Genomic DNA, 56,215 nt, shown 5'->3' with positions numbered 1-56,215 from the left:
CAAGGACATCCCATGAAGCCCAAGCTTCACATTATCATCGCCAGCACGCGTCCGGGCCGGATCGGTCCGAGCATCGCCGAATGGTTCCGCGATTTCGCCGAAGAGCACGGCAGTTTCGATCCGGTTCTGGTCGATCTGGCCGATTTCAACCTGCCGATCTTCAACGAGCCTGAGCATCCCCGCCTGCGCAACTACCACCATGCGCATACCAAGGCCTGGAGCGACAGCGTGGCCGAAGCGGACGCCTTTGTCTTCGTAACGCCCGAGTACAATTTCGGCCCTCCTCCCTCTCTGTTGAACGCCCTCAACTATCTCGTGGCGGAATGGCAATACACCCCGGCCGGCTTCGTGAGCTATGGCGGCATCTCGGGTGGTCTGCGCGCCGTCCAGATGACGAAGCAGATCCTGACCACCTTCAAGGTGATGCCGATCACGGAAGGCGTCCCGATGCCGATGGTGTTCCAGAACCTTGAGAACGGAAAGCTGAAGCCCGCCGAGATCTACAGGACCTCGGCTGCGGCCATGCTCGATGAGCTCCATGTCTGGACCAAGGCCCTGGAGGGCGTCCGCTCCAAGCACAAGGCTTCTCTGGAGCGCAAGGCCGAAGCCGCCTGATCGTCCTTGCCGATCCAGGAGGCACCGCTGTCGTCCACGGCGGTGCCTCCGTGCGTCCGTCAGCCGTCAAGGCGATCAGAGACGTCCGGTGAGCGCATCTTCGAAGAGCCTGCGGGCGCTCTCCCGGGTGATCGGCACCGGATTGCCGCCGGCGGTCGGATCGTTCGGCGCCATCTCGGACATCTCGTCGAACCGGGCCGCATCGACCTTCAGCCCCTCCAGGGTGTGCGGCACCCCGAGATCCCTGCGCAGCTGCAGAACCCAATCGAAGAAGGCCTGGAACGACGGCTTGAGGCCGATATAGGCGGCGAGGCGCTCGATCCGGGCCTCGATGGCCGTGCGGTTGTAGACCAGCACATAGGGCATGAAGACCGCGTTGGTCAGGCCGTGATGGGTGTCGTAGAGCGCGCCGGTCGGATGCGACAGGGCGTGTATCGCGCCGAGCCCCTTCTGGAACGCGGTCGCCCCCATGGCGGCGGCGGACATCATCTGCGCGCGGGCCTCGATGTCCCGGCCGTCCTTGTAGGCGCGCGGCAGGTACTCCTTCACGAGGCGGATGCCCTCGACGGCAATGCCGTCGGCCATCGGGTGATAGCCCGGCGCGCAATAGGCCTCGAGGCAGTGAGCCAGCGCATCGAGGCCGGTGCCGGCCGTGATGTGCGGCGGCATTCCCACCGTCAGCTCCGGATCGCAGATCACGATCTTCGGCATCATGAGCGGATGGAAGATCACCTTCTTGGTATGCGTCGCTTCCTGGGTGATCACGCCGGCCCGGCCGACCTCCGAGCCGGTGCCGGCGGTCGTCGGCACGGCGATGATCGGCAGGATGCCCTTGGGATCGGCGCGGGTCCACCAATCGCCGATGTCTTCGAAGTCCCACATGGGCCGCGTCTGGCCCGCCATGAAGGCGATGACCTTGCCGGCATCGAGCGCCGAGCCTCCGCCGAAGGCGACGACCCCGTCGTGCTTGCCCGATCGCAGGACCTCGAGCCCCTTGTAGACATTGGTCTCGACCGGATTCGGCTTGATGTCCGAAAAGATCGCCGCCCTCAGGCCGGCGCCCGTGAGCTGGTCGAGCGTCGCCTTCGTCATGGGCTGGGTGGCGAGGAACGGGTCCGTGACGATGAGCGGGGCCGAGATTCCCGACGCCTTGCAGGCTTCGGCCAGTTCCGCGACGCGGCCGGCGCCGAAGCGCACGGCGGTGGGGTAGTTCCAGTTGGAGCGGGGAGATGCGGTCATGACGGTTTCAATCAGATCTGACGGAGGTGATAGGATTTCGGGCGGGTGAGCGATTCATAGGCCAGCTTCGACAGGCTCGCACCACGGCCCGTGTCCTTGACGCCGGTCCACGCGAGAGCGGGATCGAGATAGTCGCAGCGGTTCATGAAGACGGTGCCGGTCTCGAGCCGCTCGCCGATCGTCTCGGCGGCATCGACATCGGATGTCCAGATCGCCGCGGAGAGGCCGTAGGGCGAGTCGTTCATGAGCTGGATCGCCTCCTCGTCGCCTTTCACCTTCATGATGCCGACCGTCGGGCCGAAGCTTTCGTCGCGCATCACGCTCATGGAGTGGTCGACGTTCGTCAGGACCTGCGGGGCCAGATAGGCCGTGTCGCCCACATCCGCCCCGAAGCGCCGGGTGTCGATATGCGCCCTCGCGCCCTTTGCGACGGCCTCAGCATTCTGGTGGCGCACGAGGTCTGCGAAGCGCTTGTGCGCCATCGGGCCCAGCGTCGTCGCCTCGTCGAGCGGGTTGCCGAGCACGTACCGGTTCACCAGATCGACCGCGCCTTCCACGAAGCGCTCGTAATGCCTCTCGTGCACATAGATGCGCTCGATGCCGCAGCAGCACTGGCCCGAGTTGAAGAAGGCGCCGTCGACCAGATTCTCGATGGCGTGATCGATATTGGCATCCTCGCGCACATAGGCCGGATCCTTGCCGCCGAGCTCGAGGCCGAGCGACGTGAAGCTGCCCGCCGCCGCCCGCTCGATGGCGCGGCCACCCGAGACCGACCCGGTGAAGTTGCAGTGATCGACGAGACCTGCGCCCAGGATGCGGCTCGTCTGGTCGTGGCTCAGATACAGGTTCTGGAACAGACCTTTCGGCATTCCCGCCCGGTCCATGGCCGTCTGGAACCGTTCGCCCGCAAGAACCGTCTGGGAGGCGTGCTTGAGCAGCACCGCATTGCCGGCCATCAGCGCCGGCACGATGGTGTTGATGGCGGTAAGATACGGATAGTTCCAGGGCGCGACGACCAGGACGAGCCCCACCGGCTCCCGTTTGATCATGCGGCGGAAACCCGGCTTCTCGTCATCGGCCGGAATGGGCTGGAGGCTCTTCTCCGCGATGCCGATCATGTGGCGCGCACGCTCCTCGACGCCACGGAACTCGCCCCCATACCGCACCGGGCGTCCCATCTGCTGGGCAAGCTCGGGCACTGCCTCCTGGTTCATGGCGAGCAGCGCGTCGAGAAAGGCGGAGACCTTTTGCGCGCGCTCGGCCATGGAGGTGTTGCGCCACCCCTTCTGCGCCTCGCGCGCCGAGGCAAGGGCGGCCTCGATCGCAGCCTCGGTCAGGATGGGGCGGCGGACGAGCTCGCGCCCGTCAATCGGGGAAATGCAGACGATATCGGTATCGGCCATGATCATATGCCTGAATGACCATGATCCCTGGGAATCATGGCCGTCTCCTGTGGGTTGAACCGGGATAGTCTTCTAGAGCTGTTTCCACGAGCGTGGAATCATCTCTCTTCTTTGGCTTGCCGCATCTTTGACGGCGAACCGGATCCACTTCGCCGAAGAATGCCCTAGATGATCTCGAAGTAGCGGGCGAGTTGCCAGTCGGTGATGGCCTTGCGGGCCTCGCGCTCCTCCCATTCACGGGTGGCCGCATAATGGTCGACGAACGTGTCGCCGAAAAGCTCCCGCGCCGCCTTGGACCCCTTTAGACGCTCGGCGGCCTCGCCGAGGGACCGCGGCAGGGCCCGCTCCTTCGGATGCTCGACCGCATAGGCGTTGCCCTCGATGGGTTCTCCAGGATCGATCCGGTTTTCGATGCCCCAAAGGCCGGACCCGATGGCCGCCGCCAGGGCGATATACGGGTTGATGTCGGCGGCGGCGACTCGGTATTCCACCCGCTGCGATTTCTCCGATCCGGGGATGACCCGCAGCGCCGTGGTGCGGTTCTCGACCCCCCAGGCGGAGTCGGTCGGCGCCCAGAAGCCCGGGATGAGCCGCGTGTAGCTGTTCACCGTGCAGGCCACCATGGCCAGGATCTCCGGCATCAGCGCCTGCTGGCCGCCGACGAACCAACGCATGGTCTCGGACATGTTATGCTGTCCGGACGGATCGTAGAACGCGCCCTTGCCGGACCGCAGATCGCGCAGGGACGTATGCAGGTGGCCGGATTGCCCGGGCCAGTCGCGCGACCACTTCGCCATGAAGGTCGCCATCCAGCCACGGCGCTGCGCCAGGATCTTGGTGTAGGTCTTGAACAGCGCCGCCTTGTCGGCTGCCTTCAAGGCATCGTCGACGCGGATCGCGGCCTCCAGAACGCCCGGCCCCGTCTCGGTATGGAGGCCCTCGATCTCGAAATCCATCCTGTTCGCAAGGTCGAGGAGCTCGTGGTAGAAATCCGCATGGACGCCTGAGCGAAGCACGGAATATCCGAAGAAGCCCGGCGTGATGTTCTTGAGGTTCCTGTAATCCTTCTCCCTTACGGAGTGCGGCGTTTCCTCGAACAGGAAGAACTCGAACTCGGCCGCGGCCGACACGGCAAAGCCCATCGCTTCCGCCCGCTTCAGGACCCGCCGCAGCACCCCGCGCGGGCAAGCCTGTTCCGCATAGCCGTCGAACTCGGCGAGGAAGAACGGCAGATCATTCTCGAAGGGGATCAGCCGCATCGTCTCCGGCAACACCCGGACGGGCGCGTCCGGATAGGCCGTGTGCCAGCCGGTCAGCCTGGTGTTGTCGTAGAGCTGATCGTTGGAATCCCAGCCCAGCACCACGTCGCAGAAGCCGAAACCCTTCTCGAGCGCGGATTCGAACTTGTCGCGGGCCATGTACTTGCCGCGCATGATGCCGTCGACGTCGGTCACCCCGACCTTCACGAAGCGAAGATCGCGGCTGCGCACATATTCCACCGCATCCGCGGCATTCTTGATCGTGGGAGCGTCCATACGAAGAACCTTGACCTGAAAGGGATGGGAGCGCGCACGACGCGCGCTCCCTTGTGGCGTCAGTGCGTCCTGTATTCGCTCTCACCCTTGGTGAGTGCGAACTCCTCCTCGGGCGAGAGGATGAGCTTGTGGCGCCCGATCAGGAGGAAATAGGCCATCATCACCACATAGTAGATGGCCACGCCGGTCACGCCGGCCCGGAACACCGGGTCGGTCAGCTGGAAGACGAGCGTCACCGCGGCGATGGCCATGCAGATCACCGCGCCCGCGATGCCGAACGGGCTCGTATAGGGCCGGTGCAGGTGCGGGAACTTCCTCTTGAGCACGATGTAGGACATGCCCTGCATGAAATAGGCCAGCATCGCTCCCGCCACCGCCATGTTGAGCAGCGTCCCGCCGATGACCGTGGCGCCGGCTTCGGCGCCGACCGAGAACCAGATGACCAGCATGACGAGAAGGCCGATCACCGCTCCCGCCACCAGGGCCACATGCGGGGTCTTGCGCTCTCCGTGCGTGACGGAAAGGAAGCTCGGAAAGTAGCCTGCCCGCGACAGCGAGTAGATCTGCCGCCCGAAGGCGAAGATGATGGTGTGGAAGGAGGCGATGAGCCCGATCACCGCGATGGCCGCCAGGATCTTCGCGATATCCGTGCCGAACAGGGTCCGGAACCCGTCGAGCAGCGGCTCGCCGGACTTGCCGAGCCCCACCGCGCCCGGCGCGATGCCCGTGTTCAGGAACAGCACGAGGAACGCGGAGGCGATCAGGGTCAGGATCCCCGCGATGATGCCCTTGGGCATGTCCCGCTGCGGGTCATGCGATTCCTCCGCCGCGAGGGGGAGTTGCTCGATGGCGAGGAACAGCCACACGGCGAAAGGCAGCGAGGCCAGGATGCCGACAGCGCCGTTCGGCAGGAACGGGCCGTTGCCGCCGGGAAGCTCCGCACCATCGGGGCCGATGTTCAGCGCCCAGCGGGCGAAGTCGAACTGGCCGGAGAGCAGCACCGACACGTAGAAGAACGCGAGCACCGCGAGCGCCGCCAGGGTGACGGTCACGGTGACCTTGAACGACAGTTCCACCCCGATGATGTTGAGGCCGACGAACAGGGCGTAGCACAGCACCCAGTAGACCGGCTGGAAGGCCGGCGCGGTCTCGAAGATCGCCGACAGGTACGAGCCGATGAAGAACACGATCACGGCCGGCGTCAGGACGAACTCGATGTTCTCCGCGATGCCCGTGACATAGCCCGCCCAGGGGCCCATCGAAGTCCGCGCGAAGGAATAGGCGCCGCCGGTATGCGGAAGCGCCGGCGACATCTCGGCCAGCGAGAAGGTCAGGCCAAGATACATGACCGCGATGACGATGGTGGCGAAGAACATCGACCCGAAGCCGTTGGCGAGGCCGAGATTCCAGCCTGAATAATGGCCCGAGATCACCGCCCCGACGCCGAGCGCCCAAAGCGACCAGACGCGGGCGTGGCGCTTGAGGCGCCGTGCCTCGAAATAGCTCTCATCCACCGTCGTGTAGGTAATGCCCGCGGCACCCTGCACGCCGGCCGGTGGGGCGTGAACCCCGGTGCTTCCTTGTCCGACTGACATCGAGTTGATCCTCCAAGAAGTTCTGCCTTTCGGGTCACGGCACATTCCGCGCCATGCCCGTCATCAGAGCGTCCGTGCCCCCTCCCTCAAAAGCGGCGCCAGACGGCGAGCCCACGACGCCTGTCCGTCTTGTGTGCGGATCAGGTCGTTGCGGATTTCGATCATCAGCGGATGGAGGCCTCGCCTCACGGCGTGTCGCTCCAGGGTGTGGAACACCCGGTCCGCTGGAGAATAGGGTTCGTTCATGCCGACGATGAGCGACCGGTCCTGCCTCAATCCGGCTTCGACGCTGCGCGCATAACGCTCGTCGCGATCGAAGATCAGGCCGATCTGCCAGGGGCGCGGCACGTCCCGATAGACCGGCGTGAACGAGTGGATGGACACGATGGCGGCCAGTTGTCCTGCGGCCGTGCGGGCCTTCACGGCGGCGTCGACCACGCCGTGGAAGGCGTCGTACACCTCCCGCACCCGGACCGCCCGCTCCGCCTCGTCGAGATCGAGATTGCCAGGGATCGTGGTGCGTTCGCTGAGCGTCCAGATCGAATCCGGCGCGGAGGGATCGCGGTTGAGATCGAGCACGAGGCGCGAGACGCCTGCGTGGATCAGCGGCGCGTCGAGGAGCCGCGAAAGCTCCATCGCCACCCCGAGCGCGCCCGGATCCCAGGCGATGTGGCTTTCGAGATCGGAGGGCTGGAGGCCCAGCGTCCCGTAGCGGGCCGGAAGGTGATTGGAGGCATGTTCGCAGATGAGCAGAATGGGCGACCGCCCGTTCGGGTTTTCGATGAAGGCAACCGGTTGTTCTGCCGTAACGGCAGGAGACAGACCGTCCGTCTTCCGACTCGCCTGCGTCATGCGGTTCTCCGTCGGCCCGCCGGAAGCAGGCCAGTCCCCGTTTGAACGCTTGGTACGTTTCTTATATTTTTCTCACGTGATGAAATTTCTGATACAGCTTTTCAGAGCCGTCAAGGAGGGGGTGTGAATCAATCCGACATGCGTGACGAGCACCGTCCTCCCCTGACTGCCCCGCCGAGCCTCGCCGAGCGCATCCGTCTCGACATGGATTCCTTCACGCCCAGCGAGAAGCGCGCCGCGCATCTCCTGTTGAGCCATTATCCGTTCGCGGGCCTCGACACGGTGGCCGAATTCGCCTCCAGGGCCGGGATTTCGGCTCCGTCGGTCCTGCGCTTCGTCACCCGCCTCGGATTCGGCGGCTTTCCGGAGTTCCAGAAGCACCTGCGCGAGGAGTTGGAAGCCCAGCTCCTCTCCCCGCTGGCCAAGGCCGGTCCCTCCGACAAGAGCCAGAATGCGCCGGCGCTCGCCGCCTTTGCGGAGGCGGTGATCGGGAACCTGCAGGCCACGGTGGAGAACATCGCCCCGGCCGAGTTCGAGGCCGTGGTGGCGCTGCTGTCGGATCCGCGCCGTCACATTCATTTTACGGGCGGGCGCTTCACCGGCGCCCTGGCCCGCTATGCGGAAAGCCACTTCCGCATCGTGCGCAGCCACGTGGATTTCATCGAGGGGCAGCCGGTGCTCTGGCGCGACCGGATGATCGAGATCGGGCGCAAGGACGTGGTCGTCGCCTTCGACATCCGGCGCTACCAGGAGGACGTCACGGCCCTGTGCGAGACGGCCGCCAGGCAGGGCGCGACCGTGGTTCTTCTCACCGATCCCTGGCTCTCGCCCATCGCCCGTGTCGCCCGGCACGTGCTGCCGGCCCATATCGTGGCGCCCTCCAACTGGGACTCGTCCGCAGGCCTCCTGCTCCTGACCGAAGCTCTCGTGGCCGCCGTCACGAAACGGCTGTGGGACAGCGCCAAGCCGCGCATGGAGGCGGTGGAGCGGCTGCGGGGCGAACAGCGGTAACGTCTATTCCGCCGCTTCCGGCCGGGCTCTCTGCAGCCAGCCGATGAAGAACGGAAGGACCAGGCCGATTCCCAGGAAGCGGACCAGGTGGTGGATGCCCACATAGAGCGGGTCCAGGCCGAGGATCAGGGCCAGCACGGTCATGGCCTCGAGACCGCCCGGCGCGAAGGCGACGAGTCCGTTGGCGAAGCTGACCCCGGCGAGCCAGGCGGCGGCTCCGGCGAAGAGGGCCGCCACCACCATGCCGACCGTGAAGGAGCCGAGCGCGGACACGAGCGCCCGTCTCAGGGTCGAGCGCTGGAGGTTGCGGAACCGTTCGGCGATGAACAGCCCGATCAGCACGAGGCCACCCGTGGCGATCACCGGAGGGATGACGCCGGTCACCCACTCCGCTCCGTGGCTGACCGAGCTGACGACGGTGGCGCCAAGCAGGATCGGAGCGGCCACCTTCAGCCGGGCGAACGCCGTTCCCAGCGCGAGGCCGCCGAGGAGGATGAAGGCCATGCCGCCGGGGCTCTCGATGGGAAGCCCCTCGCCGACCAGCATGCCGGCATTGCCTCCGCCTCCCGTCACCACCACGAGGCTCGGCAGCAGGGCGATCAGCACGAAGAGGCGGAAGTTCTGCACGATGGCGATGGACGCCACCTCGGCCTTACGGTCGGCCGCCACGGCGAGGACCGTCGAGAGGGCGCCTGGGACGGAGGCCAGAACCGCATCGGCCTTGCGCCAGCCCGACATGCGCACGAGCCATGCGCTCGAGGCGGCCGAGATCGCCACGACGCCGATGACCAGCAGGATGAGGCTGCCCGGATAGCGCCCCATGGCGGCGATGGCGGCCGGCGTCACGGCGGCCCCCATGGCGGCCCCCGAGGTCAGCATGGCGGCATCGGACAACGCCTTCGGCAGCGGCACGGCCCAGCCGGTCAACCCCCACAGGGTGGCGGCGATCGCCGAGCCGGACAGCCACGCGGCCGGGACGCCGAGCCAGTAGAAGACGAGCCCGCCGAGAGCGGCGACGAGAATCTGCGCGAGATGGGCAAGGACAAGACGCATCACGGTTTGGCTCAATGGACGGCCCGGCCCCTTACGTCAAATGCCGATGGTGCGCAGTGGCCATGCGGTCACGGTCTGGCCATGGAACGACGCAAGCGTTGCGGAGATCCCGAAAGCCTGATGAGATTGCACCGCCAATCACGACACGGAGGAAACGGTGCTTCACGGACTCGACCCGGCGCTCAATGCCGACCTGCTGTATGTGCTCCGGTCTATGGGCCACGGAGACGATCTCGTGATCTGTGACGCCAATTTCCCCGCCGATTCCATTGCGCGCCAGACGGCCTATGGCCGCGTGATCCGGATGGACAATATCGGCTCGCCCCGGGCCATCCGGGCCGTCCTGTCGCTGATGCCGCTCGACAGCTTCGTCGACACTCCCGCGGAACGCATGGAAGTCGTCGGCAACCCCGACGACCTTCCGGCGATCCAGCAGGAAGCCCAGGCCGAAATCGACGCGGTGGCCCGCCGCGATGCCGGGCGTGACACCTGGCCGATGGGATCGGTCGAGCGCTTCGCGTTCTACGAGCGCGCCAAGCGGGCCTATGCGATCGTGGCGACCGGCGAGCGCCGCTTCTACGGCTGCTTCATCCTGAAGAAAGGGGTGATCCCGCCGCCCTAGCGCATCGTGCGGACCCTTCGGGTCCGCCCCCAAATGATGCGCTGCTCTAGGCGAGATTGCCGCTTCAGGCGACGAGCCTCGGCAGGGCTTCGCTGATCCGGCGGACCGCCTCTTCCACGTCCTCGGGCTTGCGCAGGTAGCACAGACGCAGGTAGCCCTCCCCGGCCTCCCCGAAGGCGGAGCCCGGGGCGAGGCCCACATTGGCCTCGTCGATGAGACGGAACGCGATATCCTTCGAGCTCGTGGCGCCCTTGATCTTCAGGAAGGCATAGAAGGCGCCGCTCGGCGGGGCCAGCTCCACGAGGCCGGTCTCGGCCAGCCGCCCGACGATGTCCCGCCCGCGGCGGGCCTTGGCGATCTGATCGTCCAGGAAGCTCTCACCCTGCTCGATGGCCGCGACGCCGGCGCGCTGGATGAAGACCGGCGTTCCCGAAGTCTGGTACTGGACCAGGTTCTCGATCACCTGCCCCATGGCGGGCGTGGCTTCGAGCCAGCCGAGACGCCATCCGGTCATGGCCCAGTTCTTGGAGAAGGTCTGGATGAAGAGGATCTTGTCGTCCACCGCCATGACATCGCGGAAGGAAGGCGCCCGTCCGTCGATCGCCAGCGCCGGATCGTGAATGAAGCGCCCGTAGATCTCGTCCGCCACGATCCAGAGGCCATGCCTCCTGGCGAGATCGAGCGCGGCGCGAAGATCCGCATGGCTTGCGACCCAACCGGTCGGGTTCGACGGCGAGTTGATGACGATGGCGCGGGTCCGTGAGGTGATGGCCTTTTCGAGACGCTCGAAATCGAGGTGCCAGCCTCGTGCATCGATGGTCATCGGCACGGCCACGGGACGGGCGCCGGCCACGGTGATCGCACCGGTGAAATTCGGCCAGGCCGGGGTCGGGACCAGCACCTCGTCGCCATGGCCCGCCAGCATGCGGAAGGCGAGTTGCATCGCCGGCATGCCGCCCGACGTCACGAAGAACCGCTCCGGATCGAAGGGTTTGGCGTAGACACGCTCGTGGTAGGCGGCGATGGCCTGGCGCAGTTCCGGAATGCCGCGCTGGTAGGTGTAGAAGGTCTCGCCTTCGGCAAGCGACCGGGCAGCCGCATCGCAGATGAAGGACGGGGTCGGCAGGTCACCCTCGCCCACCCAGAGCGGGATGATGCCGGGCTTCAGGCGACCGTAGCTGAACACGTCCACGATTCCGCTTGTCGGCGCCTGCTCCGCCTCGGGGCGCAGGTTGAGAACGGACGGAATCGACACGGACGCATTCATGGGACATTTCCTCGAAGACGGGCGATCAGGCATGGCCCGTTCGCCCGCTCAAGGCAAGCCTGGAATAGGTCTCATCACGAAAGACGAAGGGTCCGATCGAAACCTGTGATCGATCTCAGGTCGTCCGTCCGGTCTTCAGGAGGTCGCGGATCTCGGTCAGCAGCTTCACGTCGGCGGGGATTTCCGGGGGCTTATCGGCCGTGCCGGTCTTCGCATCCTCCGTGCGGCGGAGCCGGTTCATGCCCTTGACCAGGAGGAAGAGGATCCAGGCGATGATGGCGAAGTTGATGGCGACCGTGATGAAGTTGCCCCAGCCGAGCACTGCGCCCTGCTTCTTGGCCTCGTCGAGCGACCCCGCCGTGACGTTGCCCGACAGGGCCGTGAAGTAGTTCGAGAAATCGAGGCCGCCGGTGATCGCCCCGATGATCGGCATGAAGATGTCGCCGACGAGGGAGTCCACGATCCTGCCGAACGCGGCACCGATGATGATGCCGATGGCGAGATCGACCACGTTGCCGCGCAGGGCGAACTGCTTGAATTCATTCCACATGACCGGACCTCTCTGCTTGCCCCCTGGCTAAAGCTGCCCGATCTGGGAATTTCGTCAAGCTTCCCGGGCGGCCAGGAGATCCTGCAGGTCGAGGCGCTGGGTGACCATGGCGAGCTCGCCCTCGGCGGTTCTCGGCCATTGCTCCGGCGGCCGGTCGACATAGAGCTCGATGCCGTTGCCGTCGGGATCGCTCAGGTAGAGCGCTTCGCTCACCCCGTGATCGCTCGCACCCTGGAGGGCAATGCCGGCCTCGGCGAGCCGGTAGAGCGCGTCGGCGAGAGCGGCCCGCGTCGGGTAGAGGATCGCCACATGGTAGAGACCGGTGGTGCCGGGAGGCGGCGGGGACCCGCCCTTGCTCTCCCAGGTATTGAGACCGATGTGGTGATGATAGCCCCCGGCCGACACGAAAGCCGCCTGGGTGCCGTAGCGCTGGATCAGTTCGAAGCCGAGCACGCCGCAATAGAAGGCGAGCGCCCGGTCGAGATCGGCCACCTTCAGGTGGACATGGCCGATCCGGACGCCCGGATCGATGGGGCGGGCCACCGGCCTCCCGGCGGCATCGTGGGGAATGGGCTTGATCATGGCGCGAACCTCAGGCCGAACGGGTGGACAATACGGGCGCAGTCTTCGCCGAACCGGCCCTGACGGCAAGCGCGCCGTCTCCCAGGAGGGCCTGGGCCACGAGAGCGACGATCCAGAACGCCAGGTACTCCCAGCCGCCCTTCGGGTTGTTGAAGAAGAACCCGGCCGGGCCGTGCACGAACGCAATCGCGCCGAGAAGGACCGGGATCAGAGCCAGAGCGACCCAGCGGGTAAAGAACCCGAGGATGAGAGCGATGCCGCCGGCCGTCTCGGCCGCGATGGTCAGGTAGGCCAGGGCCGGAGGAAGTCCGAGGCTGCCGAAGAACTGGGCTGCGCCGGCGGGCGTGAACACGAAAACCTTGAGGCCGGCATGGGCCAGGAACAGGACGCCGAGCGTGATCCGCAGGATCAGGGCGGCGTAGGGAGCGGTACGGGTATCGATCATCGGAGATCTCCTGAAACGGGTTATTTCCTATGATCTCAAACCAGCGATATGATAATCCGCGAACTGGAATTTCACCTCACACCCGTAGAGTGAGATCAAGCCATGCTCGACCGTGTCACCGGCATGCAGGTCTTCGTTCGCGTCGCGACGCTCGGCAGCTTCTCGGCGGCGGCGCGGGCGCTCCACCTGTCCCAGACCATGGTGACGAAGCATGTGGCCGCCCTGGAGGACCGCCTCGGCGTGAAGCTCCTGCACCGGTCCACGCGCAAGCTGGCACTGACCGAAGCGGGACGGAGCTATCTCGCCGCCTGCGAGCGCATTCTGGCCGAGATCGAGGAGGCGGACGCCTCGGCCAGCCTCGATCGCGTCGAGCCCAGGGGGATGCTGCGGCTCAACGTCCCCCTCACCTTCGGTTTCCGCCAAGTCGTCCCGGCTCTTGCCGAGTTCAGCCGGCTCTACCCTGCCGTCTCGTTCGACCTGGGACTGGCCGACCGCTATGTCGATCTCGTGGAGGAAGGATGGGACTTGGCGGTCCGGATCGGCCGGCTGAAGGATTCGAGCCTCGTCGTCCGTCGGCTCGCCGCCTGCCGGACCGTCGTCTGCGCCTCCCCGGCCTACCTGGCGGCGCATGGAACCCCGCGGACCCTGGAGGATCTCGCCCGGCACAATTGCCTCGGCTACACCCTGCCGAGCGCCATCGGGGCGAGCCGGTGGACCTTCGGCATCGACGGTGCCGTCGTCATGCCCATTCAGGGCAACCTGCGGGCCAATAACGGCGATGCGCTTCTGGCCGCCGCCGTCGCCGGACAGGGGCTGATCTATCAACCCACCTTCATCGTGGGCGACAGCCTGCGGGCAGGCGATCTCGTCCCGGTCCTGCGCGACTACCCGACCTACGAACCCGCCATCCATGCCGTCCTGCCCTCCGGCCGGCAGGCTCCGGCCAAGGTCCGCGCCTTCGTGGCGTTCCTGGCCGAGCGTTTCGGGCCCGAGCCGGAATGGGACCGGGACCTGTGACGGTCCCGCCATGGCTTTCACGCGCCTGAACGGCTAAACCTGTCGAATGTGTGCTTTTGAGGGTTGAGCCTATGGTTGCCACCTGGGCCGTCGTGCTGTCGGCGCTGGTCTATCTCTGCTTCCTGTTCACGGTGGCCCATTGGGGCGATTATGGCGGGCGGCGATTCATTCAGGGCCCGGCCCGCTCGACCATCGCGTCCCTCGCCCTTGCCGTCTATTGCACGTCCTGGACCTTCTTCGGATCGGTCGGGCTCGCCAGCCATTCCGGCTTCGACTTCCTGGCCATCTATATCGGGCCGATCCTCGTCATCGGACTGGGCTATCCCCTCGTGGCCCGGATCGTCAGGGTGGCGAAGACGCAGAACATCTCCTCCATCGCCGACTTCGTCGCGGCCCGCTACGGCAAGAGCGAACCGGTGGCCGCCCTCGTCAGCCTGATCGCGCTCGTCGGCTCCGTGCCCTATATCGCATTGCAGCTGAAGGCGGTCTCGTCATCCCTCGACGTTTTTCTGGAAGCGGCCAACGAGACGTTCCCGTCGCAGCTTCCCTTCATCGGCGATCTCGCCTTCGTGGTGGCGCTCGTGCTCGCGGGCTTCGCCGTCGCGTTCGGCACCCGGCACACGGACGCGACGGAGCACCAGAACGGGCTCCTTCTGGCGATCTCCCTGGAATCCCTGGTCAAGCTCATCGCCTTCCTGGTCGTCGGCGGATACATCACCTTCGTGATGTTCGACGGCTACGACGCCATCGTGCAGCGCCTCCATGCGCAGGGGACCACGGCGGATCTGATGAGCCGGACCTCCGGCTTCGGCAGCTACATCACCCTCATCCTGCTCTCCACCTGCGCGGCGCTCCTCCTGCCGCGCCAGTTCCACGTGACGGTGGTCGAGAACCACGACATCGCGGATCTGAAGCGGACCGCGTGGCTGTTCCCGCTCTATCTGGTCCTCATCAACCTCTTCGTGATCCCGATCGCGCTCGCCGGGCTCGCGGCGTTTCCGGAGGGTGCGGTCGATCGGGACATGACCCTGCTGGCATTGCCCCTCGCCGACGGGGCGGGCGCCGTCGCGGTCATCGCCTTCCTGGGCGGCTTCTCGGCCGCCACAGCCATGGTGATCGTCGATTCCGTCGCGGTCGCGGTGATGATCTCGAACCACCTCGTGATGCCCATCGTCCTGCGGCGGCGCGCCTTTGCGGGCATCGATCCCGGCAACTTCGTCATCGGCGTGCGGCGCATTTCGATCGTTATCGTCATTCTCCTGGGCTATGCCTATTACCGCGCCTCCGGTGACGCGGCGCTTGCCGCCATCGGGCTTCTCTCCTTCGCGGCCATCGCGCAGGTCGCGCCTGCCTTTCTCGGCGGGCTCATCTGGTCGCGCGGCACGGCGTTCGGGGCCAGCATCGGGCTCGTGGTCGGCTTCCTCACCTGGGCCTACACGCTTCTCCTGCCGAGCCTCGTCTGGGACGGGGTGTTCTGGTCCGACGTGGTCGTCACCGGTCCCTTCGGGATTACGGCCCTCAAGCCCACCGCCCTGTTCGGCGTCGACCTGCCTCAGCTGACCCATGGCGTGGTCTGGAGCCTGACGCTCAACATCCTGTGCTATGTCGGCTTCTCCCTGTGGCGGCCGGTGACCGCCATGGAGCAGATCCAGGCGGATCTGTTCATGGGCGAGGCTGCCGCCTCGGCGGCGCCGAGCTTCCGCCTGTTCCGCGCCAGCGTCACGATCGGCGAACTGCGCGCCACCGTGGCCCGCTATCTCGGCGAGGAGCGGACGAACCGCTCCTTCGAAGGATTCACCCATAGCCGCGGACAGAACCTCGACCCGCGGGCCGAAGCCGATGTTCATCTCCTGCGCTATGCGGAACATCTCCTGGCATCGGCCATCGGCACGGCGTCCTCGCGCCTCGCGCTGTCGCTGCTCCTGCGCCGCCGGACCGTTTCCACGGAGGCCGCCCTCAAGCTGCTCGACGATGCCTCCGCGGCCATCCAGCACAGCCGCGACCTGCTCCAGCATGCGCTCAACTACGCCAAGCAGGGCATCACCGTCCTCGACAGCGAACTGCGCCTGCTCGCGTGGAACCAGGCCTTCATCGATCTCTACGACATGCCGCCCAACTTCGTGCATGTGGGAATCAGCATGGAGCGCATCGTGCACTACAATGCCTCGCGCGGCTCCTACGGACCGGGCCGAATCGACGAACTCGTCGAGGCCCGCCTGCACTCCTTCCGGCACGATGTGGAGCCCGTTCGGCTCAAGCTTTTTCCCTCCGGCAAGGTGATCGAGATCCGGTCGAACCTGCTTCCCGACGGCGGCCACGTGACCACCTACACGGACGTGACCGAAACGGTTCTCGCCGAAGAGGCGAGCCGCCGGGCGAACGAGACCCTGGAACAGCGCGTGCGCGAGCGAACCGAGGAACTGACGCGCCTCAACGAGGCCCTGCGCGGCGCCAAGGCCGAGGCCGACGAGGCGAACATCTCGAAGACGCGCTTTCTCGCCGCCGCCTCGCACGACATCCTGCAGCCCCTCAATGCGGCGCGCCTCTACGCCGTCTCCCTCGTGGAGCGCGATCGCGAGGCGGGCGACGCGACGCTGGCCGAAAACATCGACGCCTCCCTCGACGCGGTCGAGGAGATCCTGACCGCCATCCTCGACATCTCGCGCCTCGACACCGGCGCCATGAAGCCGCAATGGTCGAGCTTCCGCATCGACGAGCTGTTCCGCCAATTGCAGCGCGAGTTCGAGCCCGTGGCCCGCAACAAGGGCCTGAAGCTCACCTTCGTGCCCTCGTCCCTGACGGTGCGCTCCGACCGGCGCCTGATGCGGCGCCTGCTGCAGAACCTGATCTCCAACGCCATCAAGTACACGCCGTCGGGCCGCGTGATCGTCGGCGGACGCCGGCGCGGCGGCCATCTCGTGCTGGAGGTCTGGGATACGGGCTTGGGCATTCCGCCCTCGAAGCAGCGCATCGTCTTCCGCGAGTTCCAGCGCCTCGATCAGGGCATGAAGGCCGCGCGGGGCCTGGGCCTCGGCCTGTCCATCGTCGAGCGGATCGGGCGCGTGCTGAAGCATCCGGTCACGCTGAATTCGGAAGTCGGCCGCGGCTCCGTGTTCCGGGTCGAGGTGCCGGTCGTGGCGGCTCTGCCGGCGACGGCCGCAGCGCCCGAGCCGCCGAAGCCGGCCGCCACCGTGCTGTCGGGTCTGCGGGTGCTGGTGATCGACAACGAGCCGGCGATCCTCGAAGGCATGCGCCTTCTCCTTTCGGGCTGGGGCTGCGATACCTGGACGGCATCCGATCTCGACACCGCCCATCAGGCCCTCAGAACGCACAAGGCTCTGCCCGAGGTGATCATCGCCGATTACCACCTCGACGACACGGACGGGCTCGAGCTGATCAAGGCCCTGCGATGGAAGACTCAGGTCGACACGCCGGCCGTGCTCGTGACCGCCGACCGCACGCCGGCCGTTCGCGACGCCGCAGCGGCCATGAACATCCACGTGCTCAACAAGCCCCTGAAGCCGGCGGCCCTGCGGGCGCTGCTGACCCAGTGGCGGGCGACGAAAGTGGCGGCCGAGTAGGAACCGGCGCGCCGTCATCAGCGGCCCTGTGCCGTTGATCCCGATACCGAGAAGCGCTGGGCTTCAGACAATCGGATCGCCGGGACAGGCCCGGCCATGACGGGGGAGAGGTCGCGAGAAGAGTGTCACCCCGCCTGCAACGCGCGATCCACCGCCGCAAGCGCGTGGAGTGTCGTCGTGTCGAACAGGGGCACGGCGCTGTCCTCGTCGGAGACCAGCAGCATGATCTCGGTGCATCCGAGGATGATCCCCTGTGCGCTGCGTTCGATCAGGCGCCCGATGATCTCGCGGTAGGCCTGACGCGATTCCGGCCTGATGGTCCCGAGCACGAGCTCCTTGTAGATGATCTCGTGCACGATCCGCCGGTCATCCTCGTTCGGGACCATCACATCCAATCCATGATGCTGCTGCAGGCGGCCCTTGTAGAAATCCTGCTCCATGGTGAAGGCCGTGCCGAGCAGGCCGATGCGTTCCAACCCGGCCGCCTTGATCTTTGCGGCCGTCGGATCGGCGATGTGAAGAAGCGGAAGGCTCACGGCCGACGAGACCGCATCGGCGAGGCGGTGCATCGTGTTGGTGCAGATGACGATGAAGTCGGCTCCGCCGCGCTCCAGGCGCAGGGCGGCTTCCGTCATCGCCCCGGCGAGCCGGTCCCATTCGCCGTCATGCTGGAGCCGCTTGATGTCCTCGAAATCGAAGGAATACATCAGGCACTGCGCCGAGTGCACCCCGCCGAGCCGCCGGTTCGTCTCCTGGTTGATGATACGGTAATACTCGGCCGAGCTTTCCCAGCTCATGCCGCCGATGAGCCCGATCGTCCTTGGTCGCATGGCAGGTCCTTACGGGTTCGCCCGGTAGGGCTCGCGCCCGCTCGTCAGCGCATCGTCCAGAAGGTCGAGCCGGTCCTGGCCCCAGAACACCTCCCCGTCGAGCACGTAGGCCGGCGAGCCGAAGACGTCCCCCGCCACCGCATTTTCCAGGTTGAGGGCATAGATCGCCTCGGTGGTGCTGCCGGTCACCACGTCCATGAGGGAAGACGAGTCGAGCCCGGCCTGCTCGGCGAGTTCGGAGAGAACGAGCGGATCGGACAGGTCCCGCTCCTCCTCCCACACCGCCGCGAAAGCCCGCCGCAGGAAGCTGTCGGGACTATTGCCGGAGGCCGTGATCGCGATGACGAAACGGTCGGCGAGGTTCACGTCGAAGGGCCAGTGCTTCGGGTTGATGTTGAACGACAGGCCGCGCTTCTCACGCCAGCGCTGCAATTCGAGGATCCGGTAGCGCTGGCGCGCCGGGTGGCGCTGGGCCAGGGGCAGGCCGCCGGTCTCCGAGAAGACGCGGCCGAGGAAGACGGGCTTGTAATTGACCTCGACCCCATGCTTCTGCGCGATCTCCATGAAAGGCGCATGGCCGATATAGGCCCAGGGGCTCACGAGGGAGAAGTAATAGTCGATGGTGCGGGGCATGGGTCCGATTCGGGGTTCTCGCAGGCCGGAACGGCGTCGGCCACACCTTGGACCATCAGGCGGCGCTCTTCAACGTCTCTTCGGCCATGAGGAAAGCCTCCACCTCCGGGGCGGCCGCGGGCGCCTCCGCATCGACGCCGATCTCGCCGAGCAGGCGCTCCATGGGCACGAAGCGCCGCTCCCTGCGGTCATAAAGCCCCGCCCGCACGAGCGCGATGGCGTTGAGGACGGGGCTGCCGTCCCGGGCCTTCGAGATCAGCCGGTGCTCCATCACCACATGGCTGGCCGACCAGGTGAGGATGCGGGTCTCCAGCATGAAGGAGCGAAAGGGCCTGAGTTCCCGCCGGAAGCGGATCTGTCCCGCTCCCACGACGGGCACCCAGCCGTGCCTGAGGATGGGGCGCCACAGGCCGGAGCGGATCATGATGTCGGTGCGCCCGAGATCCATGAGGGTCCAGTATCGCCCGTTGTTCATGTGCAGAGACGTATCCAGATCATGCGGCCATACCCGGAACCCCAGGCGCGACACGTCCCGCACCGGGTCGAGCCTCTTTCGGAAGAGCGACGCGACGATGAGGTGAAGGACCCGCAGCCAGAGATTCATGCCAGGCCCATGCCCGTCTGGCGCTGAAACAGGATCAGGTCGAGGGAGGGAGCCTCGAGGCCGAAGCCGGTGAGCAGGCCGTGGACCTGACCACGATGATGGGTCTGGTGATTGAAGAAGTGGGCCAACGCCGGCGCCAGGGGCTGCTCGACCTCGGCGGGGTTCGTGATCGTCCGATAGCGGATGCGCCCCGCGAGGTCGGCGTCGGACAGGCCGTCGATGTAGCCGACGATCCGCGCGTCCTCCCGGTCGCGCGCCTCGCGAAGTTCGGAGAAACCCTCGAACAGGATCGCGTCGAGCCGGTTCGGCGCATCCCCCTGCCCGGTGAACCGCCTCATCCAGATGCGGTCGGTGGCGAGGAGATGATTGAGCGTGCCGTGCACCGACTTGAAGAACGCCCCGCGGTCCGCGCGGTAATCCGCATCGGACAGGCGCGCAGCAACATCGTAGATGCGCGCGTTGCACCACGCATTGTAGCCCGCCATCATGGCAAAGTGCGGCTTCATGGGGAGCCCCTTCCGTGTCTTCACACCCTCCGAGTCATGGGACGCAGGAGGGTATCGGTCAAGGTTTTGCCGAGCCCCCTCCCCGCCATGGCCGGGCTTGGCCCGGCCATCCCGATGCGGTAAGGCGCGGCGCTTCCCGGATCGGGATCACCGGCACAGGGCCGGCGATGACGAGACGCGGAGGACGATCAAGCCGCCTTCCTCGTTCCCGCGGCGCGGCCGTAGAACGTGTCGCCCGAGGCGGCCATGTCGAGGAGAATCCTCGGCGGCGCGAAGCGGTCGCCGTGCCTGGACTGCAGGCTCTGGCACAGGGCCACGAAGGCCTTCGCGCCCATGAAGTCGATGTAGGACAGCGCACCGCCCGTATAGGGGGCGAAGCCGAAGCCGAGGATCGACCCCACATCCGCCTCGCGCGGATCGGTGACCACCCCTTCCTCGAAGGTGCGGGCCGCTTCCAGGGCCTGGGTCACGAGCAGGCGCTGCTTCAACTCCTGCATGTCGACGAACTCGGGCTCGACGTGCCTGGTCTGCAGATCTTTCAGGCCCGGCCACAGGCGCTTCTGCCCGCCCTCGGGATAATCGTAGAAGCCTTTCCGGTTCTTGCGGCCGAGACGTCCCCCCTTCTCGACGAGCGTGGTGAGCAACTCCTCCTGCTCCGGCACGATGGCGGCTTCACCCAGCTGCACCTTGGTGGCGCGCAGGATCTTGAGGCCGAGATCGACCCCGACCTCGTCGTTGAGGGAGAGCGGCCCGACCGGCATGCCGGCCTGCCTGCCCGCCTGCTCGATCATCGCGGCCGGCAGCCCCTCGGTGAACATGAGGTGTCCCTCGAGGATGTAGGCGAGCACGCAGCGATTGGCGAAGAAGCCGCGCGAGTCGTTGACGACGATCGGCGTCTTCTTGATCAGGCGCACGTAATCGAGCGCCGTCGCGAGCGCCCTGTCGCCCGTCTCCTTGCCCATGATGATCTCGACCAGCATCATCTTCTCGACCGGCGAGAAGAAGTGGATGCCGATGAACTGGTCGGGCGTCTTCGCCTGCTGGGCCAAGCCGGTGATCGGCAGGGTCGAGGTGTTGGACGCGAAGACGCAGTCCGGCCGGATCGCGGCCTCGACCTTCTGGATCACCTCGGCCTTGACCTTGGGATCCTCGAACACGGCCTCGATGACGAGATCGCAATCCTTGAGATCGGCGTAATCGGCCGACGGCGTGATGCGGGCGAGCAGCGCATCGCGGTCCGCCGTCTTGGCGCGGCCCTTCATGATCTGGTCGGTCATGAGCTTGTGCGAATGGGCCTTGCCCTTCTCGGCCGATTCCCTATCGCGGTCGATGAGCACCACGTCGAGACCGGCATTGGCCGTGACGTAGGCGACGCTCGCGCCCATGAAGCCCGCGCCGACGACGCCGACCTTCTTCAGGCTCGTCGGCGGCACGTCCTTCGGACGGCGCGCGCCCTTGTTGAGATCCTGCATGGAGATGAAGAGCGTACGGATCATCGCCGCCGCCTCCTTCGACCGCAGGATCTTGGCGAACCAGCGCGACTCCACCTTCAGGGCGAGATCCATCGGGAGCTGCAGCCCCTGATAGACGGATTCCAGGATCGCGCGGATCGCCGGGTAATTGTCCTGGGTCTCGCGCCGGTAGATGGCGTTGGCCGGAGGCCAGATCTGCATGCCGGCCGCGGAATAGACCTTGTTCGACGGCAGCTTGTAGCCCTTCTGGTCCCAGGGCGCGACGGCCGAACCGCCTTGCCTGATCCAGTCCCTGGCCGTCTCGACGATGGCCTCGCGCGGCGCGACCGCATGGACGAGGCCCATGTTGCGGGCCATGAGCGGACGGATCTGCTCGCCCTTGAACAGCATCTGCAGGGCATCGCCCGTCTGCATCAGGCGCGCCACGCGTTGGGTGCCGCCGGCGCCCGGGAAGAGCCCGACCTTCACCTCGGGCAGGCCGACGCGGGTGGAGTCCACGTCCGAGAGCACGCGGAAATGGCACGCAAGCGCGAGCTCGAAGGCGCCGCCGAGGCAGACGCCGTGGATGGCCGCGGCAAACGGCTTGCCGCAGGTCTCGAGGCGGCGATAGAGCAGCGAGAGCCGGCGCGATTCCTCAAAGAAGAACTGCATCGCGGCCTCTTCGCCCTTCTCCTTGGCGAGCCGCGCGTATTCTGCGCCGAGGCCCTGAAGCATGGTGAGATCGGCCCCGCCGGAGAAAGCCTCCTTGCCGGAGGTGATCACACAACCCTTGATCGCCTCGTCGCCGGCGACCGTCTCGATGATCTGCTCCAGTTCGCCCATCACCTCGGGGGTGATCACGTTCATGGAGCGACCGGGCATGTCCCAGGTGGCGACCGCAATCCCGTCGGAATCCGTCTCGAAGCGGAAATTGGTGAAGTTCGTCATGATGGTTCTCCCGTTCCCGCCGTCTCAAACCCGCTCGATGATCGCAGCCGTGCCCATGCCGGCCGCGACGCACAGGGTGATCAGGGCCGTCTGCTTGTCCGTGCGCTCCAGCTCGTCGAGCACGGTGCCCAGGATCATCGCCCCGGTGGCGCCGAGCGGGTGGCCCATGGCGATGGCGCCGCCGTTCACGTTCACCTTCGCCGGGTCGAGATCCATCGCCTGCATGTAGCGCAGCACCACGGACGAGAAGGCCTCGTTGATCTCGAAGAGGTCGATGTCGTCCTTCGTCATGCCGGCCTTGCGCAGGGCGAGTTCCGACACGTCGATGGGGCCGGTGAGCATGAGTGCGAGATCGGACCCGATGGACGCGAAGCCCTTGAGGCGCGCGCGGGGCTTCAGGCCCGCCTTCGCGCCGCCTTCCCGGCTGCCGACGAGCACCGCGGCGGCACCGTCCACGATCCCCGAGGAATTGCCCGCGTGATGCACGTGATCGATGAACTCCACGTCCGGGTGCGCCGCGGTCGCGACCGCGTCGAAGCCGCCCATCTCGCCCATCTGCACGAAAGCGGCCTTCAGCTGGCCCAGCGACTGCATGTCGGTCTGCGGCCGCATGTGCTCGTCCTTCGCCAGGATCGTGACGCCGTTGACGTCCTTCACGGGCACGACGGACCTGGCGAAGCGGCCCTCGTCCCAGGCCCTGGCGGCGCGCTTCTGGGACTCGACCGCGTAGGCGTCCACGTCGTCGCGCGAGAAGCCGTACTTCGTGGCGATGAGATCCGCCGAGATGCCCTGGGGCAGGAAATAAGTGGGAATGGCGATGCCCGGATCGACCGGCCATGCGCCGCCCGACGCCCCCATGCCGATGCGGCTCATGGATTCGACGCCGCCCCCGATGGCGATATCCTTCATGCCCGACATCACCTGCGCGGCCGCGAGGTTCACGGCATCCAGCCCCGAGGCGCAGAAGCGGTTGATCTGCACGCCGGGAACCTCCTTGCCGAAGCCCGCCTTCAGGGCCGCGGCGCGTGCGATGTCGCCGCCGGCCTCGCCGATGGGATCGACGCAGCCGAGCACCACGTCCTCCACGAGCATCGGATCGAGATCGTTGCGCCTGCGGATGGCGTCGAGCGCCGTCACGGCGAGATCGACCGCCGGAACCTCGTGCAGCGAACCATCCTGTTTGCCGCGGCCGCGCGGGGTGCGAACGGCGTCATAGATAAAGGCATCAGCCATGAGGGTCTCCCGGTCGTGTGGTCGTCCCGGACGCAAGGCGCGCCGGGATCGTTGTCGGATAAGGAACGCTTTACTTGCTGGGCGGTCAGAACGCGTCCGCCGGCAGCGCCATGGTCGTGTCCGCCCCGGTGGAGATGCGGGCGAGACGCATGCCGGTCTCGGGCATCATCCGCTCCATGAAGAAGCGGCCGGTCAGGAGCTTGGCATCCATCTTGTCGGCGACGCCGTTGCCCTCGGCCTTCTTCGCCTGGGCCACCTTCGCCATCCGGGCCCACATGTATCCCAGGGCCACGAGGCCGAAGAGATGCATGTAGTCGGTGGCGCCCGCGCCGGCATTGTCGGGCTTCGTCATGGCGTTCTGCATGAACCACATGGTGGCCTGCTGCAGATGGCCGAGGCCCTGCTGCAGGGGCGCCACATAGGCCTTCAGGCCATCGTCGCCGGCATTCTCCTGGCAGAAGGCGCCGACCTCGTTGAAGAACGCCATGATGGCCCGCCCGCCGTCCTTGCCGAGCTTGCGGCCGACGAGATCCATGGCCTGGATGCCGTTGGCGCCCTCGTAGATCATGGCGATGCGGGCGTCGCGCACGAACTGCGACATGCCCCATTCCTCGATGTAGCCGTGGCCGCCGAACATCTGCTGCGCCTTCACGGCGTTGTCGAAGCCGAGATCGGTGAGCACGCCTTTCACCACGGGAGTCATCAGACCCATGTAGTCCTCGGCGGTCTGGCGCTGCGCCTCGTCGGACGAGCGATGCGCGATGTCGCTGTTCAGCCCGGTCCAGACGATGAGCGCCCGCGCCGCCTCGTTGAACGCCTTGATGGAGAGCAGCGTGCGGCGCACGTCCGGATGCACGATGATCGGATCGGCCGGCCTGTCGGGGAACTTGGCCCCGGTGAGCGCACGGCCCTGGAGGCGGTCCTTCGCGTAGGCCACGGCGTTCTGATAGGCGACTTCCGACTGGGACAATCCCTGGACGCCGACCGCGAGCCGCGCCTCGTTCATCATCACGAACATGGCGTTGAGGCCGCGATTCGCCTCGCCGATCAGCCAACCCGTGGCGCCGTCGTAGTTCATCACGCAGGTGGCGTTGCCGTGAATGCCCATCTTGTGCTCGAGCGACCCGCAGGAGACGCCGTTGCGCTCCCCGAGGGAGCCGTCGGCGTTGACGAGGATCTTCGGCACCACGAAGAGCGAGATGCCCTTGGTTCCGGCGGGCGCTCCCTCGATGCGGGCCAGCACCAGGTGGACGATGTTCTCCGCCATGTCGTGCTCGCCGGCCGAGATGAAGATCTTGGTGCCGGTGATGGCATAGGAGCCGTCACCGTTCGGCACGGCCTTGGTCTTGAGCAGGCCCAGATCCGTGCCGCAATGAGGCTCGGTCAGGTTCATGGTGCCGGTCCAGGCGCCCTCGACCATCTTCGGCAGATAGGTCTTCTTCTGCTCGTCGGTCCCGTGCACCATGAGGGCCGCGATGGCCCCCTGGGTCAGGCCCGGATACATGCCGAGCGCCAGGTTGGCCGAGGACACGAATTCCTGCATCACCGTGTTGAGGACGGAGGGCAGCCCCTGGCCGCCGTATTCCTCGGGCGCGGCCAGTCCCATCCAGCCGCCGGCGGCATAAGCGTCGTAGGCTTGCCTGAAGCCCTTCGGGGTCGTGACCGAGCCGTCCGGATGGCGGGTGCAGCCCTCCTGGTCGCCGGAGAGGTTCAGGGGCGCGAACACCTCCTCGCAAAGCTTGGCGCCCTCGGCGAGGATCGCCTCCACCGTCTCGGAGGTCGCATCGGCGAAACCGGGCAGGTTGTTGTGACGCTCAATCGGGAACACGTCGTTCAGGAGGAACATGACGTCTTCGACGGGGGCCTTGTAGACCGGCATTCGAACTCTCCCAGATCGCATTCCGGCATGAACGTTCCCATGAGGAAGATGCCGGTCAAGTAGATAGTTTACATATAAACCATTTCGCCGTTTTGGAAAGAGGTAGGGTGGGAAATCTTTGGCGGAAGCGGCAACGACCGGGGCCCGCCCGCCTCGACCCCATCACGAGGCGACCTCCCCGTCTTCCGGGAGGATCGGATTTTGGAGCGGCCGGCGATCGCGCGGCAGCATCCGGGGCCAGAGGCGCATCAGCGCGGCGGGGCGAGCGCTTCAGCGGGAGGTGGCCCGGCCTTTCCGCCCTCCCAAGCGAAAACGCCCATCCGTCCGCAGACCAGCGGTCTGCGGACGGATGGGCTGTCTCGGACGATTGCGTTCCGGCGCTGCGGCTCAGGCCGCCACGGCGAGGCCCGCGCGGCGGGCCTGGAGCTCGGCCAGGGCCTCTTCGATCTCGCCCTTCTGCTGCTCGAGAGGCGGATCTGATCTTCGATCTGGTCGAGAGACAGCTTGAGATTCATCGCCGCTCCATTGCCGGACCGCTCTTCGGCCACCATGGCGCGGATCTCGGTCAGCGTGAAGCCGAGCTGCTTGCCCTTGAGGATGACGGAGAGACGCTCGCGGTCGCGGGCATCGTAGATTCGTGCCGTCCCGTCCCGTCGGGGCGAGAGAAGGCCACGGTCCTCGTAGAACCGCAGGGTGCGGAGAGTGACCCCGAACTCGCGGGCCAGATCGCCGATCGTATAAAGTCTTGCACTCTCGCCGGCAGGAGTGCTGCCTATAATGTGGTCCATGGAACCCTCCGTGATTTCTTCATGACGAGGCAAGTCTGAGAACTTCCCCTTCAGTAATGAAATGATATAATATATCTTTAGCCAATTGCAATATTGTTACGTTTCGGATCTGCCGCTGGGGTAAAGGCAGAGCGCTTCGGAAGATTACCGTTACGGAAGATATGAGACCCCATGCCCGGATCGTCGCTAAATCCCCTCTGCTTAACGGGTTTTTTACTATGCCGGACGGAAGTTGCAGCGCTGGGCAAGGGGTCGTGACGCGAGGTGATTCGCCTCTCTCAGGCTCCGGGTCCGTCAGGCGCGCACCGGCACGGGGCCGTGCGGGCCTTCTCGAGTTCACGCGTACCCCGGCGAGCCCAACCATGAGACGACCCGTCTTCTCAAGATCTGACGACCTGGATCTCGATGCCCGCGCGCTGATCTCCGCCGCGGCTCGACAGGCCGGCATGAGCCTCGAGGAGTGGATCGCAGCCGTCCTCGAAGAGGCTCGGGACAGGCCCGGATCAACACCGGGGCGGGCGGGCAGCGATCTCGACGGTCTCATTGCCCGGATGTCCGCCCGTTCGCGGCCCAAGCGCGACTACGACACCCTGATGGCCGCCGTGGCGGCGCAGAACGGGCGCCCCGCTCAGGATCAGGCCTCCCGGACCGCGGTGGCGCTCGAATCCATGGCAAGCTGGATCGAACAGGCGGAGATCCGCCTGACCGACGCCACCCGCAGCTCCGCGGATCAGCAGGAGCGGATCGCCGCCGTGCTCTCGGAGGCCCTGTCGTCCCTCAAGGAGCGTCTCGAGACGGTGGAGCGGCAGGTCACGGCGGAGCGGGCTGCCCCGCCACGCATCGAATTTCCGGTCGAGGAGGCGCTCAAGGCGCTCGCCCCCGTGTCCGAAACCCTGGTCGGCCTGCGGGCCGACATGTCCCGTCTCGCCGCCCATCTCGAACAGCCCAATCCGGCCTTGACCCCTGCCGTCGACGGGATCCGCGCGGAGATCGACGGCCTGCGCTCCGGCATCGAAAGTCTGGCGACCCGTGAGGAGATCGCCGCGCTCGACGCCGCCCTCGGGTCGATCGCCAAGGATCTCGGCCAGGGGCCGACGGCCCGAGACATGCGCACCCTCGCCGGCTCGATCACCGTGCTCTACGAGCAGATCCGGTCCCTCGCGGGAGAGGTGAGCGAAGAGCTGCACGGGCGCATCGGCCAGGAAATCGACCAGATCAAAGCCAAGATCGACGCGGTGGCCGCGTCCGGGGTGGACCGCTCGGTCGTGGATTTCCTCAGCGGCCAGATCGTCGACATGCGCCAGGATCTGGCGCACCGGGCCGAGCCGCAGCAGATCGCCCGGCTCTCCGGCGAGATCGAGGCCCTCGCCCGCCAGTTGTCGGAGCTGCGCCTCCATCAGGTGAGCAAGAGCGATTTCACCGCCCTGAAGTCGTCCCTCGACGACGTCTGCTCGGCCCTCTACGTCACCGCCACGGCGCAGGAGACGAGCCGGGTTCCCGAGCAGCTCGAGACCTTGAGCCGCAGCGTGGACCTTCTCGCCCGCCGCCCTCAACCGGCACCGGCGGACCTGACCCCGATCAGCGAGCAGCTCGCCCTGCTGACCGAGCGCATGGCCGGCCTGTCGGAAAGCCGCGCCGCGGGCGGCGAGACGCTGATCGACAGGATCGAGCATTTGTCATCGCGGATCGAGGCCGTGGCCGAAAGGGAGGCTCAGCCCCGCGAGCCCCTGATCGAGCGGTTCGACCGAATCGAGCAGGAGCTGCGCGAACTCGTCCGGCAGGCCGACACCTCCGGCATGGCGCAGATGCTGCGATCCATCGACCAGAAGCTCGAACGGGCGCCGTCTCAGCCCGCAAGCCTCGATGCTCTCGAGCGCCAGGTGGCGGCTCTGGCCGAGCGGTTCGATCAGATGCCGGGGGCAGCCCTGCAGACAGCCCTGACCGAGGCGAGCGGGCACCTCAAGAGGCTTCAGGACGAGGCCGTCGGCCTCGCCGAGCGTGCGGCCAGGACCGTGCTGAACGACATCCGCCCCGCCTTGCCGGATTCCGGCGATCTCGATGCCCTGAAGCATGGGGTCGTCGAGCTGAAGGCCCTTCACAGCCGGTCCGACAAGAAGACGCAGGAGACGCTCCGGGCCGTTCGCGACGCGCTGGAATCCCTCACATCCCGGCTGCCGAACGGGGATGCTCCCGTGGCGGCCCGCCAGGACCCCTCCATGCCGGCCGCTCCCGCGGGGCCGCGGCTGCCCGCGGATCGTCTCGAAGCGGCCGTCCGCAGGCTCCATGCCGCCACCCTGTCGCAGGTGGACGAGGCCGCCCCGCCTCCTCTGGACGCCGCCTCCCCGCCCGCCCCGACGGTTGCGCCCGAACCGGCCCCCGAATCCGATCTCGGCCATCTGCGGGCCAGCTTCATCGCGGCCGCCCGACGGGCCGCGCAGAGCGCAATTCCGGAGCCTGTCCCCACTCCCTCCCCGTCACCCCTCAAGCAGGAGGCCGGGTCCGCGGTCGAGGCCGATCAACCGGAGACCGGCGAATCCGCAGCCGGCGTCTCATCCCTGTTCGAGCGCCTGCGCCGCAGCCTCGACAGCCGCCGGCGCCCTCTTCTGTTCGGGTTGGCGTTCCTGATCCTGGCGACCGGAACCTATTCAATCCTGTCCGTCGGGCAGGTCCCGCCCGATCCGGCGCCGGTGAGCGTGCGGCAGGAAGCGGCGCCTGCCGAGAATGCGAAGCCGGTCGTCACCGCCGACGCTTCTCAAGCCGGTGATCTGAGCGTCTTCCAGTCGTCCAGCCTCGCCACCGGGTCCGTCTCCGCCGATCCGCTCGTGTCCGGGCAGTTTCTCGTCGATCCCGCGACCATCAAGGGCATCCCGGCGGATGCCCCGGCGAGCCTGCAGCAGGCTGCCCGCTCGGGCGACGCGGCCGCGCTCTATGAGATCGCCTCCCGGGCCGCTGAAGGACGCGGGATGGCAAAGGACGTGACCGCCGCCGCCCGGCTCTTCGAGCGGGCCTCTCAGGCCGGCCTTCCTCCCGCACAGGAGCGGCTCGCCATGATGCACGAGAAGGGCGACGGGCTCCCCCTCGACCTCAAGCAGGCCGCGTTCTGGTACGAGCGAGCGGCCCTCGGCGGCAACGTCCGCGCCATGCACAACCTCGCCACCCTTCTCGCCTCGGGCCGGTACGGCAAGCCGGATTACGCCGCCGCGCTGCGCTGGTACGGCGAGGCGGCCGAGTCCGGCCTGCGGGACAGCCAGTACAATCTCGGCGTCCTGCTCGCCCTCGGCATCGGCGCCAAGGCGGATCCGTCGAAGGCGTTCCGGTGGTTCGCCCTCGCGGCCGATCAGGGCGACGCGGAGGCGGGCCAGAAGCGGGACGAGATCGCCGGGCGCCTGAGCGCGGCCGAGCTGAAGGCCGCCAAGGCCGCTGTCGAAGCCTGGCGCCCCCGGGCGGTCGATCCCGTGGCCAACCGGCCGCCCGTCGCCGTCCAGGGCCGGACGGCCGCTCTGGATCGAACCCGGGCCGAACGGAGTTGAGGGCACGCAGGCTCTGTCATCTTGCGTTCAGAACATGACCGTTACACCGCCTGCCTGATGCTGTAACAACGACGTGGCTGCACCGGCCAATGGGGGAACCGGGTTGCAAATCTATTTGCCGATCGCCGAGATGCCTGTGAGCGTTCTTCTCATCCTCGGGATGGGTGCGGCGGTGGGCTTCATATCGGGGCTTTTCGGGATCGGCGGCGGGTTTCTCATGACGCCGCTCCTCATCTTCCTGGGGATTCCTCCGGCCGTCGCCGTGGCGACCCAGTCGGCGCAGATCGTCGCCTCCTCCACCACCAGCGTGCTCGGCGCGCTGCGCCGCAACGCCCTCGACCACAAGCTCGGCGCCATCCTGGTCGCCGGAGGACTTGTCGGCTCGGCGCTGGGCGTGTGGTTCTTCGCGGCGGCGCGACGGGCCGGCCAGCTCGATCTCGTGATCGTCATTTCCTACGTGACGCTCTTCACCATCGTGGGCAGCCTGATGCTGAAGGAGAGCATCCGGGAATTCTGGAGCCAGCGGAAGGGCGGCGCGGTGCGCCTGCGGCGGCGGGCGGGCGAGCATGCGCCCTATCTCGGCTGGCCCCTGCGCATGCGGTTCTACCGGTCCAAGCTCTACGTGAGCATCATCCCGATCGTCGGGCTGTCCCTGTTCATCGGCTTCGCCGGCGCGCTGCTGGGCATCGGCGGCGGCTTCATCGTGGTGCCGGCCCTTCTCTACGTCTTCCGGGTGCCGACCAACGTGGTCGTGGGAACCTCCCAGTTCCAGATCGTCTGCACCACCCTCGTGGCCCTCATCCTCCACGCCGTGACGAACCAGGCGGTGGACATGGTCCTGGCGATCCTGCTCATCGTCGGAGGCGTGTTCGGGGCCCAGTTCGGCGCCCGCATGGGGCGGCACCTGAGAGCGGAGCTGTTCCGCTTCCTGCTCGCCATCCTGCTCCTGGCGGTGGGCCTGCGCTTCGGCCTCGAACTCGTGCTCAAGCCGGACGAGCCCTTCTCCATCTCCACACAGGAGACGCGCACGTGAGGATCGTGGGCGCCCTCCTGATCCTGGTCGGCACGATGGTCGGCGCGCGGGCGGAAACCCTCATCACGTCCCTGTCGAACCACCGGGTGCTGATCAATTCCAACTACACGGGCACGCAGATCGCCGTGTTCGGCGCCATCGAGCGCGACGCCCAGACGGTTGCCCGGGCCACGAGCTACGACATCGTCGTCACCGTCCGCGGCCCGCGCCAGTTCCTCACGGTGCGCGAGAAGGAGCGGCTCGGCCCGGTCTGGATCAACCAGGACCAGCAGAAATTTCCGACCGCGCCCGCCTACCTGAACGTCCTCAGCTCGCGGCCGATCGAGGAGATCACGAGCGATCAGCTGCGCCAGCGCCAGAAGGTCGGCCTGAGCGCCATCATCAATTCCGGCGATCTCACCCTCAAGCGCGACGGCGCGGACCAGCCGTTCCGGGACGCCCTTTACCGGCTCAAGGCCCAGGAGGGCCTCTATCTCGAGGACGAACGCGGCGTGACCTTCCTGACGCCCGAGATCTTCCGCGCAAGCGTCGCGCTGCCGGCGACGGCCCCGCCGGGCAACTACGACGTCGACGTGACCCTCTTCGCCGACACGGTGATCCTCGCCCGCACCCAGACTCATTTCGAGCTGGTCAAGACCGGGTTCGAGGAACAGGTCGGTGTCATCGCCCGCGACTGGTCCCTGGCCTACGGCCTCTCGACCGCCGCCATCGCGCTCCTGTTCGGCTGGCTCGCCAGCACGATCTTCCGGCGGGACTGACCGGGACGCGCGCAGGTCTTTACGCCTCAGGGTCGCCACGCGATCCTGCCGATGGCGCATGCAGGGAGAATGGCATCATGATGCTCCGGTGCGGAACGGTTCAGTTCCATCACAAGGCCGACGACAAGACCGCCAACATGGCGGTGGTGGAGCGCTTCTCCCGCGAGGCTGCGGATCAGGGCGTCAAGATCCTGGCTTTTCCGGAGATGTGCCTCACGGGCTACTGGCACGTGCGCAACCTCGGACGCGAGCGGCTGGACGCGCTGGCCGAACCGGTGCCGGCTGGCCCCTCCACGCAGGCCGTCCTCGCCCTCGCGGCCCGCCACCACATGGCCATCGGGGTCGGCCTGATCGAGCGCGCCGACGACGGGCGCCTGTTCAACACCTACGTGGTCTGCCTGCCGGACGGCCAGGTTCACCGCCACCGCAAGCTCCACGCCTTCGAGAGCGACCACATCGCAAGCGGCGACAGCTACACGGTCTTCAACACGCCATGGGGGGTGAAGATCGGGGTTCTCATCTGCTGGGACAACAACCTCGTGGAGAACGCCCGCGCCACCGCCTTGCTCGGCGCCGATGTGGTCATGGCGCCGCACCAGACCGGCGGGTGCCTGTCCCGCAGCCCCCAGGCCATGGGGCTCATCGACCCCGCCCTCTGGGAGAACCGCCATGGCGATCCGGAGGCCATCGAGGCCGAGTTCCGGGGGCCGAAGGGACGCGAATGGCTGCTGCGCTGGCTGCCGGCCCGCGCCCACGACAACGGCTATTTCCTGCTCTTCGCCAACGGCGTCGGCGAAGACGACGGCGAGGTGCGCACGGGCAACGCCATGATCATCGACTGCTACGGCCGCATCGTGGCCGAGACCTGGAAGGCCCAGGACGCCCTGGTGGTGGCCGATCTCGACCTCGACCTCCTGCCGCTCGCCACCGGCCGACGCTGGATCCGCGGCCGCCGGCCGGAGCTCTACGGGATCCTCACCCAGCCGCAGGGCCATGAGCTCGCGCCCCGGCAGGCGCGGTTCTCGGAGGCGCCGGTCGGCAAGACGGCGGGGTAGATCGTGTCGGGCCCGACAGGGCCTCGACGGAGGGACGGCACCGGACGGTGATCTCGATTGCCGGGAACGCCGTGCCTTTCCGATCGGGATGGCCGGGACAAGCCCGGCCATGACGTCGAGGACAAGGGCTCTCCTCAATCCCGGCAGAGCATCGCCCGGGCGATGGCGAAGATGCGCTCGGTGCCGATGAGATGCGCCGTGAAGCCGTCCGGGAAGAGCGGCTTGAAGGCGGCGTCGCAGGCATTCAGCCCGCCCGCATAGGCGCCGAGCGCCGGCATGACGCAGCGCCGGCCGTCTGTGAGGAAGCAGCGGCGCCGGGTGGCGCGTCCGCGCATGACCACCTTGCCGACCGGGTGCAGATGACCGGCGATCTCCGCCTGCTCTCCGTGAGCCGGCTCATGGCGAAGCGTCAGCGAGCCGAGCGCCATCTCGTCCACCACCTGCCCGCCGATGCTGTCGGGCAGAATGCGATCGTGATTGCCCGTGACCCAGATCCAGTCGCGGCCCGTCTGGACCTCGGCGAGAGTGGTGCGCTCGTCGTCGCCGAGACGGTCCGGCCCGCCGATGTCGTGGAAGCTGTCACCGAGCGCCACGACGGTCTTCGGACCGAAGCGGACCACCGCATCGGAGAGCGCCATCAGGGTCTCGCGGGTGTCGTAGGGCGGCAGCATCATGCCGCGCCGGGCGAAGGACGAGCCCTTCTCGAAATGGAGATCGGCCACGAGCAGGGCGTCGTGGGCGGGCAGATACAGGGCGCCCGTCAGGTCGAGGAGCGCCAGCTGCCCGGCCAGCTCGATCTCGTGTGTTGTCTGTTTGTTCTTCCGCAATGCCGTCACGCCAAAGCCTCGTCGAGAAGCGCCGCTTCCGCCTCGGCCAGAATCTCGTCCGCGTTGTCGCTATAGACGCGCTCGCGGCCGATCTCCAGCATGACGGACACGCTCAAAGGAGAAACCCGGTCGAGCGGCTTGTGGATGATTCGCCCCCGGATGCGCTCTAGCATCATGCCCAGGCGCCTCACGTCGAGGAGTCCCGTTGCCGCATCCGCCCGCGCGGCGCGCAGGAGCACATGGTCGGGCTCGTGCTTGCGCAGCACGTCGTAGACGAGGTCGGTGGAGATCGTGACCTGGCGGCCGGTCTTCTTCTCGCCCGGGAAGCGGCGCTCGATGAGGCCGGCGATCACCGCGCATTGGCGGAAGGTGCGCTTCATGAGCGAGGATTCGGCGAGCCAGTCCTCGAGATCGTCGCCGAGCATGTCCTCGGAGAACAGGTCGTCCATGAAGGCGGGATCGCGCGCGGCGCGGCCGGCGATGTCGCCCGAGGCATAGACCGCGATGCCGTAATCGTTGGCCACGAACCCGAGGGGCTTGAGCTTCACCCGCTCGAGGCGACGGGTGAGCAGCATGCCGAGCGTCTGGTGCGCCAGCCGTCCCTCGAAGGGAAAGCAGGTCATGTAGAAGCGGTTGCCGCGGGGAAAGGTCTCCACCAGGAGGTCGCGGGGCCCGGGCAGGAGCGAGCGCCGGCGCTGCTGCAGGAGCCATTCGGTCATCTGCGCCGGCAGCCGGTCCCACTCGAAGGGATCGGCGAGGATCTGCCGCACCCGCGCGGCCAGGAAGGTCGAGAGCGGGAACTTGCCACCCTCGTAGGACGGGATCATCGGGTCGGTGCCGGCGCCCGCGCGGGTCACCAGCACCTCGTCCTCGGAGATGCCCTCGAAGCGCAGCACCTCGCCGGCGAAGAGAAAGGTGTCGCCCGGCGTCAGCGTCTCGGCGAAATATTCCTCGATCTCGCCGAGGATGCGCCCCCGCGGCAGCACGGTGCCGGGGCGCGAGCGCGCCGATTTGCCGAGCCGCACCTTGATCATGCTGGATTCGACGATGGTGCCCACGTTCAGCCGGTATTGCTGCGCGACCTTCGCGTCGCGCACGCGCCACAGGTCGTCTTTGCCCTTCACGATCTTGGCGAAGCGCTCGTACGCGCGCAGCGCGTAGCCGCCTGTCGCCACGAAGGCCACGCAGGCCTCGAAATCCTCCCAGGTCAGGCCGGCATAGGGCGCGGCGGAGCGCACCTCCTCGTACAGGCCGTCGAGCTTGAACGGCTCGGCGCAGGCCATGCCGAGGATGTGCTGGCAGAGCACGTCGAGGGCGCCGATGCGCGCATCCGGCGTGTCCTGCGCGGCCTCGTGCACCGCGTCCAACGCCGCGCGGCACTCCAGGATCTCGAAGCGGTTCGCCGGCACGAGATAGGCCTCCGACGGCTCGTCCATGCGATGGTTCGAGCGGCCGATGCGCTGCATGATCCGCGACGCCCCCTTGGGCGCGCCCACGTTCACCACGAGATCCACGTCGCCCCAGTCGATCCCGAGATCGAGAGTCGCGGTGCACACCACGGCCTTCAATTTTCCTGCCGCCATCGCCTCTTCCACGCGGCGGCGCTGCGACACGTCGAGGGAGCCGTGATGGAGCGCGATGGCGAGGTTGTCGTCATTAAGCTTCCAGAGCTCCTGGAACGTGTATTCCGCCTGCAGCCGCGTGTTGACGAAGACGAGGGTGGTCTTGTGCGCCCGGATGAGATCGTAGATCGCCGGCATGGAGAGCGAGGCGGTGTGGCCGGCGAGCGGCAGGCGCTCGTCGATCTCGAGCATGCGGATGTCCGGCTGCGCGCCGCCCTGCACGACGACGAGGTCGGCAAGCTCACCGCGCTCCGCCCCTCCCTCGGACCGGGACGGCGAGCGCTGCGGCACCAGATAGCGCCTGAGATCGTCCGGCTCGCGCACCGTGGCGGACAGCCCCACGGCGGTCGCCTGGGGGGCGATGGCGACAAGCCGCGCGAGCCCCAGCGACAGCAGGTCGCCGCGCTTCGAGGTGACGAGGGAATGCAGCTCGTCCAGCACCACCCGGCGCAGATCCTTGAAGAACTCCCGCGCCTCCGCGTGGGCGAGCAGCAGCGCCAGTTGCTCCGGCGTGGTGAGCAGGATGTCCGGCGGGCGCTCGATCTGCCGGGCGCGCTTGTGGGAGGGCGTGTCGCCGGTGCGCGTCTCGATTCGGATGGGAAGCCCCATCTCCTGCACGGGCGCCTCGAGATTGCGGGCGATGTCGGTGGCCAGCGCCTTGAGAGGGGAGATGTAGAGGGTGTGGAGGCCGCGCCTGTCCTTGGCCGTGCCGCGACTCGGTTCCCGCCCGGCCAGTTCCACCAGGCTCGGCAGGAAGCCCGCGAGGGTCTTGCCCGCCCCCGTCGGCGCCACGAGCAGCACCGAGCGGCCCTCCCGGGCCTTGGCGAGCAGGTCGAGCTGGTGCTCCCGGGGCGTCCAGCCTCGGTGCCTGAACCAGTCGCGGAAGATCTTTGGGAGGAGGGAGGCCGGCGCGTGGGACATCTGTCCTCAAGATAAGGTACGGTGTGCCATTCGCCAGACCGCGTCTTGACGAACGAAACAAAATTACCATGATGGCGGCACGAGGGGTGGACGATGAGAGAGGAGCTTCGCGCAGCCGAAGACGATGAGCTGGAGGCCATCGGCCGGCTCGATCACGCGGTCTGGCTGGAGACGCAGGCGCCGCTGCAGCCCTCGAGCGTGGCCGAGCATCGCGATGAGGCCTTCTTCATCGAGCGGGTGAAGCGGCTCCCCGTGCCGCCGCTGGCCGTCTACGGGCAAGGCCGGCTGCTCGGCTTCGCCGCCTGGGCGGACAACCTGCTCGGCCAGCTCTACGTGGCCCGCGAGGGCCGGCGCCTCGGGATCGGGCGCGCGCTCCTGCAGGCTAGCGAACACGCGATCTGGGCCAGCGGCTTCGACAGGGCCCGTCTGCGCTGCCTGGTCGGCAATCACGGCGCCCGCTCGTTCTACGAACGTTGCGGCTGGTGCTGCACGGCCACCATCACCGAGGACGCCGAGACCCGGGCCGGCCCCGTCCCGGTCCCCTGCTGGGAAATGGTCAAGGAACTGACCGTGTAGACATTCACCAAAGCCCTTGCACCAAAGCCCTTGCCATCCGGCCCGCGATCCCGTCAGCTTGGGCAACGCCAGCAACGAGAATGAAAAGGCACACGCCATGCCGCACGACTTCCAGTTTCAGAACGCCGTCGCCGTCGTTACCGGGGGGACGCAAGGGCTGGGCGAGGCCATCGCCCGCACCTTCGCCGAACGCGGCGCCAAGGGCATCGTGATCTGCGGCCGCAACACGGAGCGCGGGCATGCGGTGGCCCGCGAGATCTCGGAACAGGGATGCCATACGGAATTCGTGCAGGCCGATCTCGAGAGCGTCGACGAGGCCCGTCAGGTCACAGCGCGGGCGGACACCGTGTTCGGGCGCGTCGACGTGCTGGTGAACGCGGCCGGCATCACCGACCGCGGCACGATCTTCGACACGAGCCCGGAACTGTTCGACCGCATGTTCGCGGTCAACGTGCGCGCGCCCTTCTTCCTCATGCAGGAGGCCGCCAAGATCATGCGGCGCGAGAGGATCGAGGGCGCGATGGTCAACATCCTGTCCATGTCGGCCCATGGCGGCCAGCCCTTCATCACCGCCTATAGCGGCTCCAAGGGCGCGCTGGCCACGCTGACCAAGAACGCCGCCTTCAGCCTCATGCCCTGGCGCATCCGGGTGAACGCCCTGAACATCGGCTGGATGAACACGCCCGGTGAGGACCGGATCATGAAGACCTACCACGATGCCCAGGACGGCTGGCTGGAGAAGGCCATGAAGGAGCAGCCCTTCGGCCGCCTGCTGGAGCCGGCGGAGGTGGCGCGCGCCGTGGCGTTCCTGTGCAGTTCGGAATCCGGCATGATGACCGGTTCGGTGATCGATTTCGATCAATCGGTGGCCGGCTGCTACGAGAGCGCCCCGCACCCGTCGACGCGGGCCGAGTAGGCCCCCAGCACGAGGCAGCGTGGTTCGGAGGATGGGTCAGAGGCCCGTCGGCTTCGTCATCACCGGCCTCGTGCCGGTGATGACGTGGTGGGTTGTGTGAGGCGGTGCGAACACCCTCCCCACGTCATGGCCGGTCTTGTGCCGGCCATCCCGATCCGGTGAAGCGCGGCGCTTCCCTGTGTCGGGATCACCGGCACAAGGCCGGTGATGACGGGGTGGTGGATCGGCCGAGCGATCAAGACAGGGTCCCGAACGGTGCGCCGCTCAACGGCTTGAGCATCGGACCCAAAAGTGGACCCGATGCTCTAGCGTTGCATCACGACGAGGAACCCGGGAACCGGCACGCCGCGATCCTCCCGGGTCGAGACGCGCTCGAAAATCACGACGTCGAATCCCGCATCGTCCGCAAGCGCCCACAGGTAGGATTCGCCGTGGGCGTAGCGGGCATCCGGGCCGAGGACGTAGCCGTCGCCCTCATGCGCCTGCACGGTGAAGGCGAAAAGCCCTTCGCGTCCCAGCACGCGGTGCGCCGCGCGGAACACGGCATCGAGCGCCGCCATGTAGACGAACACGTCGGCCGCCACCACGAGATCGGCCTCGCCCGTCCGGCGGCCGTCGAGGAACGCCACGAGTTCGCCCTCGTGCAGGGCATCGTAGAGCTTCGTCTTCTGCGCCTTCTCGAGCATGCGCGGCGAGAGATCGACGCCTTCGATGGACGCGCAGCATCCTGCGAGTTCCTGCGCCATCAGCCCCGTGCCGCAACCGAGATCGAGACTGGCGCCGAAACGATACTCCCGCAACCGCCTGGAGCACGCCCGGCGCAGGGCGTCGGCGATCAGCGCCGGGCCGCGATAGGCGAGGCTTCTCGTCAGGTGCCGGTCGAATTTAGGGGCGTAATCGTCGAAGAGTGCCCGCACGTAGCCGTCCGTGATCGCATCCTCGGGCGCGAGCGCACCGAGCCGCGCAAGGTCGAGCCGTACGCCCAGCGCATCCTCCGGCTCGAGCGCGAGGGCGCGATGCAGGGCGTTCACCGCCTCTTCCGCCGAGCCCAGTTCGGCGGCGGCGCGGCCGAGCATGGCCTGGGCGGGAGCGAAGTCCGGGACGAGCTCGAGCACCTGACGGGCCAGGTCGGCGGCGGCCTCGAAGTCGCCCTCCTCGAAAGCGGCGCGGGCATATTCATAGCGGCGGTCAGCGTGGAAATCGCCGGTGGATCGGGCGGTGGCGGCGTGCGGCATGGCGCTTGGATGCGGGAGAGAAACGAGGCTGTCAATGGCGTGCCGTCCGGGCCATCCCACGGGTCTGGCTGACACCCTCCCCGTTATGGCCGGCCGATCATGACCTGCCTCTTGCCGGCCATCCCGATGCGGTGAGGCGCGGCGTTTCACCTCATCGGGATCACCGGCCTAAGGCCGGTGACGACGTGCGAGGGTGGTGCGACCCAGCGATGACGCTCTCCGCATGACGTGACCGGTCCTGACGGGGGCCGGACGGTGCGGGGCCGATCCGGCGCCGCGATGGAGCCCATTCCCATGGACGGCATTATCCCTCCGCCTGACATCAATCGGCCGAACCCTATATTCTCACCCATGGCGCTGCGTTCCACCGACATCCTCACCCAGACACCGCAAGGGCTCTACTGCCCCCTCGGCGAGTTCCACATCGATCCGGTCCGGCCCGTGAAGCGGGCACTGATCACCCACGGCCATTCCGACCATGCCCGGTCGGGACACCGGTCCGTCCTGGCGACCCGGGAGACCCTGCTCATCATGGCCGTGCGTTACGGGGCGGATTTCGCCGACGCCACGCAGGAGGCCCCCCTGGGCGAGAGCCTGCGCGTTGGCGACGTGACCGTGCGCTTCACCCCGGCCGGCCACGTGCTCGGATCGGCGCAGATCGCCATCGAGGCGGGCGGCACCCGGGTCGTGGTGTCGGGCGATTACAAGCGGGCGGAGGACCCGACCTGCCGGCCCTACGAGGTCGTGCCCTGCGACGTCTTCATCACCGAGGCGACCTTCGGCCTGCCGGTCTTCCGCCATCCGGACACCCGCGCCGAGGTCCGCAAGCTCCTCGATTCCGCCGCCCTTTTCCCGGAGCGCGCCCATATCGTCGGCGCCTATGCGCTCGGCAAGGCGCAACGGGTCATGGCGCTGCTGCGCGAGGAGGGCTACGACCGGCCGATCTACCTGCATGGCGCCATGGAGCGCCTGACCGAGTTCTACAAGTCGGAGGGCATTCCCCTGGGCGAGACCCCGAAGGTGCTGGCCGCGGAACGGTCGAAGCTCGCGGGCGCCATCGTGATCTGCCCGCCCTCGGCGATCCAGGACCTGTGGTCCCGCCGCTTTCCCGACCCCGTCACCTGCTTCGCGTCCGGCTGGATGCGCGTGCGGGCGCGGGCGCGGCAGAAGGGCGTCGAGCTGCCCCTGGTGATCTCCGACCATTCCGACTGGGACGACCTCTGCCGCACGATCCGGGAGACCGGCGCCGGCGAGGTCTGGGTCACCCACGGCCAGGAGGATGCGCTGGTCCATTGGTGCACCGCTCACGGCATCCGCGCCCGCCCCCTGCACATGCTGGGCTATGGCGACGAGGGCGAGGCCGAGGAGGCTCCCGCGGCGGATGCGGGGACGGGAGACGCCGCATGAACCGCTTCGCCGCGCTGCTCGACCGCCTCGGCTACGAGCCCCGCCGCAACGCCAAGCTGCGGCTGCTGACCGACTATTTCCGCCATACCCCGGACCCCGACCGCGGCTATGCGCTGGCGGCCATGACCGGGGCGCTCATGTTCAAGGAGGCCAAGCCCGCCCTGATCCGCGGCCTCGTGGAGGAGCGCACCGATCCGGAGCTCTTCCGCATGTCCTACCATTACGTGGGCGATCTCGCCGAGACCGTGGCCCTGATCTGGCCCTCGCCCGGACACGAGAGCGTGGCCCCGGCCTCGGACGGCGCACCCACCATCGGCCACAACAACCCGCCGCCCCATGTTCCGACCCTGACCGAAGTCATCGAGACGCTCGCGACCACGAGCAAGAGCGATCTGCCGGCCCGCGTCGCCGAATGGATGGACGCGCTCGACGAAACCGGGCGCTGGGCGCTGATCAAGCTGATCACCCGGGAGCTGCGGGTCGGCGTCTCGGCGCGGCTCGCCAAGACGGCGGTCGCCCAGCTCGGGGAGATCGAGCCCGACGAGGTCGAGCTGGTCTGGCACGGGCTGGAGGCGCCTTACGAGGACCTTTTTGCCTGGGTCGAGGGGCGCGGGCCCAAGCCCGAATCCGGCAATCCCGCACCGTTCCGCCCGTCCATGCTCTCGCACCCCCTCGAGGACGAGGATTTCGAGAAGCTGGAAGCGTCCGAGTTCCTGGCAGAGTGGAAATGGGACGGCATCCGGCTCCAGGCCGCCGCCGGCCACGGCAGCGACGGACGCCCCGTGAGGCGGATCTATTCCCGCACCGGCGAGGACGTCTCCCGGGCCTTTCCGGATCTCGTGGAGGCGCTGAACTTCGAGGGTGCCATCGACGGCGAGCTGCTGATCGTGCGCGAGGGGCGCGTGCAGAGCTTCAACGTGCTCCAGCAGCGCCTGAACCGGAAGGCCGTGACGCCGAAGTTGATCGCTGAGTTTCCGGCTCATCTGCGGGTCTACGACATCCTGTTCGAGGGCGAGGAGGACCTGCGCGCCCTCCCGTTCGCCGAGCGCCGCAAGCGCCTGGAGGCGCTCGTCGCCCGCCTCGGGGATCCGCGCATCGACCTCTCGCCCATGGTGCCGTTCACGACCTGGGAGGATCTCGCCGCCGCCCGGGCCGATCCGGCCTCCGTCGGGGCCGGGCCGGACGCGGACGCCATCGAGGGCTGCATGGTCAAGCGGGCGAACAGCCCCTATCTTCCCGGCCGCCCCAAGGGCTACTGGTACAAGTGGAAGCGCGATCCCTACCTGGTCGATGCGGTCATGATGTACGGGCAGCGCGGCCACGGGAAACGCTCGTCCTTCTATTCCGACTACACCTTCGGGGTCTGGCGCGAGGGCCCAGGCGGCGAGGAGCTGGTGCCGGTCGGCAAGGCCTATCACGGCTTCACCGACGAGGAGCTGGTGAAGCTCGACCGCTATGTCCGCAACCACACGGTCAACCGCTTCGGGCCGGTGCGGGAGGTGGAATACGGCAAGGACCGCGGCCTCGTGCTGGAAGTGGCCTTCGAGGGGCTCCAGCGCTCGACCCGGCACAAGTCGGGCGTCGCCATGCGCTTTCCCCGCATCAACCGCATCCGCTGGGACAAGCCTGCCGCGGAAGCCGACCGGATCGAGACCCTGGAGAAGATCCTGGAGCGGGGCGAGGAGGAGGTCTATCCCCTCCAGGACAAGGCAGCGAAGAGGCGGAAGGGATGAGGATCGAGACCCTGTCGGAAGGCCAGACCACGCGCCAGGCCAGCGGACGGCTCGGAGTCGACACGCGGGGTCAGGGCTTCACCGAGATCACGGACGCGGTGGCGCGCTGGGTGGCCGGGACGGGGATCCGGCACGGCCTTCTGACCGTCTTCTGCCGGCACACCTCGGCCTCGCTCCTGATCCAGGAGAATGCCGACCCGGATGTCCGCCGGGACCTGCTGACCGCCTTCGATCGCCTGGCGCCGCGGAACGCCGGCTATGTCCATACGACCGAGGGCCCGGACGACATGCCGGCCCATATCCGGACCGTGCTCTCGGGCGTCTCCTTGAGCATCCCGGTAGCCGAGGGGCGGCTGGCCCTGGGAACCTGGCAGGGACTTTACGTAGCGGAGCACCGGGACAGACCGCACCGCCGCGACTTGGTCTTCCATCTCATCGGGGCATAATCCACATGATGCCATGGGAAGCCTCCGTACTTTCCCTTAGATTGGCGGAGGTTTTCGATTGCCAGCTTGCCATTTCATCGGGGATGCGGCTAAGGCTCAAGCAAGCGTCTCGTGGGAGAAGGCACACGTGCAAAGTCAAACCACCACGATCATCATTGCCGATGACCATCCGTTGTTCCGGGGGGCATTGAGGCAGGCCGTCGCGTCCAGCATGCCGCAGGCCCGGGTGGTCGAGGCGAGCGGCATGGAGGACCTGAACGCCACCCTGACCCAGGAGCGGGACGTCGACCTGATCCTGCTCGATCTGACGATGCCGGGCGTGCAGGGCTTTTCCGGGCTGATGTCGCTGCGCGCCCAATATCCGGAACTGCCCGTCGTGATCGTGTCCGCGACGGAAGAGCCCACCGTGATCCGCCGCGCCATGGATTTCGGCGCCTCGGGCTTCATCCCGAAGTCGATCGACACGGACCTCATCGGCGGCGCCATCCAGGCGGTGCTGGCCGGCGACACCTGGACCCCGCCGGACGTGGACCTCTCGGCCTCGGAGGACGCGGAGACGGCCGATCTCGTCCGCCGCCTCGGCACCCTGACCCCGCAGCAGGTCCGCGTCCTGACCATGCTGTCGGAGGGCCTGCTCAACAAGCAGATCGCCTACGAGCTCGGCGTCTCGGAAGCGACCGTGAAGGCGCATGTCTCGGCCATCCTCGACAAGCTCGGCGTCGACAGCCGCACCCAGGCGGTCATCGCGGCGTCCAAGATCGGCGTGACCCAGCGCCCCTCCCCGGCCGGAGCAGATTAAAGCCCCGCGATGAACCCGTCGATCCGCGCCAGCGCCTGGTCCGACAGGCCGCTGTCGAAGCGGATGAACACGTGGCAGCCGCCCGGCCAGAGGGCGAGCTCGGTCCGGTTGCCGGCGGCCGCCCAGCGGGCCCCCATGAAGAGGCTGTCGTCGAGAAGCATGTCCTTCGTGCCGACCGAGAACAGGGCCGGCGGCAGGCCCTTCAGGTCGGCGTAAAGCGGCGAGATGTCGGGATCGCGCCGGTCGGGCGCCCGTCCGCAGAAATTGTCCGCGAAAACCTTCACGTCGTTGGTATTGAGGATCAGCCGCTCGCTGCCCCAAAGCCGGACGCTCGGCGTGAGGGAGAGATCGTAGCACCCGGCGAACAGGTTGGCGCCCCGGAAGGGCGTCAGGCCGTGCCGGTCCCGCAGGCGCAGGATCGTCACGGCCGAAAGATGCGCCCCGGCCGACTCGCCGCCGATGAACAGGCGCGTGGTGCCGAACCGGCTCTCCATCTCCCGGACGAGCCAGAGGGCCGCCGCCTCGCAATCGTCGGGCGCTGCCGGATAAGGATCCTCGGGGGCGAGCCGGTACTCCACGGACACCACGGCCAGCCCGCAGCGCTCCGCCAGACGGTCGAGCCAGGGATCCTGCTCGTCCGCCGTGCCCCAGGTCCAGCCGCCGCCGTGGATGTGCAGATAGACGCCGCGCGGGTTCTCGGGAGCGATGATGCGCAAGGGGATGGGCCCGGCCGGCCCATCGATGGTGACCGCCCGGGCCCGGCGGCTCGACGGCATCTGGGGGAAAGGTCCCAGGCCCTGGCGCCGCCGCTCCCGGACCAGAGCGGGCGGCACCGACATCGGATCGGGCAGTGCCGCGAGCTTCGCCACGATCTCGGCGTTCTGGGCGCGGATCTCGTCGCTGATGGCAGAGGGGTCGAAAACGGCAGGATCGATCATGCGAGGCTCGGATTGGGTTGCGTTCATCGCCGGCCCTTGCGATGAAGCACACGCAACGCACCAGGTCCAGTTACGCTTTCTGACGAGATGAGGACATGTCCAACCTGAACCGCTTTCTCGGCGGCTCCCCCGGCTCCGTGCTGGTGAAGCTGATCTTCCTGTCCCTTCTGGTCGGCGCTTTCCTGGCGTTCCTCGACATCACGCCCTTCGGGCTGATCGAGGGCCTGTTCAACTGGATCAGCTCCGTCCTCGACCTCAGCCTCGAGACGGTGGAAGAGGTGGGCCTCTGGATCCTCTACGGGGCGATCATCGTCGTGCCGCTCTGGCTCATTTCGCGCCTGTTCGGCAGCCGGCGCTGAGGTCTCCGGGGCCCATCATGGACGGTACTGCGCCCGCTCGGCGCCTGGACATCTCCCACCGCCGCATCCTGGCGCTCGCCCTGCCGATGACCCTGTCGCATGTGACGACGCCGTTGCTCGGCCTCGTCGACGCGACGGTGATCGGGCGGCTGGGCGAGGCGCATCTGCTCGGAGCGGTGGCGCTTGGCGCCGTGATCTTCGACTTCGTGTTCTGGAGCTTCGGATCCCTGCGCATGGCGACCGCCGGCCTGACCGCCCAGGCGACCGGCGCCGGCAACCGGCACGAGGTCGATCTGACCCTCGCCCGGGCCTTTCTGGTCGCCGGGGCGACGGGCCTCCTGCTGATCCTGCTTCAGTGGCCGATCGCGGCCGTCGCCTTCTCGATGGCGGGCGCGAGCCAGGCGGTGACCGAGGCCCTCTCGACCTATTTCTACATCCGGATCTGGGCAGCCCCCTTCACGTTGGCGAACTACGTGATCCTGGGATCGACCCTGGGACGGGGCCGCACGGATCTCGGCCTGCTGCTGCAGGTGGCGATCAATGTGGCCAACATCGTGTTCACGATGACCCTGGTCCTCGGCTTCGGTCTCGGCATCGCGGGCGCGGCCGTCGGCACGGCCCTGGCCGAGGTGCTGGGCGCGGGCCTCGGCATCCTGGTCCTGCGCCGTCTCGGCTCCAACCCGCTCGCCGTCACATGGCACGAGGTCCTGAACCGAGCGGCGATGCTGCAGACGCTCGCCATGAACCGGGACATCATGATCCGCAATGTGGCGCTGATCCTCGCCTTCTCGATCTTCAGCGCGCTCGGGGCGCGCTCGGGCGACGTCACGCTCGCGGCGAATGCGGTGCTCTACAACATGTTCCTGATCGGCGGCTATTTCCTCGACGGGTTCGCCACCGCGGCCGAGACCCTGTGCGGCCAGAGCATCGGCGCCCGCGACGAGGCCGGCTTCCGGCGCGCCATCCGGTTGAGCCTGGGATGGAGCCTCGGCTTCGGTCTCGGCGTCTCGGGGCTCTTCCTGGCCGGCGGCGGGTTCTTCATCGACTTCGTGTCGACGAACCCGGACGTGCGCTCCTACGCGCGGGACTATCTGGTCTTTGCCGCCCTGACCCCGTTCTTCGGCGCCGCCGCCTTCGCGTTCGACGGCATCTACACGGGTGCGACCTGGACCCGGTCCATGCGTGACCTGATGGTGATCGCGTTCGTGATCTACGGGGCCATTCTTCTGGCTGCGGGAACTCTCGGCAACACGGCGCTCTGGATCGCTCTCCTGGCGTTCCTGAGCGCGCGAGGGCTCGGTCAGTTCGTTCTCTATCCGCGGCTGGCGAGGAAAACGTTCGCGAGGTTTCACCAACCATAGAAACTTGCGCTGGCTATTCCGACTTCTTATGTTATAATGAAACGAAATAGACTGGCATACTCCAGACCCTGCGTGGGCTTTGCCACATGAAAGGCCTGTTAAATGTGGAAAGCCTTATGGGTGGTCGGATTGGTCACGAGCTTATCGGCCTGCCAAACCTACAAGCCTGAACGCGGTACAAATGTACGTTTCAGGAGTGATGAGTTAAGCGACATCAAAGAGTCCGTTGCTTGGGATTTAAGGCAGAATCTGGTTGTTCACTCTGATAGCCCAGATAGCATCAAATTCGGTAGAATCGCGGGCGCGAAGGACTCCAAAGGTATTACGTTCCTTTGCGGATATGTTCGCATCAAAGAGTCGAATGGAAATTACTCCGGTGAAATGCTCTTCAGTGGCATATTATCGGACTATCCTTCGCGCCTCCATAATGATCGTGTTCTGACAAGTACCCTAGCGAGGAATGCAGAGGGAGTAGAGTTCTCGCGCTCACGTTGTCAGATGTTCGGTGTTGATATCTGAAGCCCACGTTTTTCTCGTTCTTTTGTCAAATCCGCCCCTGCGCGATCGCCGACGCATCGCGTCCGAGGGCCAGAGCCAGCGATGACTTCTCACGCTCAAGGGTCTGCAGCAGCCCCCGCTTGATGTCCCCGATGAGGCCGGGTCCCTTGTAGACCATGGCCGAGTAGAGCTGCACAAGGCTCGCTCCCGCGCGGATCTTGGCCCAGGCGGCATCCGCCGAATCGACCCCGCCGACCCCGATGAGCGGGAGCTTGCGCTCCACGCGCAGGAACGTCTCGGCAAGAAGCCGCGTGGACGGCACGAACAAGGGCTTGCCCGACAGGCCCCCCATTTCAGAGGCGAGCGCCTTGTCCTTCAGGCTGTCGGGCCGGGCAACCGTGGTATTGGAGACGGTCAGGCCGTCGATGCCGCGCTTGAGCGCCGTGGCGACGATCGCATCGAGCGTGTCGAGAGAGATATCGGGAGCGATCTTCAGCAGAACGGTCGTCTTGCGCCGGCCCTGATCGGCTCTGTCACGAGCGTCCATGCTCCGGGCCAGGAGATCGTCCAGGAACGCCTCACCCTGCAGATCGCGCAGTCCCGGGGTGTTCGGCGAGGAGACGTTGATCGTCAGGAAATCGGCGAGCCCGCAGAGACGCTCGATGCACAGGACGTAATCGGCGATGCGGTCGGCGGAATCCTTGTTCGCCCCGATATTGACGCCAACGATCCCCGGGCGCCCGCGCCGGCTGGCGAGCCGCTGCCGGGCCGCATCGAGCCCGTCGCTGTTGAGGCCGAACCGGTTGATGACGGCTTCGTCGCGAGCCAGTCGGAAAACCCGTGGCCGCGGGTTGCCCTCCTGCGGCTTCGGCACCACGCCGCCGAGTTCGACGAACCCGAAGCCGAGGCCGAGGAGTTGGTCGGGCACTTCGCACTGCTTGTCGAAGCCTGCCGCGAGCCCGACCGGATTGGGGAAATGCCGGCCGAACACGTCGACGGCGAGACGGGAATCGTCCGCGGGCGCCGGCGAGACCGGCATCAGCGACAGACCCCGGATCGTCAACTGGTGCGCCGTCTCGGCGTCCAGCGCGTGGAGAGCGGGTCTGGCCAGGGAAAAGAGCGTGCCGATCATTGGGAGAGATCCGGAAAGATGTGCCGACCATCCTGGCCGAGGGGAACCGGCTTCACCCACCGGACGGCGGAGAGGGGCAGCGCGGCATAGAGGTGCGGGAACAGGTCCCCACCCCGGGAAGGCTCGTAGCGGAGAGCCTCGCCAAGCGAATCGGCCTCGACGGCGACGAGCAGGAGACCGTCCTGCCCGGCGAAGTGCCTTTCGGCGGTTTCATAGACCTGATTTTCTGTTGAAAAATGGATGTACCCATCTTGGATATCGATGGGCGCTCCTTCGAAGGATCCGGCCTTTTCGGCCTCCTGCCAAAGCAAAGCAGGGCAAATTTTAAAAATAATGGTCATGAAGTCTTGAGTATCCGCACGTCACATCAGGAGCAACCCAAATTAGACATATTGTCTCAATAGACTGCTGGCAAATGTCTAAGTTTTCGGTCACATTTAATTCCTAGTTATAGGTTCGCTTTCACTGATTTCGCTCCTAGCGAAGGTTAGTACGATGTTATCTCACGAGCGCGTCTGGGCTGCTATCGATGCGTTGGCATCACGTCATGGCATGACCGCTTCAGGACTGGCTCGCAAGGCCGGTCTCGACGCGACCAGCTTCAACAAGTCGAAGCGCGTGAGTCCCGAGGGCCGGGAACGATGGCCTTCCACGGAGTCGATCTCGAAAATCCTGAAAGCCACGGGCGCGACCCTGGAGGATTTCCTTCGCCTCGTCGAGCCCTCCGGTTCGTTGCGCCGTTCCATGATCCCGCTGATCGGCATGGAAGAGGCGGCCTCCGGCAAGGTGTTCAACGACGAAGGCATGCCCAACGAGGGCCCTGGCTGGGACGAGATCGAGTTTCCCGATTTCGGGCAGGAAAAGGTCTTCGCGCTCGAGGTGACGGGTGACGCCCTGGCTCCGCTCTATCGCGATGGGGACGTTCTCATCGTCTCGCCGACGGCCAGCACCCGCAAGGGCGACCGGGTCGTCGTATGCACGACGTCCGGCGCGATCCTGGCCAAGGAGCTCAAGCGCCGCTCGGCCAAGACCCTGGAGATGTCGTCCCTTGCCAAGGACCAGGAAGACCAGGTGATCCCGGCCGAAGAGGTCTCCTGGTCGGCCCGGATCATGTGGGCCCGGCAATAGCCGGCGCTCAGGCTGCGCGGCCGGCCTCGCGCTCCTTCAGGAAGGCCTCGTGCTCGCGCACGAGAATGCCCTCGAGCGCCTTTCGGATCAGCGCCCGCGTCTCCTTCACCCCGTAGAGAGCCACGAAGGAGCCGAAGCGCGGACCGCGGGGCTCGCCCAGCAGCACCTGGTAGATCGTGTTGAACCACTCGATGGACACGCCCGGACGCTCGGGCGTCGCGCCCTTGGCCTTGAGGTCCTGATAGCGAGGCTCGGCCCGCCCCACGTTGTAGATCTCCTCCTGGATCGCCTCGGCGGTTGCCGGGCGCTCCCCGGACTCGAAGGAGCCGAGCGCCTCCTCCAGGCGCCGCAGGGAAGCGGCCTCCACGTCGTCCGCGAGGCGATAGGCCTTCTGGGGCTTCACGAAATCCTCGAAATAGCGGACGGCACGCTTGACCAGGCTGTCGAGGCGCGGATGCGTTTCGGGCGAGACGCCCGGCGCATAGCGGCGGATGAAGCCCCACAGCACCGCGGGATCCTCGGAATTCGCCACGGCCACCAGGTTGAGCAGCATGGAGAACGAGATCGTCGTGCCGGGCTGGTTGCCTCCGCCGGACGACACCAGTTCGGGAGCCGGCGGCTCGCCCGCATGAAGATGCCAGACCGGGTTCATCAGGCGGGCCTTGGTGTCCTGCGCCGGATACTTCTCCAGGAAGGTCAGGTAGTCGTCCACCTGCCGCGGGATCACGTCGAAATAGAGCTTCTTCGCCTCGCGGGGCTTGCTGAACATGAACAGCCGAAGGCTGTCCGGCGTGCCGTAGGTGAGCCACTCGTCGATGGTGAGCCCGTTGCCCTTCGACTTGGAGATCTTCTGGCCCTTCTCATCCAGGAAGAGCTCGTAGTTGAACCCGTCCGGCGGCAGGCCGCCGAGCGCCTTGGCGATCTCGCCGGAGAGCTTCACGCTGTCGATCAGGTCCTTGCCGGCCATCTCGTAATCGACGCCGAGCGCCACCCAGCGCATGGCCCAGTCGGGCTTCCATTGCAGCTTGGCATGCCCGCCCGTCACCGGAGACTCGAAGCGCTCGCCCGTATCGGGATCGCGCCACACGATGGTGCCGGCATCGAGCCTGCGCTCGTCGATCGGCACCTGCATGACGATGCCGGTCTTCGGATGAACCGGCAGGAACGGCGAATACGATTGCTGGCGCTCCTCTCGCAGGGAGGGCAGCATGATGGCCATCACGGCATCGTAGCGTTCGAGCACGGTGAGCAGGGTCTTGTCGAAGCGGCCGGCCTTGTAGCACTCGGTCGCCGACAGGAACTCGTAGTCGAAGCCGAAGGCATCGAGGAATTCGCGCAGGCGCGCATTGTTGTGATGCGCGAAGCTCTCATGGGTGCCGAATGGGTCCGGCACCTGCGTCAACGGCTTGCCGAGCGCCGAGGCCACGAGATCCTTGTTCGGGATGTTGTCCGGCACCTTGCGCAAGCCGTCCATGTCGTCCGAGAAGGCGACGAGGCGTGTCGGAATGCTGTCCCCGGTCAGCACCCGGAAGGCGTGGCGCACCATGCTGGTGCGGGCGACCTCGCCGAAGGTGCCGATATGCGGCAGGCCCGAGGGACCGTAGCCCGTCTCGAACAGAGCCTCCTTCTTGCCCGTCCGTTTGAGCCGCTCGACGAGCTTGCGCGCCTCCTCGAAAGGCCAGGCGGTGGCGGTCTGAGCGGCTTCGGTCAGGGCAGGATCAAGGGTCAGGGGGTGAGACATGGGCCTAGTGCTTGCGGAAAATGCGTCCAGAAGCGCGGCACACTAGGGAGGAGACCCGCAGGGGTCAATGCGGTAAAGCCGCCTTCGGCCGAGCCCACAAGGCTTCAGAAGGGGCTGATCGGGAAGAAGCGCAGGTAAAGTTCCGCGTATTTCCCTTCCTTCCACAACTGCTGCAGGGCGAAATCGAGCGCTCGGCGCAGAGTGTCGTCCTCGGTCCGCGTGATGAACCCGATTCCTTCGCCGAAGAAACGGCTTTCCAGGTAGGGACCTCCGGAGAAGTCGCAGCACCCGCCGGCCTCCTCGCCCCCGATCCAGAGAGCAAGGCCGAGGCCGTCGGCGAACAGGTAGTCGATGTCGCCGGCCTTGAGGGCCGACTGGGCAGCCGCCAGCTCCGGATAGGGCTTGAGCGTGCCGCCCTTCATGAAGGCCTTGGCGTAAGCCTCGTGAGCCGTCCCCCCAACGACCCCGATGGTCTTGCCCTGAAGGGACTTGGCCTCGGGAACCGGCTGGTTTCGATCCTTGCGCACGGCAAAGCGGGCCGGGATCTTGAAATACGGCGCCGTGACTGCGAAGCGCCCGCGCAGATCCGTCGTGACGGGAATGGCCGCGGCGACCACATCGCCCTGCCGCTCGTTCAGGGCCCCGAGCAGCATGTCGAACCGGCGGACCTGGATGGTGCAGGTGAGGCCCAGGCGCTCGCAGGCCGCACGCGCGAGTTCCACCGACAGTCCGGTCGGATTGCCGTCCGGTCCCGGAAAGTGCAGCGGCGGAAAATCGTCGTCCACCAGAAAGCGAATCGTCCGGGTCGCCGGCAGATCGGGCCGATCGAGCTGGGTCTTGGGATCCCAGAAGTTCGGAATGTTCACGCCTTCGGCCTGCGCGAGGCACGGCATCGCCATCAGGGCCACCGGCAACAGCACTCTCGGGAGCTTGATCGTGCCTCGGAGGCGCGACAGGAATGCAATGCTATTTCGAACCATCTGGACGATGTTCAGTTGGGTGTTCACTTGGATATTCACTTGGATGTTCACTTGCACGCTGCCCCGCACCCGATCCGAACGCCTGCCGGAAGCTTCCTTTGCTCATGAGGCAGGGTCTAGCGGAGAGCGGCCCACAGTCAACGGCGCTCCCCATCGAGATCGGCTTCCCGGCTCATCATGGGCAGCCGCCGGAGACCCTCCGCCAGGCAGCGATCCTGGCTCGACCCGCCGCTGGCCACCGGCCTCCGCCTGCCCTCGCTGTCATCCCCCTGCGGCGAGCCGCCGGTTACCCGGAGAGCATCCTGGCCGGCCTCGCCTCTCCGACCGGGAGCGAGGCCGGCTGGAGGGGTCTGAGGGAGCTCGCAACCGCACCCTTCCGCTGGAACGAGACGAGCCATGGGCTGGCCCGGACATCGCGAACGGACAGATCTAGAGGCACCAGGCCAGGGTCGTCGACACGAGATCGTTGAAGACGGCACCGCCATAGCGCCACCACAAGAGGCCGCCCGACGCGACCAAGCACAGGACCGCTCCGGCCAGAAGCCCGGCCCGGACCCTCCTCTCCTGATGTTCGACCTGTCCAGGAACCACGTTCACATCCCTCATCGGCGGCTGCCGGGGAGCGAGTATAGAGCGCTCCACGCTCTCGTAAAAGGGATCAGGCCTCCAACCAGTTCCGCAGCCTGGACAGCCGCGGCTCATCCTCGTGCGTGACGGCCTGCGCCAGGGCGGCCCGGCTTCCCACCATGACGACGAGTCGGCTTGCGCGCGTCACTCCCGTATAGAGCAGCTTGCGCCGGAGCATGGAGGCCTGCTGCGACGCCACGGGGATGATCACCGCCGGATACTCGGACCCCTGCGCCTTGTGGATCGTCACCGCATAGGCGAGCGCCAGTTCGTCGAGCTCCCGGAGCGTATAGACCACGGGCCTGTCGTCGAAGGCGACCGTCAGTTCGCCGTGGTCCCGATCCACCTCGCGTACGATGCCGACCTCGCCGTTATAAACGTCCCGCTCGTAGTCGTTCCTCACCTGCATGACCTTGTCGCCGGGCCCGTAGACCCAGCCGGCCCGGTGCAGGCTCTCGGTTCCCGGCGGATTGAAGATCTGCTGCAACTCGCCGTTCAGCATGTGAGTGCCGAGCCGCCCGCGATTCATGGGGCACAGGACCTGCACGTCGCGCACGGGATCGAGGCCGAATTTTCGCGGGATGCGATCGCGCATGAGGATCGTCATCTTGGCGATGGCGTCGGCCGGCGTATCAGCCTCGACGAAATAGAGATCCGAGTCCGGCTGATGCGAAAGATCCGGCACGATTCCGCGATTGATGGCGTGCGCGACGGTGATGATGCGGCTCTCGCGCTCCTGGCGAAACACTTCCCGCAGATGCACCACCGGAACGGTCCCGGAGGCGATGATGTCGGAGAGGATCTGTCCCGGCCCGATGGAGGGAAGCTGATCCACGTCGCCGACGAGGAGCAGGCAGGCCTCGTCCGGCATGGCGCGCAACAGAGCCGCCATGAGCCGGATATCGAGCATGGACGCCTCGTCCACCACGAGGAAATTGCAGTCGAGCGGCGCCTTGGCGTTGCGCCGGAACCCACCCTCGGAGGCTTCGAGGAGCCGGTGCACGGTCTTGGCGGGAAAGCCCGTGCTCTCGGCGAGCCGCTTGGCCGCCCGTCCGGTCGGAGCGCACAGAGCGACCTGCAATTGATGCTTCGCGCATAGATGCGTGAGGCTCCGGATGAGCGTGGTCTTGCCTACGCCCGGGCCGCCGGTGACGACGAGCACCTTGGCCTCGCAGGAGGCGATCAGCGCCTCGCGCTGACTGGCCGAGTAGGAGACGCCCGTGGCAGCTTCGGCCTCGGCGATCACCTGCGCGGGATCGAGCCCGCGCCAGGGATGGAACCCTTGCGCGATCTCCTTCAGGCGCTGGGCGATGAAAAGCTCGGCCCCGTAGAGGCTCTTGAGGAAGATGCGGCGAGGTCCGTCGAGCTCGTCGGCGACGAGCTGGCCGGCCGCGCATTGCGCGTCGAGCACGGGCGCCAGCCGGTCCGTCGGCACCGTGAGCAGGACGCTGGCCTGCCGCAGGAGGTCATCGACCGGCAACCCCGAATGCCCCTCCTTCACGGCATCCGACAGAACGGTGGCAAGCCCCGCCTGCAGCCGGATATCGGCGGTGGGCTCGACGGCGAGCTGCGTGGCGACCTGATCGGCCAGAGCGAACTCGATGCCTGGAAGATCGAGGGCAAGCCGATAGGGATTGGCCTTGATGATGTCGATCGCCCCGATCCCAAAGGCGCGATAGATGCGCGCGAGCAGAAAGCCCCGGATGCCGTGGGCGTTCAGGAAGGCTGCGATGTCCTTCAAGGCGCGATGCTCGGCCCAGGCCTCGCCGATGCCGAGCGCCTTCGCCATCCCGATGCCATGCACGCGCGTCAGCTCGTGCGGCTTTTGTTCGATCACGTCGAGGATGCGCGAACCGAAGGAGGCGATGAGCCGCTGCGCAACGGATGGGCCGACACCCTTCAGGAGACCGGATCCGAGAAAGCGCTGCAGGTCTTCCGCCGTTGTCGGCGCCGCGGTCTTCAGCTCGGCGGCACGAAACTGAACGCCATGGTTGCGATCGTGCAGCCACTCCCCGCTCGCCTCGACCACTTCGCCGATGGCGACGGACGGCGCGTGGCCGACGACGGCGACCGGCTTGCGGTGCCCCCGCGCCTTGACGCGCAGCACGCAGAAACCGGTCTCGTCGTTGTGGAACGTCACCCGCTCGACGGAGCCGACGAGATGTTCGGTGAGAGTGAGAGCGTCCTGACTGACCGCAGGGAGGGCGGAGGATTTCGGCATCGATCGGAAAGACCAGAAGCGCGGGACGCAAGCGCAGAAAGAGAAATGGGCGAGATGATCGTCAAGCCATCTCGCCCATGATCGCAGCGAAAGTTAGGCCGCCTTCTTGGTCGGCCACCCGAGTTCCACGAGACGCGCCTTGGCGAAGTCGCGGATCTCGTCGCGGATACCCTCCGGCAGATCCGCGAGGGTCTTCTGGGTGTCGGCGTGGAGCATCAGGTCCGTGACCGCGTTGATGGTCTTGGCCTTCTTGATCTTCGCCTTCAGGTCGTCCTCGACCTTGCCGTCGGCGGCCGCCGCCTCGGCCTTGCCCCTCTGCGGCTCCGACTTCTCGATCTCCACATGGGGATCGGCATAGCCCGGGCGACCCTGCTTGAACTCGTCCGCCTCCTCCTCGGAGTAGACATAGCCGTGCAGCTCGATGAGCTTGAGGATCACCCGGTCCTTCGCACGCTTCTCGGCCATGGCATAAACGTAAGCCGCCTGCTTGCCGGAGACGCGGTAGTTGACGCCGATCAGCGCCTCGCCGATCGACCATTCCACGCGATCGCCCATGCGGCCGGTCACCTGGATCACGGCCTCGTCGCGCTCGGCACGGATGATCTTGGGCTCGTCGAAGACGACCTTGGCCTGGGCGGCAATCCGCTCGAGGGTCTTGTGATAGATCACGGCCGTCCCCTGGACGCGCCAGACGTTTCCGGCCATCGGTTCGCCGAATTTCGCCAGCACCTCGGAAATCTTCTTGTCTGTCGTATTCATCCTCGATCCTAACTTTCTCAGAGGCCCGTACATCGCAGACGCGCTCTTGTCGCAGCCTTGTCACGGCAGGCGCGTTCGTCCTTTGTTCTATACCAAATTTGCACCGTCCGGTCCACTTCGGGGCCGGTAGAGCAATACGATTATGCGTTCTAGATCAGCCACTTAACTCCTGTGCCATTTTGTCCCAATGCGGCGCCGTGCGGCCATCGCCCGTGATCGGGCCGGAGCGTCGCGAACGAGGCCGAACGTTTGACCGGGAAGACATTGTTCTATATATGTTCCTGTTCCCGGAGGCGGGCCGACGGTGAGCGCTGGCCCGCGCGCTCCATCCCTTCGACCGACCAAGCTGGAGGCCCCGATGTCCGCGCAAGCGCTCCTCGACCTTTCGGACCGACGCCCTGCCCGGCGCCCGGGAACCCGCCGAGCCGCGAAGCGCCCATCCGCGCCGCTCACGCGCAATGCCTTGATCGCCGATTATCTGGCGCTGTGCGAGCTCGATGCGGAGGTAGAATCCTTGCGCGCTCCCGCCGATCCGGCCATGTTCGCCGTCGGGGAGGAAACCATCGAGCACGTGGCGGATTTCGAGATCGTGAAGGACGGCGCCGCCTTTCTGGTCGACGTGGTGACCGACGACGATCTCCTGAAGCATCCCCTGCGCGCCGCAGCGATCCACGGCATCACCTCGGCGGACGGCCGCGCCTTCGTGATCGAGACCGCGGCGAGCATCCGGGCCGAGCCGCGCTTCACGACCATGCGCCTCATCATGGCCTGCAAGCGCACCCCCGTGACCGCCGGAGACCGGGTTCGGGTCCTGCATCAGCTCGACGAGATGGGCGCGATGCGGCTGGTGGATTGCGCCAGCGCCGTGATGAACACGCAGGACGGCGTGGCGGCCGTTCTGGCGCTCGCCTGTGAGGGATTGGTCGCCGTCGACATCAGTCGGCCGATCCTGCCGGAAACCCAGGTGCGCCGCCGCCGCCTGCCCTACACCGATCCGTTCGCGTTCTAGCGCATCGGACGTGAAGAGTGGACCCGGGTTTGGGTCCGATGCTCGAGCCTTTGAGCGGCGCACCGCTCGGGACCCTGTCTTGATCGCTCGGCCGATCCACCACCCCGTCATCACCGGGCCGTCCAATCCACCACCACGTCATCACCGGCCTTGTGCCGGTGATCCCGATTGTTCGAGGCGCGGCACTTTTCAGCATCGGGATGGCCGGCGAGAGGAGGGTGATGACTGGCCGGCCATGACGTGTGGAGGGTGTTCGCACGGGCCCGTGCCACCTTCTCCACGTCATCACCGGGCTTGTCCCGGTGATCTCGATTGTCCGATGCTCCACTCTTGGCTGGCGCATCGTTCGGCGCGGACCCGCAGGC

The 56,215-nt window shown here is 66.8% G+C and carries 48 protein-coding genes and 1 pseudogene; 19 read left to right on the top strand and 30 right to left on the bottom strand.

Translation table 11 applies throughout. From position 1 onward, the window contains the following. The first annotated feature begins 12 nt into the window (after nucleotides 1–12). A complete protein-coding gene (locus NF876_RS07050) occupies nucleotides 13–615 on the top strand; it encodes an NADPH-dependent FMN reductase (protein ID WP_262268107.1) in 603 nt (200 codons plus the stop codon). Between the two features lie 75 nt (nucleotides 616–690). On the opposite strand, the gene NF876_RS07045 is transcribed toward NF876_RS07050, so the two are convergent. The 5 genes from NF876_RS07045 to NF876_RS07025 form a co-directional block, all read right to left on the bottom strand. Beyond that, a complete protein-coding gene (locus NF876_RS07045) occupies nucleotides 691–1,854 on the bottom strand; it encodes an iron-containing alcohol dehydrogenase (RefSeq protein ID WP_262268106.1) in 1,164 nt (387 codons plus the stop codon). Nucleotides 1,855–1,865: 11 nt separating this feature from the next. Next, nucleotides 1,866–3,257 (bottom strand): aldehyde dehydrogenase family protein, encoded by a 1,392-nt coding sequence (locus NF876_RS07040; RefSeq protein ID WP_262268105.1) that lies wholly within the window; start codon nucleotides 3,255–3,257, stop codon nucleotides 1,866–1,868. A gap of 164 nt (nucleotides 3,258–3,421) precedes the next feature. Beyond that, nucleotides 3,422–4,792: a glutamine synthetase family protein gene (locus tag NF876_RS07035; RefSeq protein ID WP_262268104.1), complete on the bottom strand. Its 1,371-nt coding sequence runs from the start codon at nucleotides 4,790–4,792 to the stop codon at nucleotides 3,422–3,424. Between the two features lie 59 nt (nucleotides 4,793–4,851). Further along, on the bottom strand, nucleotides 4,852–6,387 hold the full coding sequence (locus tag NF876_RS07030; protein ID WP_262268103.1) for an amino acid permease: 1,536 nt from the start codon (nucleotides 6,385–6,387) through the stop codon (nucleotides 4,852–4,854). Between the two features lie 63 nt (nucleotides 6,388–6,450). Then, a complete protein-coding gene (locus NF876_RS07025; RefSeq protein WP_262268102.1) occupies nucleotides 6,451–7,239 on the bottom strand; it encodes an N-formylglutamate amidohydrolase in 789 nt (262 codons plus the stop codon). Nucleotides 7,240–7,362: 123 nt separating this feature from the next. On the opposite strand from NF876_RS07025, the gene NF876_RS07020 reads away from it, so the two are divergent. Then, nucleotides 7,363–8,250 carry a MurR/RpiR family transcriptional regulator gene (locus tag NF876_RS07020; protein WP_262268101.1) on the top strand — a complete coding sequence of 296 codons (888 nt, stop codon included), beginning with the start codon at nucleotides 7,363–7,365 and terminating at the stop codon, nucleotides 8,248–8,250. A gap of 3 nt (nucleotides 8,251–8,253) precedes the next feature. On the opposite strand, the gene NF876_RS07015 is transcribed toward NF876_RS07020, so the two are convergent. Then, entirely contained in the window at nucleotides 8,254–9,303 is a 1,050-nt protein-coding gene (locus tag NF876_RS07015; RefSeq protein ID WP_262268100.1) for an AbrB family transcriptional regulator, read from the bottom strand. A gap of 157 nt (nucleotides 9,304–9,460) precedes the next feature. Between NF876_RS07015 and NF876_RS07010 the strand changes: the two genes are divergently transcribed. Continuing rightward, nucleotides 9,461–9,925 (top strand): RbsD/FucU family protein, encoded by a 465-nt coding sequence (locus tag NF876_RS07010; RefSeq protein ID WP_262268099.1) that lies wholly within the window; start codon nucleotides 9,461–9,463, stop codon nucleotides 9,923–9,925. 64 nt (nucleotides 9,926–9,989) lie between these two features. Here NF876_RS07010 and NF876_RS07005 read toward each other — a convergent pair whose 3' ends face one another. From NF876_RS07005 to NF876_RS06990, 4 genes are all read right to left on the bottom strand, one after another. Then, complete coding sequence (locus NF876_RS07005) at nucleotides 9,990–11,192, bottom strand: pyridoxal phosphate-dependent aminotransferase (protein ID WP_262268098.1); 1,203 nt, start codon at nucleotides 11,190–11,192, stop codon at nucleotides 9,990–9,992. Between the two features lie 115 nt (nucleotides 11,193–11,307). After that, nucleotides 11,308–11,742 carry a large conductance mechanosensitive channel protein MscL gene (gene mscL, locus NF876_RS07000; RefSeq protein ID WP_262268097.1) on the bottom strand — a complete coding sequence of 145 codons (435 nt, stop codon included), beginning with the start codon at nucleotides 11,740–11,742 and terminating at the stop codon, nucleotides 11,308–11,310. 54 nt (nucleotides 11,743–11,796) lie between these two features. Continuing rightward, on the bottom strand, nucleotides 11,797–12,324 hold the full coding sequence (locus NF876_RS06995) for a VOC family protein (RefSeq protein WP_262268096.1): 528 nt from the start codon (nucleotides 12,322–12,324) through the stop codon (nucleotides 11,797–11,799). Between the two features lie 10 nt (nucleotides 12,325–12,334). Further along, nucleotides 12,335–12,769 carry a DoxX family protein gene (locus NF876_RS06990; RefSeq protein ID WP_262268095.1) on the bottom strand — a complete coding sequence of 145 codons (435 nt, stop codon included), beginning with the start codon at nucleotides 12,767–12,769 and terminating at the stop codon, nucleotides 12,335–12,337. A 102-nt stretch (nucleotides 12,770–12,871) separates the two neighbouring features. Between NF876_RS06990 and NF876_RS06985 the strand changes: the two genes are divergently transcribed. Together NF876_RS06985 and NF876_RS06980 are read left to right on the top strand one after the other, a co-directional pair. Continuing rightward, nucleotides 12,872–13,786 (top strand): LysR family transcriptional regulator, encoded by a 915-nt coding sequence (locus NF876_RS06985; RefSeq protein ID WP_262268094.1) that lies wholly within the window; start codon nucleotides 12,872–12,874, stop codon nucleotides 13,784–13,786. 71 nt (nucleotides 13,787–13,857) lie between these two features. After that, nucleotides 13,858–17,367: a PAS domain-containing hybrid sensor histidine kinase/response regulator gene (locus NF876_RS06980; RefSeq protein WP_262268093.1), complete on the top strand. Its 3,510-nt coding sequence runs from the start codon at nucleotides 13,858–13,860 to the stop codon at nucleotides 17,365–17,367. A 125-nt stretch (nucleotides 17,368–17,492) separates the two neighbouring features. On the opposite strand, the gene NF876_RS06975 is transcribed toward NF876_RS06980, so the two are convergent. The 8 genes and pseudogenes from NF876_RS06975 to NF876_RS06940 form a co-directional block, all read right to left on the bottom strand. After that, complete coding sequence (locus NF876_RS06975) at nucleotides 17,493–18,197, bottom strand: aspartate/glutamate racemase family protein (protein WP_262268092.1); 705 nt, start codon at nucleotides 18,195–18,197, stop codon at nucleotides 17,493–17,495. Between the two features lie 9 nt (nucleotides 18,198–18,206). Continuing rightward, entirely contained in the window at nucleotides 18,207–18,830 is a 624-nt protein-coding gene (locus NF876_RS06970; RefSeq protein ID WP_262268091.1) for a 2-hydroxychromene-2-carboxylate isomerase, read from the bottom strand. A 55-nt stretch (nucleotides 18,831–18,885) separates the two neighbouring features. After that, entirely contained in the window at nucleotides 18,886–19,434 is a 549-nt protein-coding gene (locus NF876_RS06965) for an acyl-CoA thioesterase (RefSeq protein ID WP_262268090.1), read from the bottom strand. Further along, nucleotides 19,431–19,940 (bottom strand): DinB family protein, encoded by a 510-nt coding sequence (locus NF876_RS06960; protein ID WP_262268089.1) that lies wholly within the window; start codon nucleotides 19,938–19,940, stop codon nucleotides 19,431–19,433. Before NF876_RS06960 ends, NF876_RS06965 begins: the two co-directional genes overlap by 4 nt. Before the next feature lie 188 nt (nucleotides 19,941–20,128). Further along, a complete protein-coding gene (locus NF876_RS06955) occupies nucleotides 20,129–22,339 on the bottom strand; it encodes an FAD-dependent oxidoreductase (protein ID WP_262268088.1) in 2,211 nt (736 codons plus the stop codon). A 24-nt stretch (nucleotides 22,340–22,363) separates the two neighbouring features. Further along, entirely contained in the window at nucleotides 22,364–23,572 is a 1,209-nt protein-coding gene (locus NF876_RS06950; protein ID WP_262268087.1) for an acetyl-CoA C-acetyltransferase, read from the bottom strand. An 85-nt stretch (nucleotides 23,573–23,657) separates the two neighbouring features. Beyond that, nucleotides 23,658–25,451: an acyl-CoA dehydrogenase C-terminal domain-containing protein gene (locus tag NF876_RS06945; protein ID WP_262268086.1), complete on the bottom strand. Its 1,794-nt coding sequence runs from the start codon at nucleotides 25,449–25,451 to the stop codon at nucleotides 23,658–23,660. A 387-nt stretch (nucleotides 25,452–25,838) separates the two neighbouring features. Next, nucleotides 25,839–26,239: pseudogene (locus tag NF876_RS06940) on the bottom strand (MerR family transcriptional regulator). Nucleotides 26,240–26,601: 362 nt separating this feature from the next. On the opposite strand from NF876_RS06940, the gene NF876_RS06935 reads away from it, so the two are divergent. The 4 genes from NF876_RS06935 to NF876_RS06920 all read left to right on the top strand — a co-directional run bounded on the left by NF876_RS06935 (nucleotide 26,602) and on the right by NF876_RS06920 (nucleotide 32,615). Then, nucleotides 26,602–29,769, top strand: coding sequence for a hypothetical protein (locus NF876_RS06935; RefSeq protein ID WP_262268084.1), 3,168 nt, complete (start codon nucleotides 26,602–26,604; stop codon nucleotides 29,767–29,769). A 103-nt stretch (nucleotides 29,770–29,872) separates the two neighbouring features. Beyond that, nucleotides 29,873–30,802 carry a sulfite exporter TauE/SafE family protein gene (locus tag NF876_RS06930; protein ID WP_262268083.1) on the top strand — a complete coding sequence of 310 codons (930 nt, stop codon included), beginning with the start codon at nucleotides 29,873–29,875 and terminating at the stop codon, nucleotides 30,800–30,802. Continuing rightward, complete coding sequence (locus NF876_RS06925; RefSeq protein WP_262268082.1) at nucleotides 30,799–31,560, top strand: TIGR02186 family protein; 762 nt, start codon at nucleotides 30,799–30,801, stop codon at nucleotides 31,558–31,560. Before NF876_RS06930 ends, NF876_RS06925 begins: the two co-directional genes overlap by 4 nt. Before the next feature lie 77 nt (nucleotides 31,561–31,637). Next, on the top strand, nucleotides 31,638–32,615 hold the full coding sequence (locus NF876_RS06920) for a nitrilase family protein (RefSeq protein ID WP_262268081.1): 978 nt from the start codon (nucleotides 31,638–31,640) through the stop codon (nucleotides 32,613–32,615). Between the two features lie 134 nt (nucleotides 32,616–32,749). On the opposite strand, the gene pdeM is transcribed toward NF876_RS06920, so the two are convergent. After that, complete coding sequence (pdeM, locus tag NF876_RS06915; protein WP_262268080.1) at nucleotides 32,750–33,451, bottom strand: ligase-associated DNA damage response endonuclease PdeM; 702 nt, start codon at nucleotides 33,449–33,451, stop codon at nucleotides 32,750–32,752. Further along, the gene (locus NF876_RS06910; RefSeq protein WP_262268079.1) at nucleotides 33,448–35,985 is read right to left on the bottom strand and encodes a ligase-associated DNA damage response DEXH box helicase; all 2,538 of its coding nucleotides are present in this window, start codon (nucleotides 35,983–35,985) and stop codon (nucleotides 33,448–33,450) included. Before NF876_RS06910 ends, pdeM begins: the two co-directional genes overlap by 4 nt. A 93-nt stretch (nucleotides 35,986–36,078) precedes the next feature. On the opposite strand from NF876_RS06910, the gene NF876_RS06905 reads away from it, so the two are divergent. Both NF876_RS06905 and NF876_RS06900 read left to right on the top strand, forming a co-directional pair. Next, complete coding sequence (locus NF876_RS06905) at nucleotides 36,079–36,561, top strand: GNAT family N-acetyltransferase (RefSeq protein ID WP_262268078.1); 483 nt, start codon at nucleotides 36,079–36,081, stop codon at nucleotides 36,559–36,561. Between the two features lie 97 nt (nucleotides 36,562–36,658). Then, nucleotides 36,659–37,477 (top strand): SDR family oxidoreductase, encoded by an 819-nt coding sequence (locus NF876_RS06900; protein ID WP_262268077.1) that lies wholly within the window; start codon nucleotides 36,659–36,661, stop codon nucleotides 37,475–37,477. Nucleotides 37,478–37,782: 305 nt separating this feature from the next. Here NF876_RS06900 and NF876_RS06895 read toward each other — a convergent pair whose 3' ends face one another. Continuing rightward, nucleotides 37,783–38,712 (bottom strand): class I SAM-dependent DNA methyltransferase, encoded by a 930-nt coding sequence (locus NF876_RS06895; RefSeq protein ID WP_262268076.1) that lies wholly within the window; start codon nucleotides 38,710–38,712, stop codon nucleotides 37,783–37,785. Nucleotides 38,713–39,063: 351 nt separating this feature from the next. Here NF876_RS06895 and NF876_RS06890 point away from each other — a divergent pair, with 351 nt between their 5' ends. From NF876_RS06890 to NF876_RS06875, 4 genes are all read left to right on the top strand, one after another. Continuing rightward, nucleotides 39,064–40,119 carry a ligase-associated DNA damage response exonuclease gene (locus NF876_RS06890; protein WP_262268113.1) on the top strand — a complete coding sequence of 352 codons (1,056 nt, stop codon included), beginning with the start codon at nucleotides 39,064–39,066 and terminating at the stop codon, nucleotides 40,117–40,119. Beyond that, a complete protein-coding gene (locus NF876_RS06885; protein WP_262268075.1) occupies nucleotides 40,116–41,852 on the top strand; it encodes a cisplatin damage response ATP-dependent DNA ligase in 1,737 nt (578 codons plus the stop codon). The genes NF876_RS06890 and NF876_RS06885 overlap by 4 nt, the downstream gene beginning before the upstream one ends. Beyond that, a complete protein-coding gene (locus tag NF876_RS06880; RefSeq protein WP_262268074.1) occupies nucleotides 41,849–42,298 on the top strand; it encodes a secondary thiamine-phosphate synthase enzyme YjbQ in 450 nt (149 codons plus the stop codon). Before NF876_RS06885 ends, NF876_RS06880 begins: the two co-directional genes overlap by 4 nt. A gap of 127 nt (nucleotides 42,299–42,425) precedes the next feature. Next, a complete protein-coding gene (locus NF876_RS06875; protein ID WP_262268073.1) occupies nucleotides 42,426–43,097 on the top strand; it encodes a response regulator in 672 nt (223 codons plus the stop codon). On the opposite strand, the gene NF876_RS06870 is transcribed toward NF876_RS06875, so the two are convergent. Then, on the bottom strand, nucleotides 43,094–44,035 hold the full coding sequence (locus NF876_RS06870) for an alpha/beta hydrolase (RefSeq protein WP_262268072.1): 942 nt from the start codon (nucleotides 44,033–44,035) through the stop codon (nucleotides 43,094–43,096). The genes NF876_RS06875 and NF876_RS06870 overlap by 4 nt on opposite strands. Before the next feature lie 95 nt (nucleotides 44,036–44,130). Here NF876_RS06870 and NF876_RS06865 point away from each other — a divergent pair, with 95 nt between their 5' ends. After that, nucleotides 44,131–44,394 carry a DUF6460 domain-containing protein gene (locus tag NF876_RS06865; protein ID WP_262268071.1) on the top strand — a complete coding sequence of 88 codons (264 nt, stop codon included), beginning with the start codon at nucleotides 44,131–44,133 and terminating at the stop codon, nucleotides 44,392–44,394. Between the two features lie 17 nt (nucleotides 44,395–44,411). Continuing rightward, nucleotides 44,412–45,755: an MATE family efflux transporter gene (locus NF876_RS06860; protein WP_262268070.1), complete on the top strand. Its 1,344-nt coding sequence runs from the start codon at nucleotides 44,412–44,414 to the stop codon at nucleotides 45,753–45,755. Between the two features lie 544 nt (nucleotides 45,756–46,299). Here NF876_RS06860 and NF876_RS06855 read toward each other — a convergent pair. Both NF876_RS06855 and NF876_RS06850 read right to left on the bottom strand, forming a co-directional pair. After that, complete coding sequence (locus NF876_RS06855) at nucleotides 46,300–47,385, bottom strand: quinone-dependent dihydroorotate dehydrogenase (RefSeq protein ID WP_262268069.1); 1,086 nt, start codon at nucleotides 47,383–47,385, stop codon at nucleotides 46,300–46,302. Next, entirely contained in the window at nucleotides 47,382–47,726 is a 345-nt protein-coding gene (locus NF876_RS06850) for a DUF952 domain-containing protein (RefSeq protein WP_262268068.1), read from the bottom strand. Before NF876_RS06850 ends, NF876_RS06855 begins: the two co-directional genes overlap by 4 nt. A 154-nt stretch (nucleotides 47,727–47,880) precedes the next feature. Between NF876_RS06850 and NF876_RS06845 the strand changes: the two genes are divergently transcribed. After that, nucleotides 47,881–48,513, top strand: a complete 633-nt coding sequence (locus tag NF876_RS06845; RefSeq protein WP_262268067.1) for a S24 family peptidase — start codon at nucleotides 47,881–47,883, stop codon at nucleotides 48,511–48,513. A gap of 7 nt (nucleotides 48,514–48,520) precedes the next feature. On the opposite strand, the gene NF876_RS06840 is transcribed toward NF876_RS06845, so the two are convergent. The 5 genes from NF876_RS06840 to NF876_RS06820 all read right to left on the bottom strand — a co-directional run bounded on the left by NF876_RS06840 (nucleotide 48,521) and on the right by NF876_RS06820 (nucleotide 54,841). Continuing rightward, nucleotides 48,521–50,254 (bottom strand): lysine--tRNA ligase, encoded by a 1,734-nt coding sequence (locus NF876_RS06840; RefSeq protein WP_262268066.1) that lies wholly within the window; start codon nucleotides 50,252–50,254, stop codon nucleotides 48,521–48,523. Nucleotides 50,255–50,358: 104 nt separating this feature from the next. Then, nucleotides 50,359–51,153, bottom strand: a complete 795-nt coding sequence (locus NF876_RS06835; RefSeq protein WP_262268112.1) for a transporter substrate-binding domain-containing protein — start codon at nucleotides 51,151–51,153, stop codon at nucleotides 50,359–50,361. A gap of 510 nt (nucleotides 51,154–51,663) precedes the next feature. Continuing rightward, nucleotides 51,664–51,825: a hypothetical protein gene (locus tag NF876_RS06830; RefSeq protein WP_262268065.1), complete on the bottom strand. Its 162-nt coding sequence runs from the start codon at nucleotides 51,823–51,825 to the stop codon at nucleotides 51,664–51,666. 67 nt (nucleotides 51,826–51,892) lie between these two features. Further along, nucleotides 51,893–54,082, bottom strand: coding sequence for an SF1B family DNA helicase RecD2 (recD2, locus tag NF876_RS06825; protein ID WP_262268064.1), 2,190 nt, complete (start codon nucleotides 54,080–54,082; stop codon nucleotides 51,893–51,895). Nucleotides 54,083–54,175: 93 nt separating this feature from the next. Next, complete coding sequence (locus tag NF876_RS06820; RefSeq protein WP_262268063.1) at nucleotides 54,176–54,841, bottom strand: trna delta -isopentenylpyrophosphate transferase; 666 nt, start codon at nucleotides 54,839–54,841, stop codon at nucleotides 54,176–54,178. 358 nt (nucleotides 54,842–55,199) lie between these two features. On the opposite strand from NF876_RS06820, the gene NF876_RS06815 reads away from it, so the two are divergent. Next, entirely contained in the window at nucleotides 55,200–55,850 is a 651-nt protein-coding gene (locus NF876_RS06815; RefSeq protein ID WP_262268062.1) for a hypothetical protein, read from the top strand. Nucleotides 55,851–55,960: 110 nt separating this feature from the next. On the opposite strand, the gene NF876_RS06810 is transcribed toward NF876_RS06815, so the two are convergent. After that, nucleotides 55,961–56,215: hypothetical protein (locus NF876_RS06810; protein ID WP_262268061.1), on the bottom strand; the 255-nt coding region annotated here is incomplete at its 5' end.

It is taken from the genome of Microvirga yunnanensis, from assembly GCF_025460875.1.
The sequence above is the reverse complement of the archived record's forward strand: the minus strand, read 5'-3'. Positions and strand labels throughout refer to the sequence as shown.

What these genes read in the sequence shown, in the direction of transcription:
- NF876_RS07050 (WP_262268107.1), top strand. Translation starts at nt 13, where the DNA reads ATGAAGCCCAAGCTTCACATTATCATCGCCAGCACGCGTCCGGGCCGG.
- NF876_RS07045 (WP_262268106.1), bottom strand. Translation starts at nt 1,854, where the DNA reads ATGACCGCATCTCCCCGCTCCAACTGGAACTACCCCACCGCCGTGCGC.
- NF876_RS07040 (WP_262268105.1), bottom strand. Translation starts at nt 3,257, where the DNA reads ATGGCCGATACCGATATCGTCTGCATTTCCCCGATTGACGGGCGCGAG.
- NF876_RS07035 (WP_262268104.1), bottom strand. Translation starts at nt 4,792, where the DNA reads ATGGACGCTCCCACGATCAAGAATGCCGCGGATGCGGTGGAATATGTG.
- NF876_RS07030 (WP_262268103.1), bottom strand. Translation starts at nt 6,387, where the DNA reads ATGTCAGTCGGACAAGGAAGCACCGGGGTTCACGCCCCACCGGCCGGC.
- NF876_RS07025 (WP_262268102.1), bottom strand. Translation starts at nt 7,239, where the DNA reads ATGACGCAGGCGAGTCGGAAGACGGACGGTCTGTCTCCTGCCGTTACG.
- NF876_RS07015 (WP_262268100.1), bottom strand. Translation starts at nt 9,303, where the DNA reads ATGCGTCTTGTCCTTGCCCATCTCGCGCAGATTCTCGTCGCCGCTCTC.
- NF876_RS07005 (WP_262268098.1), bottom strand. Translation starts at nt 11,192, where the DNA reads ATGAATGCGTCCGTGTCGATTCCGTCCGTTCTCAACCTGCGCCCCGAG.
- mscL (WP_262268097.1), bottom strand. Translation starts at nt 11,742, where the DNA reads ATGTGGAATGAATTCAAGCAGTTCGCCCTGCGCGGCAACGTGGTCGAT.
- NF876_RS06995 (WP_262268096.1), bottom strand. Translation starts at nt 12,324, where the DNA reads ATGATCAAGCCCATTCCCCACGATGCCGCCGGGAGGCCGGTGGCCCGC.
- NF876_RS06990 (WP_262268095.1), bottom strand. Translation starts at nt 12,769, where the DNA reads ATGATCGATACCCGTACCGCTCCCTACGCCGCCCTGATCCTGCGGATC.
- NF876_RS06985 (WP_262268094.1), top strand. Translation starts at nt 12,872, where the DNA reads ATGCTCGACCGTGTCACCGGCATGCAGGTCTTCGTTCGCGTCGCGACG.
- NF876_RS06980 (WP_262268093.1), top strand. Translation starts at nt 13,858, where the DNA reads ATGGTTGCCACCTGGGCCGTCGTGCTGTCGGCGCTGGTCTATCTCTGC.
- NF876_RS06975 (WP_262268092.1), bottom strand. Translation starts at nt 18,197, where the DNA reads ATGCGACCAAGGACGATCGGGCTCATCGGCGGCATGAGCTGGGAAAGC.
- NF876_RS06970 (WP_262268091.1), bottom strand. Translation starts at nt 18,830, where the DNA reads ATGCCCCGCACCATCGACTATTACTTCTCCCTCGTGAGCCCCTGGGCC.
- NF876_RS06965 (WP_262268090.1), bottom strand. Translation starts at nt 19,434, where the DNA reads ATGAATCTCTGGCTGCGGGTCCTTCACCTCATCGTCGCGTCGCTCTTC.
- NF876_RS06960 (WP_262268089.1), bottom strand. Translation starts at nt 19,940, where the DNA reads ATGAAGCCGCACTTTGCCATGATGGCGGGCTACAATGCGTGGTGCAAC.
- NF876_RS06955 (WP_262268088.1), bottom strand. Translation starts at nt 22,339, where the DNA reads ATGACGAACTTCACCAATTTCCGCTTCGAGACGGATTCCGACGGGATT.
- NF876_RS06950 (WP_262268087.1), bottom strand. Translation starts at nt 23,572, where the DNA reads ATGGCTGATGCCTTTATCTATGACGCCGTTCGCACCCCGCGCGGCCGC.
- NF876_RS06945 (WP_262268086.1), bottom strand. Translation starts at nt 25,451, where the DNA reads ATGCCGGTCTACAAGGCCCCCGTCGAAGACGTCATGTTCCTCCTGAAC.
- NF876_RS06935 (WP_262268084.1), top strand. Translation starts at nt 26,602, where the DNA reads ATGAGACGACCCGTCTTCTCAAGATCTGACGACCTGGATCTCGATGCC.
- NF876_RS06920 (WP_262268081.1), top strand. Translation starts at nt 31,638, where the DNA reads ATGATGCTCCGGTGCGGAACGGTTCAGTTCCATCACAAGGCCGACGAC.
- NF876_RS06910 (WP_262268079.1), bottom strand. Translation starts at nt 35,985, where the DNA reads ATGTCCCACGCGCCGGCCTCCCTCCTCCCAAAGATCTTCCGCGACTGG.
- NF876_RS06905 (WP_262268078.1), top strand. Translation starts at nt 36,079, where the DNA reads ATGAGAGAGGAGCTTCGCGCAGCCGAAGACGATGAGCTGGAGGCCATC.
- NF876_RS06900 (WP_262268077.1), top strand. Translation starts at nt 36,659, where the DNA reads ATGCCGCACGACTTCCAGTTTCAGAACGCCGTCGCCGTCGTTACCGGG.
- NF876_RS06895 (WP_262268076.1), bottom strand. Translation starts at nt 38,712, where the DNA reads ATGCCGCACGCCGCCACCGCCCGATCCACCGGCGATTTCCACGCTGAC.
- NF876_RS06890 (WP_262268113.1), top strand. Translation starts at nt 39,064, where the DNA reads ATGGCGCTGCGTTCCACCGACATCCTCACCCAGACACCGCAAGGGCTC.
- NF876_RS06885 (WP_262268075.1), top strand. Translation starts at nt 40,116, where the DNA reads ATGAACCGCTTCGCCGCGCTGCTCGACCGCCTCGGCTACGAGCCCCGC.
- NF876_RS06880 (WP_262268074.1), top strand. Translation starts at nt 41,849, where the DNA reads ATGAGGATCGAGACCCTGTCGGAAGGCCAGACCACGCGCCAGGCCAGC.
- NF876_RS06870 (WP_262268072.1), bottom strand. Translation starts at nt 44,035, where the DNA reads ATGATCGATCCTGCCGTTTTCGACCCCTCTGCCATCAGCGACGAGATC.
- NF876_RS06865 (WP_262268071.1), top strand. Translation starts at nt 44,131, where the DNA reads ATGTCCAACCTGAACCGCTTTCTCGGCGGCTCCCCCGGCTCCGTGCTG.
- NF876_RS06860 (WP_262268070.1), top strand. Translation starts at nt 44,412, where the DNA reads ATGGACGGTACTGCGCCCGCTCGGCGCCTGGACATCTCCCACCGCCGC.
- NF876_RS06855 (WP_262268069.1), bottom strand. Translation starts at nt 47,385, where the DNA reads ATGATCGGCACGCTCTTTTCCCTGGCCAGACCCGCTCTCCACGCGCTG.
- NF876_RS06850 (WP_262268068.1), bottom strand. Translation starts at nt 47,726, where the DNA reads ATGACCATTATTTTTAAAATTTGCCCTGCTTTGCTTTGGCAGGAGGCC.
- NF876_RS06845 (WP_262268067.1), top strand. Translation starts at nt 47,881, where the DNA reads ATGTTATCTCACGAGCGCGTCTGGGCTGCTATCGATGCGTTGGCATCA.
- NF876_RS06840 (WP_262268066.1), bottom strand. Translation starts at nt 50,254, where the DNA reads ATGTCTCACCCCCTGACCCTTGATCCTGCCCTGACCGAAGCCGCTCAG.
- NF876_RS06835 (WP_262268112.1), bottom strand. Translation starts at nt 51,153, where the DNA reads ATGGCGATGCCGTGCCTCGCGCAGGCCGAAGGCGTGAACATTCCGAAC.
- recD2 (WP_262268064.1), bottom strand. Translation starts at nt 54,082, where the DNA reads ATGCCGAAATCCTCCGCCCTCCCTGCGGTCAGTCAGGACGCTCTCACT.
- NF876_RS06820 (WP_262268063.1), bottom strand. Translation starts at nt 54,841, where the DNA reads ATGAATACGACAGACAAGAAGATTTCCGAGGTGCTGGCGAAATTCGGC.
- NF876_RS06815 (WP_262268062.1), top strand. Translation starts at nt 55,200, where the DNA reads ATGTCCGCGCAAGCGCTCCTCGACCTTTCGGACCGACGCCCTGCCCGG.